At 60.3% G+C, this 57671-nt stretch carries 54 protein-coding genes and 1 pseudogene (1 of these 55 running past the window's edge); 32 read left to right on the top strand and 23 right to left on the bottom strand.

Features of this window, described 5'->3' with window-relative positions; all coding sequences use genetic code 11:
* Positions 1-621: the 5' portion of a Gfo/Idh/MocA family protein gene (locus tag ASG68_RS11355; RefSeq protein ID WP_062578157.1), read on the bottom strand. The gene continues 372 nt to the left of window position 1, outside the view; only the first 621 of its 993 coding nucleotides appear in the window; it begins with the start codon at positions 619-621; its stop codon lies off the left edge, out of view.
* Between the two features lie 270 nt (positions 622-891).
* Between ASG68_RS11355 and ASG68_RS11350 the strand changes: the two genes are divergently transcribed.
* Together ASG68_RS11350 and ASG68_RS11345 are read left to right on the top strand one after the other, a co-directional pair.
* Entirely contained in the window at positions 892-1800 is a 909-nt protein-coding gene (locus ASG68_RS11350; RefSeq protein WP_062578155.1) for a hypothetical protein, read from the top strand.
* 188 nt (positions 1801-1988) lie between these two features.
* Positions 1989-2240, top strand: a complete 252-nt coding sequence (locus ASG68_RS11345) for a hypothetical protein (RefSeq protein ID WP_062578153.1) — start codon at positions 1989-1991, stop codon at positions 2238-2240.
* Between the two features lie 204 nt (positions 2241-2444).
* On the opposite strand, the gene ASG68_RS11340 is transcribed toward ASG68_RS11345, so the two are convergent.
* The 6 genes from ASG68_RS11340 to dctP form a co-directional block, all read right to left on the bottom strand.
* A complete protein-coding gene (locus tag ASG68_RS11340) occupies positions 2445-4352 on the bottom strand; it encodes a bifunctional sugar phosphate isomerase/epimerase/4-hydroxyphenylpyruvate dioxygenase family protein (RefSeq protein WP_062578151.1) in 1908 nt (635 codons plus the stop codon).
* A gap of 21 nt (positions 4353-4373) precedes the next feature.
* The gene (locus tag ASG68_RS11335) at positions 4374-5240 is read right to left on the bottom strand and encodes a shikimate dehydrogenase (protein ID WP_062578149.1); all 867 of its coding nucleotides are present in this window, start codon (positions 5238-5240) and stop codon (positions 4374-4376) included.
* Between the two features lie 7 nt (positions 5241-5247).
* A complete protein-coding gene (locus ASG68_RS11330) occupies positions 5248-5682 on the bottom strand; it encodes a type II 3-dehydroquinate dehydratase (protein WP_062578147.1) in 435 nt (144 codons plus the stop codon).
* 18 nt (positions 5683-5700) lie between these two features.
* Positions 5701-7002 (bottom strand): TRAP transporter large permease, encoded by a 1302-nt coding sequence (locus ASG68_RS11325; RefSeq protein ID WP_062578145.1) that lies wholly within the window; start codon positions 7000-7002, stop codon positions 5701-5703.
* The gene (locus ASG68_RS11320; RefSeq protein ID WP_062578143.1) at positions 6999-7511 is read right to left on the bottom strand and encodes a TRAP transporter small permease; all 513 of its coding nucleotides are present in this window, start codon (positions 7509-7511) and stop codon (positions 6999-7001) included. Before ASG68_RS11320 ends, ASG68_RS11325 begins: the two co-directional genes overlap by 4 nt.
* Before the next feature lie 62 nt (positions 7512-7573).
* Positions 7574-8566: a TRAP transporter substrate-binding protein DctP gene (dctP, locus tag ASG68_RS11315; RefSeq protein ID WP_062603975.1), complete on the bottom strand. Its 993-nt coding sequence runs from the start codon at positions 8564-8566 to the stop codon at positions 7574-7576.
* Between the two features lie 199 nt (positions 8567-8765).
* Between dctP and ASG68_RS11310 the strand changes: the two genes are divergently transcribed.
* Positions 8766-9449 (top strand): GntR family transcriptional regulator, encoded by a 684-nt coding sequence (locus tag ASG68_RS11310; RefSeq protein ID WP_062578139.1) that lies wholly within the window; start codon positions 8766-8768, stop codon positions 9447-9449.
* On the top strand, positions 9446-10129 hold the full coding sequence (locus ASG68_RS11305; protein ID WP_062578137.1) for a GntR family transcriptional regulator: 684 nt from the start codon (positions 9446-9448) through the stop codon (positions 10127-10129). Before ASG68_RS11310 ends, ASG68_RS11305 begins: the two co-directional genes overlap by 4 nt.
* Before the next feature lie 14 nt (positions 10130-10143).
* Here ASG68_RS11305 and ASG68_RS11300 read toward each other — a convergent pair whose 3' ends face one another.
* From ASG68_RS11300 to pcaD, 10 genes are all read right to left on the bottom strand, one after another.
* Complete coding sequence (locus ASG68_RS11300) at positions 10144-10860, bottom strand: ABC transporter ATP-binding protein (RefSeq protein ID WP_062578317.1); 717 nt, start codon at positions 10858-10860, stop codon at positions 10144-10146.
* The gene (locus ASG68_RS11295; protein ID WP_062603974.1) at positions 10841-11605 is read right to left on the bottom strand and encodes an ABC transporter ATP-binding protein; all 765 of its coding nucleotides are present in this window, start codon (positions 11603-11605) and stop codon (positions 10841-10843) included. The genes ASG68_RS11300 and ASG68_RS11295 overlap by 20 nt, the downstream gene beginning before the upstream one ends.
* Positions 11602-12603: a branched-chain amino acid ABC transporter permease gene (locus ASG68_RS11290; RefSeq protein WP_062578319.1), complete on the bottom strand. Its 1002-nt coding sequence runs from the start codon at positions 12601-12603 to the stop codon at positions 11602-11604. Before ASG68_RS11290 ends, ASG68_RS11295 begins: the two co-directional genes overlap by 4 nt.
* Before the next feature lie 5 nt (positions 12604-12608).
* Complete coding sequence (locus ASG68_RS11285) at positions 12609-13472, bottom strand: branched-chain amino acid ABC transporter permease (protein ID WP_062578134.1); 864 nt, start codon at positions 13470-13472, stop codon at positions 12609-12611.
* A gap of 213 nt (positions 13473-13685) precedes the next feature.
* Positions 13686-14855, bottom strand: a complete 1170-nt coding sequence (locus ASG68_RS11280) for an ABC transporter substrate-binding protein (protein ID WP_062578131.1) — start codon at positions 14853-14855, stop codon at positions 13686-13688.
* Positions 14856-14984: 129 nt separating this feature from the next.
* Positions 14985-16055 carry a 3-carboxy-cis,cis-muconate cycloisomerase gene (locus ASG68_RS11275; RefSeq protein ID WP_062578129.1) on the bottom strand — a complete coding sequence of 357 codons (1071 nt, stop codon included), beginning with the start codon at positions 16053-16055 and terminating at the stop codon, positions 14985-14987.
* Between the two features lie 107 nt (positions 16056-16162).
* A complete protein-coding gene (pcaG, locus tag ASG68_RS11270) occupies positions 16163-16777 on the bottom strand; it encodes a protocatechuate 3,4-dioxygenase subunit alpha (protein WP_062609729.1) in 615 nt (204 codons plus the stop codon).
* Entirely contained in the window at positions 16777-17526 is a 750-nt protein-coding gene (pcaH, locus tag ASG68_RS11265) for a protocatechuate 3,4-dioxygenase subunit beta (protein WP_062578125.1), read from the bottom strand. The genes pcaG and pcaH overlap by 1 nt, the downstream gene beginning before the upstream one ends.
* 7 nt (positions 17527-17533) lie before the next feature.
* Positions 17534-17938: a 4-carboxymuconolactone decarboxylase gene (gene pcaC / locus ASG68_RS11260; protein ID WP_062578123.1), complete on the bottom strand. Its 405-nt coding sequence runs from the start codon at positions 17936-17938 to the stop codon at positions 17534-17536.
* A complete protein-coding gene (gene pcaD, locus ASG68_RS11255) occupies positions 17931-18743 on the bottom strand; it encodes a 3-oxoadipate enol-lactonase (protein ID WP_062578121.1) in 813 nt (270 codons plus the stop codon). Before pcaD ends, pcaC begins: the two co-directional genes overlap by 8 nt.
* 94 nt (positions 18744-18837) lie before the next feature.
* On the opposite strand from pcaD, the gene pcaQ reads away from it, so the two are divergent.
* Complete coding sequence (gene pcaQ, locus ASG68_RS11250) at positions 18838-19761, top strand: pca operon transcription factor PcaQ (protein ID WP_062578120.1); 924 nt, start codon at positions 18838-18840, stop codon at positions 19759-19761.
* A 17-nt stretch (positions 19762-19778) separates the two neighbouring features.
* On the opposite strand, the gene pobA is transcribed toward pcaQ, so the two are convergent.
* Positions 19779-20951, bottom strand: coding sequence for a 4-hydroxybenzoate 3-monooxygenase (gene pobA, locus ASG68_RS11245; RefSeq protein WP_062578315.1), 1173 nt, complete (start codon positions 20949-20951; stop codon positions 19779-19781).
* A gap of 128 nt (positions 20952-21079) precedes the next feature.
* On the opposite strand from pobA, the gene ASG68_RS11240 reads away from it, so the two are divergent.
* A complete protein-coding gene (locus ASG68_RS11240; RefSeq protein WP_062578118.1) occupies positions 21080-21964 on the top strand; it encodes a helix-turn-helix domain-containing protein in 885 nt (294 codons plus the stop codon).
* Between the two features lie 44 nt (positions 21965-22008).
* On the opposite strand, the gene ASG68_RS11235 is transcribed toward ASG68_RS11240, so the two are convergent.
* On the bottom strand, positions 22009-22764 hold the full coding sequence (locus ASG68_RS11235) for an IclR family transcriptional regulator (protein WP_062578116.1): 756 nt from the start codon (positions 22762-22764) through the stop codon (positions 22009-22011).
* 134 nt (positions 22765-22898) lie between these two features.
* Between ASG68_RS11235 and ASG68_RS11230 the strand changes: the two genes are divergently transcribed.
* The 5 genes from ASG68_RS11230 to ASG68_RS11210 all read left to right on the top strand — a co-directional run bounded on the left by ASG68_RS11230 (position 22899) and on the right by ASG68_RS11210 (position 30464).
* On the top strand, positions 22899-23606 hold the full coding sequence (locus ASG68_RS11230) for a 3-oxoacid CoA-transferase subunit A (RefSeq protein ID WP_062578115.1): 708 nt from the start codon (positions 22899-22901) through the stop codon (positions 23604-23606).
* Entirely contained in the window at positions 23603-24292 is a 690-nt protein-coding gene (locus ASG68_RS11225) for a CoA transferase subunit B (RefSeq protein WP_062578113.1), read from the top strand. The genes ASG68_RS11230 and ASG68_RS11225 overlap by 4 nt, the downstream gene beginning before the upstream one ends.
* Before the next feature lie 9 nt (positions 24293-24301).
* Positions 24302-25507: a 3-oxoadipyl-CoA thiolase gene (pcaF, locus tag ASG68_RS11220; RefSeq protein ID WP_062578111.1), complete on the top strand. Its 1206-nt coding sequence runs from the start codon at positions 24302-24304 to the stop codon at positions 25505-25507.
* Between the two features lie 393 nt (positions 25508-25900).
* Complete coding sequence (locus ASG68_RS11215; RefSeq protein ID WP_062609727.1) at positions 25901-28669, top strand: autotransporter outer membrane beta-barrel domain-containing protein; 2769 nt, start codon at positions 25901-25903, stop codon at positions 28667-28669.
* A 100-nt stretch (positions 28670-28769) separates the two neighbouring features.
* The gene (locus tag ASG68_RS11210; RefSeq protein WP_062578107.1) at positions 28770-30464 is read left to right on the top strand and encodes a hypothetical protein; all 1695 of its coding nucleotides are present in this window, start codon (positions 28770-28772) and stop codon (positions 30462-30464) included.
* Positions 30465-30611: 147 nt separating this feature from the next.
* Here the strand turns inward: ASG68_RS11210 and ASG68_RS11205 are convergent, their stop codons facing one another.
* Positions 30612-31292, bottom strand: a complete 681-nt coding sequence (locus tag ASG68_RS11205; protein ID WP_062578314.1) for a GntR family transcriptional regulator — start codon at positions 31290-31292, stop codon at positions 30612-30614.
* Between the two features lie 101 nt (positions 31293-31393).
* Between ASG68_RS11205 and ASG68_RS11200 the strand changes: the two genes are divergently transcribed.
* The 10 genes from ASG68_RS11200 to ASG68_RS11155 all read left to right on the top strand — a co-directional run bounded on the left by ASG68_RS11200 (position 31394) and on the right by ASG68_RS11155 (position 40397).
* Complete coding sequence (locus ASG68_RS11200) at positions 31394-31993, top strand: amino acid synthesis family protein (RefSeq protein ID WP_062609725.1); 600 nt, start codon at positions 31394-31396, stop codon at positions 31991-31993.
* Entirely contained in the window at positions 31968-32759 is a 792-nt protein-coding gene (locus tag ASG68_RS11195; RefSeq protein ID WP_062578103.1) for an alpha/beta fold hydrolase, read from the top strand. Before ASG68_RS11200 ends, ASG68_RS11195 begins: the two co-directional genes overlap by 26 nt.
* A gap of 36 nt (positions 32760-32795) precedes the next feature.
* Positions 32796-33713, top strand: coding sequence for a flavin reductase family protein (locus ASG68_RS11190; protein ID WP_062578101.1), 918 nt, complete (start codon positions 32796-32798; stop codon positions 33711-33713).
* Positions 33714-33716: 3 nt separating this feature from the next.
* A complete protein-coding gene (locus ASG68_RS11185) occupies positions 33717-34754 on the top strand; it encodes an LLM class flavin-dependent oxidoreductase (protein WP_062578099.1) in 1038 nt (345 codons plus the stop codon).
* Between the two features lie 7 nt (positions 34755-34761).
* Positions 34762-36225 (top strand): aldehyde dehydrogenase, encoded by a 1464-nt coding sequence (locus tag ASG68_RS11180; protein WP_062578097.1) that lies wholly within the window; start codon positions 34762-34764, stop codon positions 36223-36225.
* Positions 36226-36230: 5 nt separating this feature from the next.
* Positions 36231-36560 (top strand): NIPSNAP family protein, encoded by a 330-nt coding sequence (locus ASG68_RS11175; RefSeq protein ID WP_062578095.1) that lies wholly within the window; start codon positions 36231-36233, stop codon positions 36558-36560.
* Between the two features lie 29 nt (positions 36561-36589).
* A complete protein-coding gene (locus tag ASG68_RS11170) occupies positions 36590-37600 on the top strand; it encodes an ABC transporter substrate-binding protein (protein WP_062578093.1) in 1011 nt (336 codons plus the stop codon).
* Positions 37601-37669: 69 nt separating this feature from the next.
* Positions 37670-38521: an ABC transporter permease gene (locus ASG68_RS11165; protein WP_062578091.1), complete on the top strand. Its 852-nt coding sequence runs from the start codon at positions 37670-37672 to the stop codon at positions 38519-38521.
* A 2-nt stretch (positions 38522-38523) separates the two neighbouring features.
* Positions 38524-39324 (top strand): ABC transporter permease, encoded by an 801-nt coding sequence (locus tag ASG68_RS11160; RefSeq protein ID WP_062578089.1) that lies wholly within the window; start codon positions 38524-38526, stop codon positions 39322-39324.
* Positions 39321-40397: an ABC transporter ATP-binding protein gene (locus ASG68_RS11155; protein WP_062578088.1), complete on the top strand. Its 1077-nt coding sequence runs from the start codon at positions 39321-39323 to the stop codon at positions 40395-40397. The genes ASG68_RS11160 and ASG68_RS11155 overlap by 4 nt, the downstream gene beginning before the upstream one ends.
* Positions 40398-40524: 127 nt before the next feature.
* On the opposite strand, the pseudogene ASG68_RS30545 reads toward ASG68_RS11155, so the two are convergent.
* Positions 40525-40674 (bottom strand): annotated as a pseudogene (locus ASG68_RS30545) (IS3 family transposase); the annotation flags it as partial.
* A 41-nt stretch (positions 40675-40715) separates the two neighbouring features.
* A complete protein-coding gene (locus ASG68_RS11150) occupies positions 40716-41900 on the bottom strand; it encodes an ROK family protein (RefSeq protein ID WP_062578085.1) in 1185 nt (394 codons plus the stop codon).
* Between the two features lie 236 nt (positions 41901-42136).
* Here ASG68_RS11150 and ASG68_RS11145 point away from each other — a divergent pair, with 236 nt between their 5' ends.
* Genes ASG68_RS11145 through ASG68_RS11125 form a run of 5 tightly spaced genes read left to right on the top strand, consistent with a single transcriptional unit; the run spans position 42137 to position 47794 of the window.
* On the top strand, positions 42137-43384 hold the full coding sequence (locus ASG68_RS11145) for an ABC transporter substrate-binding protein (RefSeq protein ID WP_062578083.1): 1248 nt from the start codon (positions 42137-42139) through the stop codon (positions 43382-43384).
* 59 nt (positions 43385-43443) lie between these two features.
* Complete coding sequence (locus ASG68_RS11140) at positions 43444-44343, top strand: carbohydrate ABC transporter permease (protein WP_062609723.1); 900 nt, start codon at positions 43444-43446, stop codon at positions 44341-44343.
* On the top strand, positions 44340-45206 hold the full coding sequence (locus ASG68_RS11135; protein WP_062578079.1) for a carbohydrate ABC transporter permease: 867 nt from the start codon (positions 44340-44342) through the stop codon (positions 45204-45206). Before ASG68_RS11140 ends, ASG68_RS11135 begins: the two co-directional genes overlap by 4 nt.
* A gap of 2 nt (positions 45207-45208) precedes the next feature.
* Positions 45209-46717: a DUF4038 domain-containing protein gene (locus ASG68_RS11130; RefSeq protein ID WP_244484202.1), complete on the top strand. Its 1509-nt coding sequence runs from the start codon at positions 45209-45211 to the stop codon at positions 46715-46717.
* A 9-nt stretch (positions 46718-46726) separates the two neighbouring features.
* Positions 46727-47794 (top strand): ABC transporter ATP-binding protein, encoded by a 1068-nt coding sequence (locus tag ASG68_RS11125; RefSeq protein WP_062578076.1) that lies wholly within the window; start codon positions 46727-46729, stop codon positions 47792-47794.
* A gap of 107 nt (positions 47795-47901) precedes the next feature.
* On the opposite strand, the gene ASG68_RS11120 is transcribed toward ASG68_RS11125, so the two are convergent.
* Positions 47902-48585: a GntR family transcriptional regulator gene (locus tag ASG68_RS11120; protein ID WP_244484200.1), complete on the bottom strand. Its 684-nt coding sequence runs from the start codon at positions 48583-48585 to the stop codon at positions 47902-47904.
* A 194-nt stretch (positions 48586-48779) separates the two neighbouring features.
* Between ASG68_RS11120 and ASG68_RS11115 the strand changes: the two genes are divergently transcribed.
* From ASG68_RS11115 to ASG68_RS11090, 6 genes are all read left to right on the top strand, one after another.
* Entirely contained in the window at positions 48780-50717 is a 1938-nt protein-coding gene (locus ASG68_RS11115; RefSeq protein WP_062578072.1) for an ABC transporter substrate-binding protein, read from the top strand.
* A 79-nt stretch (positions 50718-50796) separates the two neighbouring features.
* Complete coding sequence (locus ASG68_RS11110) at positions 50797-51783, top strand: ABC transporter permease (protein WP_062578071.1); 987 nt, start codon at positions 50797-50799, stop codon at positions 51781-51783.
* Positions 51780-52931 (top strand): ABC transporter permease subunit, encoded by a 1152-nt coding sequence (locus ASG68_RS11105; protein ID WP_062578069.1) that lies wholly within the window; start codon positions 51780-51782, stop codon positions 52929-52931. The genes ASG68_RS11110 and ASG68_RS11105 overlap by 4 nt, the downstream gene beginning before the upstream one ends.
* Before the next feature lie 14 nt (positions 52932-52945).
* Positions 52946-54655, top strand: coding sequence for an ABC transporter ATP-binding protein (locus ASG68_RS11100; RefSeq protein WP_062578067.1), 1710 nt, complete (start codon positions 52946-52948; stop codon positions 54653-54655).
* Between the two features lie 4 nt (positions 54656-54659).
* On the top strand, positions 54660-55868 hold the full coding sequence (gene manD, locus ASG68_RS11095) for a D-mannonate dehydratase ManD (protein WP_062578065.1): 1209 nt from the start codon (positions 54660-54662) through the stop codon (positions 55866-55868).
* 13 nt (positions 55869-55881) lie between these two features.
* Positions 55882-57036 carry a mandelate racemase/muconate lactonizing enzyme family protein gene (locus ASG68_RS11090; protein ID WP_062578063.1) on the top strand — a complete coding sequence of 385 codons (1155 nt, stop codon included), beginning with the start codon at positions 55882-55884 and terminating at the stop codon, positions 57034-57036.
* Positions 57037-57671: the final 635 nt, after the last annotated feature.

Below are 57671 nucleotides of genomic sequence, written 5' to 3'. Positions count from 1 at the left end.
GACACCGGTCTCCTTGAAACGGGCGGCGGATGCCACCGAAGTTGGCGCTCCCAGAATGTCGAAGGCAAAGGAGATCGGATAGATACCGAGATCCAACAGCGCACCGCCGCCAAGTTCGAGCGCATTCAGCCGGTGCTTCGGGTCTGCCGGCAGGAATTGGCGGTGCTCCGCGGTGAGCGATCTTAGCTCACCGATCATCCCTGCATCGATGATCTCATGGATGCGCTTCATGTGCGGCAGGAAGCGCGTCCACATGGCTTCCAGCACGATGAGGTTCTTTTCACCCGCAAGTCTGGTGATCTCGCGCGCTTCGTCCGCATTGAGCGTGAAGGGTTTTTCCACAAGCACATGCTTTCCGGCGTCAAGGGCAAGCAAGGCCGCATTGACATGCTGAGGATGCGGCGTCGCGATATAGACGATATCGACATCGGGGTCTGCGACGAGGCTCTCATAGCTGGCATGCGCATTGGGAATGTTGAAACGTTTGGCGAACGTTTGTGCCTTCTCGGTCGATCGGGAGCCGACTGCGGCCACCTTCAGGTTCGAGGTGATCAGGTCCTGCGTGAAAAGCTCCGCGATCCATCCCGTAGCAAGAATGCCCCACCCGAGTGCCTTCTCCATTTGCGATCTCCTCCACGATTTCAAAGCTTCATAATCGACCATTCGGCCGAGAAAGTTCCGAATTCGTCGTATCGAACCTGGCTTGGAAATGCCACCGCGCTTTCGCGCTGCTCATGCCGAAGTCGAATATACTTCCGTTCATCCGCGTTACCGTCCGGCTTACCATGAAGACTGGCACCTGCATTAAGGGACGCTTGGGAAGGGATGAATGATGACGGTGTGCACTATCAAGGCAATTGTCGCGGGCCGCAGAATATCAGGAGGAAATGAATGAGCCGGGGCCATTTTGGGCTTTCATCATCGCGGCCGCGCAGCCAAGGACGGAAATACATCGCCATTGTTCTTGGAATATCGATATCCTCATGGGCGAAGCCTGTCTCTGCAGTGACCGCCGATACGACGACCTGGACACTGCAGGAGATCGGAGACGTGGTAGCAGGCCATTCCGGCACAACGTATCTCGAACTCTTGCAGCAAGTTATGCCAGATCTCGACGACAAAGGCGGCGGCCGTCTTTCCAAGCCATTGCGTCACATCGCGTCCGGTTACGGCGGCGAACCACCGATGTCTCTCGATATCGGTTCCCTGCGGGTCCTTGCCTTCATGGCGGAAGGCCGGCGACACATAGCCGTTCTGACAGGTATCGGAAGCGTAGAGGCGACGGTCGAGCAGCCAGTTCTTCTGGCGGTTTTCGACGATGAGCACAATCCCAAGCTCCTTGACGCCGTCGATATCGGCATGGACCGCGATACCTCCTATGGGACCCCTGCGCTGGTGGATATAGGACGGGAAAACGAGGCGCTGGTAACCCGCAGCAGCCACTTCAACTCCAGTGAAGGTTTCGCAACAACGGCCTTGATCATGCTGCAGAGGAGCAAGCTGACGCTGATCGACACATTTTCCACTTACGGGGTTCGTGTCTGCGGGGCGTCGACGCAACAGGTTTTGGGACTGGAAGGGCGCCCGACGCAAGCCAAGGAATTCGATATTCTTGTAGTGATCGAGGAGCGCGCAGAACCCACGGGGGAAACCTGCGATGGTGAAAGCCCTGACGCAGCGCCGGTTACTCGGGCCGAGACAGTATATCGATGGGATGGAAAGGCGATGAATTTCCGGGCAATGTCGGATGCCTTAGAAAAACTACAGTTGCGCACGGCCGAACAGATTGGTGGGCCTTGATCTTGGAGATCATTGGCGGTTGCGGTGAGCTTGCTGCTCCACTGCTGCGCCTTCTGCGGCGGGCCGGTCGGAGACGAGCACGTGTCGCGAGAGACTTGCCCTGAGGTGTAATTTGGGCCAGCCCCGGTTGGCAAAGGTTATGCCTCGATACGGTTCTAAGCTCTATATCCAAGGGCAACCGCCAGTTCATGCCGGCTGGTATCCGTGATCGCCTGCCGATCGCCGATATCGCCAATCTGACGATCGTTGTGCTCGACGATGCCGTCCGCACCTTCAAGGCTTTCGCTTCCATGTGGTCATGGGTGCTCGGCGATTGGCTGTGCGCATTCCCATTCCATCGTCTACTGTCGCCATCGCAGAACAGTTGCATACTCTTGCACGGCATGCTTGGAGCGCAGCCAAAGCGTATGAATGAGCATTCCGAAGGTCCGCGGCGTTAGGTTATTCAATATGGTGCGCGTGAATTCACGGCAAACCGCGACCCGGGGGCCCAGAGAAGCTAACCGCTACGCCGGATTTGCGCGTGGAGTTTTTTGGAAGGCTGCGTGTGTTTTGCAGCCAAGCCATAGGCATGCTCGATCATCGAGTAATCTAAGGCAAGGCCCGGCTTACACACTGTTGCCTCCAAATCATTTTCCATACGTTCATTCATGATCAATTTTCGCTACCGACGGCATGCCGTCCGGCCTGATTTGCCGCTTTTGAGCGGCGATGCGAAAGATTGCGTTGGCGGCGCCATAGCCGCGGTAACCGCGCCGCTCGACGATCTCGAAGAAAAAGCCCTCGCCATAAACAGAGCTGTAAAGCTGGAAATATTCGCCGTGCTCGTCACGATCATAGAGGATGTCGGACGCTTGAAGACTGTCGGTGAATTCGGCATTAAGGCCGAAGCGAGCCTCGATATCGTCATAGTAGTTGCGGCTGATTTTCAGTGTCCTGAAGCCGTTCCTTGCCAGGGTATCGGCCGTCGTGAAGATGTCCACTGTCCGGAAAGCGATATGCTGGATGGCGGGGCCGAAATTCTCGGCGATGAAATGGCCGGCCAAAGTGCGGCGGTTTTCGGCGCCGTTCAGGGTCATGCGCAAGCCGCCTGCAGCGTCGGCAACCACCTGGCTGCGAACCATGCCGGCCGGGTCGATCACATCGAAAACCGGGGTTTTTTCGATCGCGAGAAGAGACGTGTAAAACAGCACGGCCGTCGGCAGTTCGCCGTATTCGACGGTCTGGGCGATGTGATCGATGCTGAGGAGCCCGGCCGGGGCGACAGGACCGGCGGACTCGATAGGTTCGAATTCGGTCTCCCAGATCCGCGACAGCGGGGGGCTTGCGTCGAGAAAATAGATGACGCTGCCGCCGGGGCCATAGATTGCCGGCATCGCCGTTTCACCCAGACCGGGAGGTTGCGTGAAGGCGCCGGCACCAAGGCCGAGCGCACGCGCGAGCGCGCCTGCCGCATCCGATACCTGAAGCCCGACGGCATAGGCTGTCGTGCCGTGGAAATTATAGGATGCGCCGGCATAACCAGCTGTCTCGGTATTCACGACGATGCGGATCTCGCCCTGCTGGTAAACTATAACTGACTTGCTGTAATGGCAGGCGGTCGGAACAAACCCCATGGATTCGAGAAGCCCGACGATCTCGCTCTTCTCGTCGGCATCCGTCACAAATTCGATAAAAGCGACCCTGTCCACAGTCATGCGATCCGGCATGTCGGGGAGGGGGATACGGGCATCCGGTTCATGGCGACGAACCTGATCGCCGAGATGGATCAGGGACCGGTAGCCGTCCTGCGCGATCTGACGTGGCGAGCCCGCGCGGAACTGGTCGTTGAAGATCTCCAATGAGAAATATCCGTCATAGCCGGTCGCGGCCACCGCGCGCGTGAAGTCTGTGACTGGAAGATCACCTTCGCCCGGCATGTTGCGATAGTGGCGGCTCCAATAGAGCAGATCCATGTCGATCAGCGGCGCATCGGCAAGCTGGACGAAGAAGATCTTGTCACGCGGGATCGAACGGATCGACCCGACATCGATCTTGCGGGCCAAAGTGTGAAAACTGTCGAGGATCAGGCCGACATTGGCGTGGTCGGCGCGGCGAACCACTTCCCAGGCGTCTCGATGATCATTGACGTATCGACCCCATGCCAGCGCCTCATAGCCGATGCGCAGCCCACGTTTTGCGGCCCGCTCCCCCAGGTCATGGAAGTCCGCCGCCGCGCGATCAATGCCGCCCAGGGATGCCGGGGAGACATTCGAACAAACCAGAACCAGATCCGCGCCGAGTTCCTGCATGACATCGAACTTGCGTTCTGCTCGATCGAAGGCGCGGCTGCGCTGCGCCTCGGGCATTCCCTCGAAATCACGGAATGGCTGGAAGAGGGTGACTTCCAACCCTTGGTCGCGCACCATGCGGCCGACTTCGCGCGGACTGGCGTCATAGACCAGCAGGTCGTTTTCGAAAATCTCGACGCCATCGAAGCCCGCCGCGGCGATTGCCGTCAGCTTTTGGTCCAGTTCGCCGCTGATCGAAACGGTTGCAATCGACGTCTTCATCCGGCCCTCCTTTGAAGGTTGCTAGGGCACCTCTGCCGCGAGCGTTGCACGGAACGTGGCAAGCATGCGCTCGACGTCCGGCTCGCGGTCGGTGAATAGCCGGAAAGCCCCGGCCGCCTGAAACACCGCCATGCCGCCGCCGTCGAGCACGCGGCAGCCGCGCGATCGCGCCAGCGAGAGCAGGGCGGTTTCAATCGGGAAATAGACGATGTCCGCGACCCAGTGGCGTTCGGTGAGCAGCGTGGCGTCGAGTGGAAGGCCGGGATGCGCGTCCATGCCGATCGGCGTCGCGTTGATCAGACCATCCGCTTTGGCCGTTGCCTTCGCGAGATCCGTCGTTACCAGGGCGAAATCCCGGCCCGCACGGAGATTGAGGGATTGCACCAGCGCTTCGGCCTGGGGAATGTTCACATCACTCAGCACCAGTCGGTCGACACCCATGCGGAGTGCGGCATGCGCCACGGCCGCGCCCGCTCCACCAGCGCCGAGTTGTAACACTGTCTCGATCGCGGCCTCGGGCAGGCCCCGACGAAAGCTCTCCATGAAACCGGACCAGTCGGTGTTGTGGCCGGTCCGCCGCCCCTTCGAGAAGACGACCGTATTGACCGCGCCGAGTTGGCGGGCGTCCTCCGAGAGATCGTCAAGCAGGGGGATGATCTGCTGCTTGCAGGGATGAGTGATGTTGAGGCCATTGAAACCCGCGGCTTCTGCCTCCGCAAGCAGGTCAGGGAGTGAAGATGGCGCCAGCCCACGTGCATCGAGATCGATCAGGTCGTAGGAGAGTTCCAGTCCCTGCGACGCGGCTTCCGTTTCGTGCAGCATCGGCGATTTCGACTGCTGGATGCCGGTGCCGATCAACCCGACTCTTATCTCGCGCGGCTGCGACATGGGCCGGTCACCTCGATTTCACCATGTCGAGCATGGCTCGCACGGCGACGGGATAGCCAGGGGCGCCGAGGCCTGCGATGACCGCCGTGGCTGCACGCGACATCAGAGACTTCTGATAGATGTCCTCGCGGCGGTGAATATTGGAAATATGCAGCTCAATGACCGGACGCGGAAACATCTTCAGCGCGTCTAGGATCGGGATCGACGTGAAGCTGAGGCCCGCGGGGTTGATGATGATGCCGGCGGCGGAAACGTCGATCGCTTCGTGGATCCAGTCGACGAGCTGATACTCGGCGTTGGACTGACGGAATTCGACCGGGTGGCGGCCGGCGGCCTGTCGGCTCGATGCCTCGATCTCGGAGAGCGTCGTCGAACCATAGATTTCGGGCTCTCGCTTGCCGAGGCGGTTCAGGTTGGGGCCGTTGAGAATGTAGATGGTCATGATTGCATTTCCGTTCCGTCAGCCGCCATAGCCGGCCATGCGCGGCAGCCACAGCACGAGTTCGGGGAAGAAGGTGATGAGCGCGAGACACAACACCATCCATGCGAGGAAGGGCATGCAGTCCTTGATGATGCTGCGCATCGGCGAGCCGGAAATGTTGGTCATGATGAAGAGCAGCAGGCCATAGGGCGGGGTCACCAGCCCGAGCATGATGTTGACGACCACGACGACGCCGAAATGGACGAGATCGATGCCAAGCGCCTGCGCCGTCGGGATGAACACCGGCACGATGATCAGGAGCACCGCCGTGCCTTCGAGCACGCAGCCCAGCAGCAGCAGGATGGCGTTGACCAAGAGCAGGAACTGCCACCAGTTGAGGTCCCAGCTGGTGAGGATCGCGCGCAGCGATTCCGGAAGGTTCTCGATCGTGACGACGTAATTGAACACCAGCGCGCCGCCGATCATCATCCCGATCGAAGCCGAGGTCTTGGCGCTCACCAGCACCGCATTGTAGCCCTCGCGCAGTGTCAGGCTGCGGTAGATGACCGTCGAGACGATGACTGCGTAGGCTGCGGCGAGTGCGGCGGCTTCGGTGGGCGTCGTGACGCCGGAATAGATGCAGCCGAGAAGAATAACGGGCATGAGCAGCGTTGGAAAAGCCTGCCAGGTGATGCGCGGAACATCCTTCAGCGGCACAGGCTCCTCCACCGGGAAATTCTTCCGCCGCGCGTCCCAGCCCACCTGCAGCATCTGCATCGCCGTCATGATCAGACCTGGCACGACGCCGCCGAGGAAGAGGTAGCCGATCGACGCATCGGAGACGAGTGCATAGATCACCATCGGGATTGAGGGAGGCAGGATCGGGCCGATGACGGCCGTGACCGCGGTGAGCGCCGCCGCATAGCTCGGCGTGTAGCGGTTCTCGCGCGTCATCATGTTCTGCATCATCCGGCCGGAGCCTGCGGCATCGGCGATGGCCGATCCCGACATGCCGGCGAAGATCAGGCTCTGGATGACGTTGACCTGGGCGAGACCGCCCCGGAAACGGCCGACCAGAACATTGCAGAAGCGCAGAAGCCGTTCCGTCATCGAGCCGGAATTCATGATTTCCGCAGCGAAGATGAAGAGTGGCACGGCGAGGATGATATAGTTGGAATACATGCCGTTGAGAAACTGCTCTGCGACTGTTCCCATATCCATGCCGGCCATCCACAGATAAAGGATGGAGCCGCAGATCATCGAAAGGCCGATCGGCATTCCAAGCAGCGCAAGTGCAGTGATCACAACAATGGCGATAGAGAAAGGGCTGGTGAGATTCATACGCCGGAACTCGCCTTGGTGGGATCGTAGGCCTCGGGTGCTTTGCCGAAGATAGAGGTCCAGCCGATCCAGAGATGGCGGACGATCATGGCGACGGCGAAGACGATATAGATCGAATAGAGCCAGTCGAACCGGATGCCGAGATAGGCGGTCTTCTCCACCTTCATGAAGGTGACATAATCAAAGGCAGCGGGCAGGCCGAGCGCGAAGAGAGCGACGAGGACCACCGCGGTGATCAAGGCCATGATCCTTCGTGCCCGGTCTCCAACCGACGCATAGACCAGGTCGAAGCGCATTTCCTCGGAATCGCGCACGATGTAGGATGCGCCGAACAGCACAAGCCAGATCCACAGCACGACGCTGATTTCATGCGTCCAGCCAATCGGAAGGTTGAGGACGTAGCGTGACACGATCTGGATCATGAAGACGATGAACATGGCGAGCAGCAGCAGTACCGACACGTCTTCCGCGCGCCGCCTCAGCCAATCGAAAAGTCTGGAATTTGTCATGGGTTTTCCCGATGCCACCGGACAGGAATGCGGCCCGCGACAAACGCGAGCCGCAGGATGGATCAGAGAGCTGCAATGCGCTCGGCCATGCCGGCCGGCCAGTCCTTGGCGAGGGCGGATTCGGCATAGGCTTTCTGGACATGGGCGCGGAAGGCTTCGACGTCAGGTGCATAGACGTCGAGGCCCTTTTCCTTGAAGCTCGCGGCCAGCGCCTCTTCTTTCTTGACGTGCTCGGCGGTGCTCCATGCGATCGCCTCGTCGGCGGCGGCCTGCACCGTCTTCTGCTGTTCGGGAGAAAGTCCGTCCCAGACCTTTTTCGACAGCGTCAAGAGATCGAATGCGACGAGATGCGAGGTCAGCACGATCTGTTTCATCACCTCGAAGAATTTCATGTTCTGGACATTGGGCAGGGGGTTATCTTGCCCGTCGATCGCGCCGGTCTGCAGGCCGGTATAGACCTCCGCATAGGCCATCGGCGTCGGGTTGGCGCCGAGCGCGGTGCCGAGGAACTGCCAGGCCTCGCCGCCCGGCATGCGCAGCTTGACGCCGGCGAGATCGGCGGGAACGCTAACCTTCTTTGTCGTGTTGAGACCGACCTGCCGGGTGCCATAGAAGGTTGGTCCGAGAATCTTGATGCCGAGCTGGTCCTCGGCCATTTTCTTCATCTCGGCACCAGCATCGCTCGCGAAGAACTTGGTCATGTGCGCCGAGTCCCGGAACAGGTAGCCCGAGGTCAGGATCGACCAGGCCGGAACCTGATTGGAGACGTCCTGCGGTGCGATATTGCCCATTTCGAGATTGCCGCGCTGGAGCGCGACGAGTTCGGTGCCCTGCTTGAACAGGACGCCACCGTAAAAGCCTTCGTATCGGAAGCCCGAGCCGATGCCCTCAACAAATTTCTTCATCATCTCGGCGCGGATGTCCTGGTCCGAAAAGACGGCCGAGAACCGGATATGCAAAGGCTCCTGAGCTTGCGCTGCACGCAACAGGAACGGTGCAGCCAATGCGGCGGAACCGAGAGCGACGACACTGCGCCGGGTAAGTTTGGCAGCCATAATTTCTCCTCCCATTGATGATGACGGCATTCCTCCTTGCCGCCCCTCCGAAAGCGAGACTGACATCTGGCAAATTCGAAATCAACACCGGATTTCATATTCATATGATATTTTTTATTTTAACATATGATTTGAACTTGACCGGACATCTTGCGCAGACGCGGCGGTTCGGCTCAAATGCGTGCCGGGAGAGAGTTTTATGACAATCGCATTGTCACTGCCCGACACGGTCGGGGACCAGATTTATCACCGGCTCCGGAGCGACATCATCTTCGGCCGGCTGGAACCCGAGCGTAAACTGCGCCTGGAACAACTGCGCGGCCACTATGCCGTGAGCGTCGCCACCTTGCGCGAAGTGTTGTTGCGGCTCGTCTCTGAGGGCTTGATCCGTTTCGAAACGCAGAAGGGCTTCGAAGTCGCGCCGATCTCGGCCCGAGACCTTCGCGAGATTTCGGACATGCGCATTCTGCTCGAATGCCATGCGGTTGAAGCCTCCTTTGCAGCCGGAGACATCGAATGGGAGGCCAGCGTGGTGGCGGCGCATCACAAGCTGTCGCGGATGGAAGAAAAGATGCTGGCCGGCGACCGTTCGGTATCGGAAATCTGGAAGCGTTACGATCGTGAATTCCATGTCGCGCTGATCGCCGCCTGCGGATCGCAGGAACTGCTAGCCACGCATGACCGGATTTTCGATCGGTTCCTCAGATATCAGGTCCTGCTGGTGATGTTCCGCGGCTCGGTCGCAGCTGAGGAACATCACGAATTGCTGGATTGTGCACTCAAGCGAGACATCCCTCGCGCCCAGGTGCTGCTGACGCGCCATATCGGCGCCTGCATCGATTACACCGTCGAACATGGACTGCTCGCGGAGGGTAGTCGATGAACGACATGACGGATGCCGGACAGCCCTTTGGCGAGACAGTGTATCAAAGTCTCCGCGCAGATATCATCATGGGACGGCTGAAGCCGGGACAAAAGCTGAAGCTCGACGGCTTGCGCGATGGCTATAACGCCGGCACGAGCACCTTGCGCGAGGCCCTGAGCCGGCTTGCTGCCGATGGTTTCGTGCGTGCAGAAGGACAGCGTGGTTTCGAGGTTGCGCCGATTTCGGAAGCCGGCCTGCGCGAGATTGCTGCGTTGAGATTGCTGCTGGAGGAGCACGCTCTTGCGCGCTCGTTCGAGGCGGGTACGCTCGACTGGGAGGCGGGCGTCATCGCCGCGCATCACAAGCTCGACAGCCATGAGGAGCGGCTGGAGGCGGGCGATACCTCTGATATCAACGCTTGGCGCCGCAGCGACTGGTCTTTCCATCAGATGCTGATCTCGGCCTGCGGCTCGCGCGTGCTGATGCAGACCCATGCCGACGTTTTCGACAAGTACCTGCGTTATCAGATGATTGCACTGGCCTTCCGCCCTTCAGCCTCGCGCCCGGAGCACCGCGCCTTGAAGGAGGCCGCGTTGAGCCGTGATATCGAAACCGCAATACGGCTGCTACGCCATCACATCAATGCCGGGGTCGAGCATGCCCTGTCGGTCGGCACGTTGAACAACCGGGCGCGATAAACCGGGTTCTGCTGTCAATGCAGACCGCCTACGCCGAGCAGGGTTTCGACGGCGTGCTGGTCGGCTGACAGCGCGGCGGGCGTGCCGCTCCAGGCAATACGGCCACGCTCGAGAATGATGACCTCTTCGGCGAAATCGAGTGCGCTCTGGATCCGTTGCTCGACGAGCAGGATGGTCATCGCGCCGGACGCTGCAAGCATGCCGAAGGCGGCCATCAGTTCCTCGCAGATGACGGGGGCAAGCCCTTCCAGCGGTTCGTCGAGCAAAAGCACGGAGGGTTGGCCGAGGATGGTGCGCGCCGTCGTCAGCATCTGCTGCTCGCCGCCGGACAGTCGCGAGCCGAGGTTTCTGCGCCGCTCTTTCAGGCGCGGAAACATGGTGTAGGCCTCTTCGATGGAAGAGCGCGGCCGTGCCTTCAGGCCGACAAAGAGATTTTCCTCCACCGTCAGGGTCGGGAAGACATCGCGAGACTGCGGCACATAGCCCAAGCCCTTCAGCGCGCGGGATGCGCTGTCGATGCCTTCGATCGATGTGCCGCCGAGGCGTATCTCACCGCCGTAGCGTTTCGTCTGGCCTGCCAGCGTGGCAAAGAGCGTCGACTTGCCCATGCCGTTGCGGCCGAGTACGGCGAGGCGGCGACCCGCGGGCGCGGAGAAGGATATACCCTCCAGCACACGCGTCGGACCGTAGCCTGCGGACAGGCCGGAAATTTCAAGCGACGCTGCGGGCATCGGCATAGCTCCCGAGATAGGCCTGGCGCACGCGGACATCCTTCGTCACGGCGTCCGGTGATCCGTCAAAGATGATCTCGCCCGCCGCCAGAACGACGACACGCTTTGCGAAGCGGAAGACGAGATCCATGTCATGCTCGATCATCAGCACGGCGAGATCGGAAGGCAGGTCGGCGATCGCCTGCTCGATCCGCGCGGTATCGCTTTGCGGCACGCCGGCTGCGGGCTCGTCGAGCAGCAGCACCTTCGGCTTCAAGGCAAGGGCGAGCGACAATTCGAGAAGACGTTGCTGGCCATAAGCGATCTCACTGACCCGATGGCGGGCAAGATGGGCGATGCCGAGCCGGGACAACAACGTATGCCCTTCCTCCATCACATCCGGCATGGCACGATGGCTCGCAAACATCTTTCCCGAGCGCCCCTCGCGCTGCAGGATTGCAAGCGCCACATGCTCTTCCGGCGTCATCTCGGAAAACAACCGCGTGACCTGAAACGAGCGCACCAAGCCGCGGCGTACACGCTCGGTCGGGCCAAGGCGCGTCACATCCTGGCCGCCGAGCATGACGCTCCCTGCGTTCGGCAGTATATTGCCGGTGACGAGGTTGACGAAGGTGGTCTTGCCGGCGCCGTTCGGACCGATCAGCGCCACACGGTCGCCCGGTGCCATGGACAATGATACATCGTTGGTGACGACAAGGCCGCCGAACGTCTTCTTCAGGTTCCGGACATCGAAGATCGCGCTCATGGGTTCTTTCTCCCGCGGCGTTCGAAATATGCGGCGAGCGAGCCATAAAGTCCCTTGGGCGCAAAAAGCACGACGGCGATCAGCAGCGCGCCGACGATGGTGAGCCAGTGGAACGGGTTGGCGGCCGAAACCACATCCTCGAACCACAGGAAGGTGACGGTGCCGAGCAGCGCGCCGTAAAGCGAGCCGGTGCCGCCGAGCACGAGCATGACCAGCGCTTCGGCCGACAGCGTGAAGGACAGGCTGTCGAGGCCGACGACCTGGGTGGAGATGGCATTGAGCGCGCCGCCTGCCCCGGCGACCGCGCCGGAGATGATATACATCCTAATGAGCGTGCCATGCACAGAGCCGCCCATGGCCCGGATGCGCACCGGATCCTGCCGGATGCCGCGACACAGCATGCCGAAGGGCGAGCGGACGATCTGGCGGAGCAGGACGAAGGTCACGACGAGCAGCACGATGCCGAAGACATAGGCCGTACGGCCCCAGAGATCGAATTGCCAGACGCCGAAGACCGCGTCCGGCATGATGCCGGAGAGACCATCGCTGCCGCCTGTCCAGCCGGAGGCCTTGTTGGCCGCCTCGTGGGCGAGATGGATGATGGCGATGGACAGGACGAGTTGCGGCAGGCCGTGTGCTCGCAGTACCACGACCCCGGAAATGAGGCCGGCAATAGAGCCCGCGATGATGCCGACCGCGAGCATGGCGACCGGGTCGGTGATGCCGAAATGCGCCGCCGCGATGCCGGCACCATAGGCACCGGCACCGAACAGCGCGGCATGGCCAAGCGTGGCGACACCGCAGTAGCCGGTGACGAGATCGAGCGACAGCACAAGCAGCGCGATCGCCGTGATCCGCGTCAGGAGCGCAAGGTTATTCGGGAAGAGGACATAGCCCGCAACGCCCAGCGCAAGGATGACGAGGACACCGACTGCGTCGCGCGTCAACCGCGCGCGGCGATCGCTGGTCACGGACAAGGTGTCGGAATTGCTCAACATCGCCATCACTTCGCCCTTCCGGCAAGGCCGCGAGGAAAGAGCCAGACGATGGCGATAACGGCAAGATAGAAGAAGAATTCACCGAATTCCGGCATGAGGTAGCGCCCTGTCGTGTCAATGGCGCCGAGCAGCAGGCAGGCTGCGAGCGCGCCGGGGATGGAGCCCGCCCCGCCGACCGAGACGACGACAAGGAAGGTCACCATGTAGCGCAGCGCATAATAGGGCTCGATCGGCAAAAGTTCGGCCCCGACCACGCCGCCGAAGGCAGCAAGACCGACGGCGACGGCGAAACTGACGGCGTAGACGACCTGGGTCCGCACGCCGAGCGCGGCGGCCATGGCGGCATTATCCACTGCGGCGCGCAGCTTCACCCCGAAGGCGGTGCGCTCGATGAAGTACCAGAGGCCGAGTGCGACGGCCGCGCCGCAGGCGATGACGAAAAGCCGGTGTGACGAGACGGTGCGGAAGCCGAGGCTGACGGGTTCGCGCAGCGTTTCCGGCGTCGGAATGGTCTTCAGCGTCGGGCCGAAGACATAGTTGGCGATGCCGATGATGCAGAAGGTGATGCCGATGGTCATCAGCACCTGCGTCAGCTCCGGCTGGCCGTAGATGCGGCGATAGAGCAGGCGCTCGATGGGAATGGCGATGAGGATCGTGCCGGCGACCGCGAGCATCACCGCGACGGCATAGGCAAGCCCGAGATCACGCGCCGCATAGGAGGCGATATAACCGCCGATCATGGCGAAGGCGCCGTGGGCAAGGTTGACAACCCGCATCAGTCCCATCGTAACCGAAAGGCCAATGGAAATGACGAAGAGCACCATGCCGTAAGCAAGCGCATCGACACCGATGCTGAAGACCGTTTGCATGTTGTTGTCCTGATGTTACCCGTCGTCTGTGTTGTGCCATGGGTGTGGCTCCTCGGGTCAAGCCCGAGGACGACGAAAGAAGCGAGAGCGGCGTATCACAGCGACGCCGCCGCATGCTGCGCTGCTGATGGAGGGGAAGCGCTTTACTCCCCTCCGTCATCCTCGGGCTTGACCCGAGGATCCATCGCCGGGACGTCGCCCGAGGCAATTCGCCTACTTCGCAGCCTTCAGACCCGGATCGCCCTGCTTCTCGAAGGTCTGAATTTCCTTGTTGAAGTAGGTCCCGTCGTCCGCTTTCGCGACTTCGCGCAGGTAGATGTTCTGCGTGATGTGGCGGCTCTCAGCGTCGATCGTGACCGGACCGCGCGGGCTTTCCCAGGAAAGGCCCTTCACGGCCTCGACAGCCTTGGCGGCATCCTGATCGCCGCCCGTTGCCTCGATCATCTTGTAGATGACATGCATGCCGTCATACGCGCCGACGGCCGGGAAGGAAAGTTCGGCCGGATTGCCGATGGCCTTGGCGGCAGCCTCGACGAACGTCTTGTTCTCGGCGCTGTCATGCGAGACGGCGTAGTGGAAGGTCGTGGTCAGGCCGAGCGCCGCATCGCCCAGCGCCGGCAGGTCGGATTCCTGCGTCAGGTCGCCGGGAGCGAAGAACTTGATGCCCTCCTTGAGGCCGTTCTCGTTAAAGGCCTTCACGAAACCCAGCGTCGTCGGACCGGACGGCAGGAAGGCGAAGACGCCTTCGGCACCCGAATCCTTGATGCGCTGCATGATCGGCGAGAAGTCGTTGGTCTGCAGCGGGATGCGGATTGCTTCGACAACTTGGCCGCCGGCGGCCTCGAAGCCGGTCTTGAAGGCGGCTTCGGCATCGACGCCCGGACCATAGTCGCTTACGACGGAAATCACCTTCTTGGTGCCACCATCGAAGGCGACCTTGGCGATCGGCGTCGAGGTCTGCCAGGTGGTGAAGGATGTGCGCACCACATAGGGGCTCTTGGTAACAATGGCTGACGTCGCGGCGTTCATTACCACCATCGGTACGTTCGCCTGCTCGAGCAGCGGTGTTGCGGCCATCGCATCGGGAGTGAAGTAGAAGCCTGCAAGATACTGCACGCCTTCCTTGACGACCAGTTCCTGCGACAGGGCCTTCGATTGCGCCGGATCAGCGGTGGGAATGTCGCGATAAATGATCTCGATCGTGTCATCACCGACTGTATTGCCGTTCAACGCCATATAGGCGTCGATACCAGCCTTGAAATTCTTGCCCTGCAACCCAAAGGGGCCGGAGAATGGCCCGACGACACCGACCTTGATCGTATCGGCATGGGCAACGCCGCCCATAAGCGCAGCCGCGAGCGCGGCGATCGCAAGTTTCTTCATGATTTCCTCCCTGAAGACCGGTCGCGCGACCAGCCAGACATTTTACGAATGGCAAATAGGCCTTTATTAGCTTGGCAGATAGAAAAGTGATGTAAAATGAAAAAGTGACCTCATATCATAACCCTGAGGTTATTGGATTTCGTCAGAGAGCGAGCCAAGTTGACGGATTGACGCAAGAAGTTCGCCGGCAAGGCGCAGCGAGGTTCCCGCCGCGACCACCATCTGCGGCAGGATCAGCCATTCGAGCGTCCAGGCAGCGCCAGAGCGTTCCTGCTCGTGCACGGCGGCTTGTGCCATGCCGCCAAGCTGTACGGCATTGAAGCGGGCAAGTGTGACCAGTATTTCCGCGGCGACCGGGTTCTGCTTGTGCGGCATGGTGGACGAACCGCCGCCGCCGGAAAGCACGATCTCCTCACTGCGATCGGCCATCAGCGCGATATCCTGCCCGATCTTGCCGAGGCTGCCGGTGATGGCGGCCAGTAGGCCTGCAAGCTCTCCGATACGGTCGCGCTGGCTGTGCCATTGCGGCGTGTCGGCAAGGCCGAGTTCGTCGGCCAGTGCGGCGCGCACGGTGGCCGCCTTGTCGCCAAGCTTTTCCAGTGTACCGGCCGCTCCACCGAACTGCACGGAGAGCCCTTCCAATGCAAAGATTTCCAGCCGCTCGGCGACGCGCTCCAGCGGCTGGCGCCAGGCGTCGAGGCGGTCGGCCACAGTAATCGGAATGGCCGGCTGCATGCGCGTGCGCGCCATCAGACTTTGTCCACCAAACGTCACCGAGAAAGCTGCCAGCGCGCCGATCAGCCCGTCCAGCCGGTCTTCCAGAAGGGCCAGGACGCGAGACAGCCGCAGCATCAGCCCACTGTCGATGACATCCTGACTGGTCGCACCGAAATGCAGGCAATGTCCATGCGGTTCGCCCACGACTACCCGCAATTGCCGCACGAGATCCGGCACGACGACGCCGTCCCGCGCCGTCGCGGCGCGAAGGCTGGCCACATCGGGCGAGAACAGATGCGCCGCGCGCTCGATGGCGTGGGCCGCATCGGCAGGGATAACGCCCGCAATCGCCTCCGCCTTGGCCAGCGCTACCTCAAAGGCCAGCATGGCTTCCAGCTCCGCTGCTGCCGAGAAGAACGACGCCACCTCCTCGTCGCCGACGAAGCCGGACAGATAGGGGTGGTCGAAGGCGGAAACGGTCATGGAGCCCTCAGATCAACAAGACAGACGGTGGTGGATCCTCAGGCCAAGCCCGAGGATCCATGCTGCGGGTTGCGCGCCTACTATAGGCCAATCGCCACGCGTCGTGTCTAAATATCGAAGAACACCGTTTCTTTCTCCCCTTGGAGATGGATGTCGAAACGGTAAGTGTCGCCGTTGGCGGCCGCGATCAGCGTCGGCACGCGGATGCGGTGTTCGATGCGGGCAAGCACGGGGTCTTCGGCATTGGCCGTTTCCTCATCGCCGAAATACATGCGCGTGTTGAGGCCGAGATTGATGCCGCGGGCGACGATCCAGAACGAGATATGCGGCGCCATCAGGCGACCATCCCTGAACGGTGCGCGGCCGGGTTTGATGGTCTCGAAGCGGTATTCGCCGGTTTCGCCGTGGGTAGGACAGCGGCCCCAGCCGGCAAAATTCGGGTCAGCGCTGCCGCGCAGTTCCGATGGGCTGTTGTAGAGGCCGCTCGCATCGGCCTGCCAGATCTCGATGAGTGCATCGCGCAGCGGCGTGCCGGTGCCATCGAGCACGCGGCCGCTGATGGTGATGCGCCGGCCAAGTGTCTTGTCGTTGACCATGGTTGCGCCGAGATCGGTCTCGTAGACGCCGCCGATGCTGGCAAAATTTGGCGTCAGGCCGATATGGACATAAGGCCCCGCCGTCTGGGAGGCGCTTTCCTTGAGGAAGCCGAGCGACTGCACCATCAGTTGCCCTCCATCCGGTTTTCGAACAGCGTCGAACGGCGGCCGCGCAGGACGATGTCGAACTTGTACGCGCGCGCATCCATTGGGATCGTGTTGCCCCAGTCGAGCGCTGCGACCAGTTGTTCGATCGCAGCCTTGTCGGGGATCGTCTGCACGATGGGACACTTCCAGATCATAGGGTCGCCCTCGAAATACATCTGCGTGATCAGGCGCTGGGCAAAGCCGTGGCCGAAGACGGAGAAGTGGATATGCGCCGGGCGCCAGTCGTTGACGCCGTTGGGCCAAGGGTAGGGGCCGGGCTTGACGGTGCGGAATGCGTAGTGACCGTTCGCATCGGTAATGGTGCGCCCGCAGCCGCCGAAATTCGGATCGAGCGGCGCGAGATAGGTCTCCTTCTTGTGGCGGTACCGCCCGCCTGCATTGGCCTGCCAGAATTCCAGGAGTGCGCCGGGTACGGGCCGCCCCCGTTCGTCCAGTACCCGTCCATGCACGACAAGTCGTTCGCCGATGGCGCTTTCGCCGGACTTTGCGAAATTGTGGATGAGGTCGTTGTCGAGTTCGCCGAGGATTGAATGGCCAAAGACCGGCCCGGTGATTTCCGACACCGTGCCATCGAGCGAGAGCAGGGCCTTCTGCGGCGAGCGCAGCACGGAGGTCTTGTAGCCGGGTGTCAGACCGGGCGGATGCCACAGACGATCGCGGGGAAAGAAGGCACCGGTTTCGGGCTTGCTGTTTGAAAGGTCTGTCATGTCTGCCTCAGGCCGCCTTTCCGGCATCCATGTCCTCGAACACGTGCTTGGCGATCTTGAACGCACGATTGGCGGCGGGCACGCCGGCATAGATCGCCACATGCAGCAGCGCCTCTGCGATATCCTCACGACTCGCGCCGGTGTTGAGGGTCGCACGCACATGCATCGCCACTTCCTCGTCATGGCCAAGGGCGGCCAGCAGCGCGATCGTCACCATGGAGCGCTCGCGCTTCGTCCAGCCCGGCCGCGACCATACCGTGCCCCAGGCGCCTTCAGTGATCAGTTCCTGAAAGGGTTGATCGAAGGTGGTCGCCGACGACGAGGCGCGGTCGACATGGTTGTCGCCCAGGACTGCGCGTCGGGTCGTCATGCCCTGACGGTAGCGATCGGAAAAGGTTTGGGAATCAGCCATGTGGCTTGTCTCCGGAAGGTAGGGTGGCAAGGAAGGCGCGGATCATCTCGGTCAGAATATCCGGCTGCTCGACGCACGGAATATGCCCGGCGTCCTTGATGACCTCGTAGCGGGCATCGGGAATGAGTTTCGCCATGGAAAGCACTAAATCGGGCGGAGTCGAGCCGTCCTGATCGCCAACGACGCAGAGCGTCGGCACGGAAATGCGCTTCGTCGTCTCGGTCAGGTCGGCATCGCGCACCGCGGCGCAGGTGGCGGCATAGGCAATGGCAGACTGGCGCGTCAGCATGTTGCGATAGCCATGATAGGCGGCATTTTCCGGACGTCGGAAGGCGGGCGTAAACCAGCGTTCGAGGATAGAATCGGCGAGGCTTTCAATGCCCTTCGTTTCGATGGTCTCGATGCGAGCGTTCCACATTTCGTCGGTGCCGATCTTGTGTGCCGTGTCGCACAGGATAAGCGCCTTGACGAGGTCTGGACGCTTGGCAACCAGTCCTTGCGCAATCATGCCTCCGATGGAGAGGCCGCAGATGACGGCGTCCTTCACATCAAGCCGGTCGAGCAAGGCGGCCAGATCTAGGACATGATCGTCGATCGAGTAGGGCATCTGGCCGAGATCGGAGAGACCATGCCCGCGCTTGTCGTAGGTGATGATCGGGAAGTCGCCGGCAAGGCGCACGACGACATCGCGCCAGATGCGGAAATCCGTTCCAAGCGAATTGGCGAACACGATGACCGGCGCTCCGGCAGGGCCGCCGATCAGTTGGTGATGCAGGATAACGTCGTTGACGGTTGCGAATTGCACGTCGATCTCCTCCCGTGTCTCCAGATTGATCGCTTGATCTGGTTAGGTAAAATGATATTTCATGCCGTTCCATTAACTTGGAGGTTATGAAACAGTGGTCGACAGCCGCATCAAGTTCCGCCATCTGCAAACCTTTGTCGAGGTGGCGCGCCAGAAGAGCGTGATGAAGGCGGCCGATCTGCTGCATGTCAGCCAACCTGCCGTCACGAAGACGATCCGCGAACTGGAGGAGGTTCTGGGCGTCGCCGTCTTCGAGCGCGATGGACGAGGAATCAAGATCACCCGCTATGGTGAAGTCTTCCTCAAACATGCCGGCGCTGCGCTAACGGCGCTGCGGCAGGGCTTCGATTCGGTATCGCAGGCACGCTCCGGTGATGCGCCGCCGATCCGGATCGGCGCGTTGCCGACGGTCTCGTCCCGGATCATGCCGAAGGCGATGAAACTCTTTCTTGCCGAGGGCACGGGAGCGACGATCAAGATCGTCACCGGCGAGAACGCTGTGTTGCTGGAACAGTTGCGCGTCGGCGATCTCGACCTTGTCGTGGGGCGACTGGCGGCACCGGAGAAGATGACGGGTTTTTCCTTCGAGCACCTCTATTCGGAAAAGGTGGTGTTCTGCGTGCGCACTGGTCATCCGTTGTTGTCTCGAGGGGCGATCTTTTCCAGGCTCGATGCCTATACGGTGTTGATGCCAACCCGCGGCTCCATCATCCGTCCTTTCGTGGAAAGCTTTTTGATCACCAACGGTATTGCCGGGGTGGCCAACCAGATCGAGACTGTCTCGGATGCCTTCGGCCGCGCCTTTGTGCGCGAAACCGATGCGATCTGGATCATCTCCGAAGGAGTCGTGGCGGCAGATATTGTTGAGGGAAAACTGGTGGCGCTGCCGATCGATACCAGTGGTACCAAGGGTCCGGTAGGCCTCACCATGCGTGCCGACGCCGTGCCCTCAATGCCGCAGGCCATCCTCATGCAGACAATCCGTGAAGTTGCCGGCGAGGTGTCGCCCGCGGCTTGAACAGCGTGGGCTAAGCCTCAATAGGGCAAGCCCACGTAATTCTCCGCCAGCACGGTTTCCGCAGCGCGGGAATGGGTAAGGTAGTCGAGTTCGGCCTCCTGGATTTTTTGCTCGAAATCACCGGCCTCGGGGAAGCGATGCAGCATGGTTGTCATCCACCAGGAAAATCGCACGGCCTTCCAGACACGCGCGAGCACCCTGACGGAATAGGCGTCGATCCCGGCGTTCGAGCGGTCGTGATAGTGTTCCAGCAGGGCGTTGAAGAGGTAGTGCACGTCACTCGCCGCAAGGTTAAGCCCCTTGGCGCCAGTCGGCGGCACGATATGGGCCGCGTCGCCGACGAGGAAAAGGCGCCCGAAGCGCATGGGTTCGGCGACGAAGGATCGCAGTGGCGCGATCGATTTCTCGAAGCTCGGGCCGGTGACCATTGCCTCGGCGTGGTGGGCGGGAAGGCGCCGGCGCAACTCGTCCCAAAAGCGAGCATCGGACCAATTCTCGATCTTCTCGTCGAGCGCGCACTGGATGTAGTAACGGCTACGGGTCCGAGAGCGCATGGAGCAAAGTGCAAAACCGCGTGCATGATTGGCATAGATGAGTTCGTCGCTCACCGGCGGCACTTCGGAGAGAATGCCGAGCCAGCCGAACGGATAGACCTTTTCAACGGTGCGGATCGCCTTCTCAGGCACCGCTTTTCGGCTCACCCCATGAAAGCCGTCGCAGCCGGCGATGAAATCGCAGTCGATCCGATGCGTCTTACCGTCCTTATCGTAGGTGAGGTAGGGCGTAGTGCCGTCGAAGTCATGCGGCGTGACGTTGGACGCCTCATAGATGGTCGGGTGACCATCGGCCTCGCGCTGCCCGATGAGGTCGCGTGTTAGTTCCGTCTGGCCGTAGACCATCACGCGCTTGCCGCTTGTCAGGCCGAAGAGGTCGATGCGATGGTCGCGCCCGTCGAAGGCGAGCGAAAAGCCATCGTGCGGCAGGCCTTCTGCCTGCATGCGGGCTGCGACGCCGGCCCGGTTCATCAAGGCCACCGTGCCTTCCTCCAGCACGCCGGCCCGCACGCGGCCGAGAATGTGTTCCCGGCTCGACCGGTCGACAATGACCGTCTCGATGCCGGCCTTGCCGAGCAGTTGGCCGAGCAGCAGCCCCGACGGACCCGAGCCGATAATGGCGACCTGAACGCGCATGATGTCCTCCCGAACCTCGATCCCGAACTTGCATTTCACAAATTGTCGGGCAGGGAGGCTGGGCGAGGCAATGGACGTATCGGTCCAATAATTGTACAAATCGAACATCCTGTTTGTGCGGTGACGAGATGACGAAATCTGTACCGACCTATAATCTCTACGGCGAAAAGGCTGCCAAAGAGCCAGATTTCTGGTTGCATTGCGAAACCGTTCCCTCCCGCAGCAGCCTGCATCGCTACGAAATAGGCTTGCATCGGCACGACAGCTTCTTCCAGATCCTGTACATTTCCGCCGGATCAGGCGATGCCCTGTTCGGTGGCGGGCGCTGGCCATTGACGCCCCCCGCCATCGTCACGATGCCGCCGGCGGTGGACCATGGTTTCCGATTCTCCCGGGATATCGACGGCCATGTCTTCACGCTGCTCGCATCCCACATGCGGCTTGCAGGCGAGGTGATGGGCTTTGCATCGGAGCCGCGGCTAACACTGCTCGATCCAAGGGAACCCGACGGCGCCTTCATCATCGCGACACTGGAGCGGCTGGCCGGAGAATGGACAAACCGGCGCAGCGGCCGCACGGACATGATGGAGGCTTACCTGGTTTCTGCGCTGACGCTGGCGGCACGACAGTGGGCTCGCGGCAATCCGGAACAGGAAGCCGGCGAGACGGCTCGGCGCGTCGAATACCTCGACGCCCTCATCCAGCAGCATTTTCGCAGTCAGAAGCCGGCGCAGTTTTATGCGCGGGAACTGGGCGTTTCGCCCACCCATCTCAATCGCATCGTCAAGGGCGCGACAGGGTTCACGGCTCATGCCTATATCGGTCGCAAACTGATCGACGAGGCGCGGCGCGACCTCGTCTTCACGCAGATGCCGGCACAGGAAATCGGTCTGCGTTTGGGTTTTGCAGATCCGGCCTATTTCTCCCGCTATTTCCTGCGCGAGACCGGTCAGACGCCGCGGGCCTTCCGGATGGCTGAGCGTGCGCGGCTGGCCGCTCAATCCGCGAAGTAGCGTTCTTTCATCTCTTGTCTTCCGATCTGTGACCGCGGTTCAACTCAGGCGAGGACAGGCCGTAACGCTGCCTGCACTTCGCGCATGGCAGGCAGGTAGTGCTCGACCATGTCGTCCGCTGCGGCGTGGGCGGCCGGGGCGCCGATATTGAGCGCGGCCACGACCCGGCCGCGGGCATTTTCCAGCGGCACGGCGATGGAGCGCAGGCCAAGTTCCAGTTCCTGGTCGATCACCGCATAACCCTGCCGGCGAACGCGCGCGAGTTCATCCATCAGCGCGTCCGGCTCTGTTTTGGTGAAGGACGTATTCGGCCGGCGTTCGCTTGCCTCGATAATGCTGCGCGCCTCCGCTTCGGGCAAGGCCGCGAGCAGCACCCGGCCCATCGAGGCGCAATAGGCAGGCAGGCGCGAGCCGGGCATCAGGTTGATCGACATGACGCGTTTCTGTGCCGCGCGTGCCACGTAGACGATCTCCGTGCCGTCGAGAACCGAAGCGGAGGCGCTTTGACCAACCTTTTCCGACAGTTGATCGAGATAGGGCTGGACGAGCACGGGCAGGGGGGTGGCTGAGAGATAGGCATGGCCAAGGCGCAGGATTTTCGGCGTCAACTCGAAGAACTTGCCGTCATAGGCTGCGTAGCCCAGTTCTGCGAGTGTCAGGAGGCAGCGCCGTGCCGTCGCCCGGTCAAGGCCGGTATCCTTGGAGACGTCCGTGATGGTGAGGCGAGGCTTGGCTTCGCCGAAGGCCTCGATGACGCGCAGCCCCTTGGCGAAGCCGCCGATGAAATCCGTTTCGCGCATTGCGACTTCCATGTGGAGAAAAGTTCGATATGTCATTTTGTGCGATATTTGAACAAAAGTCAAATATCGCACAAAATGGATTGCCGGCTCGTTTCTTCGGATTTACTTCTGTGGCCGACATCGGGAGATTTTGCATGGACAAGACGATCGGAAGTCTGGCGGAGGCTGTCGCCGGCATCGGCGACGGCGCGACAGTGATGATCGGGGGCTTCGGGGGCTCCGGGGCACCGATCGAACTGATCCATGCCCTCATCGACAGGAGGCCGAAGGAACTCACCGTCATCAACAACAATGCCGGCAACGGGCGCATCGGCATTGCCGCTATGATCGATGCGGGCATGGTGCGGAAAATGGTCTGCTCCTTCCCGCGCTCGACCGACCCGCGTGCCTTCACCGATCGCTATCTCGCCGGCGAGATCGAACTGGAACTGGTGCCGCAGGGCACTCTCGCGGAGCGTATCCGCGCCGGCGGGGCAGGTATTCCGGCCTTCTACACGCCGACAAGCTTCGGCACGGAACTCGCCAAGGGTAAGCCCGTGGCAGAATTCGAAGGGCGAATGTACGTGCAGGAGCGTTGGCTGAAGGCGGATTTTGCGCTGATCAAGGCGCATGTCGGCGATACGCATGGCAACCTGACCTACAACAAGGCCGCCCGCAACTTTAACCCGTTGATGTGCATGGCGGCGGCAAGGACCATCGTGCAAGCTTCAAAAATCGTTCCGGTTGGCAGCATCGATCCCGAACACGTCGTCACCCCGGGCATCTACGTCGATGGGATTGTCGAGATCAGCCATCCGAAGCAGGAAGAAGATCTGATCCGCTCAGGAGTGGCCTACGCATGACCGTCGATACTCGTGAAGACATCAAACTGAGCAACTCCCAGATCGCCTGGCGCGCCGCGCAGGACATCGCGGATGGCGCCTATGTCAATCTCGGCATCGGCTTTCCGGAAATGGTCGCGCGCTACCAGCCACAAGGCCGTGAAGCGGTCTTTCACACGGAGAACGGCATCCTCGATTTCGGCGAGGCGCCGCCCGCCGGTGAGGAGGACTGGGATCTGATCAACGCCGGCAAGAAAGCGGTGACCTTGAAGCCGGGCTCCTCCTTTTTTCACCACGCCGACAGCTTCGCCATGGTGCGCGGCGGCCATCTCGACGTCGCGATTCTCGGCGCCTATCAGGTCGCGGAAAACGGTGACCTCGCCAACTGGCGTGTTGGTTCCAAGGGCGTGCCGGCCGTCGGCGGAGCGATGGACCTCGTGCATGGCGCAAGGCAAGTCGTCGTCATCACCGAGCACGTCACCAAGAACGGCGAGCCCAAACTCGTCGAAAAATGCACCTTCCCGCTCACGGGCGTCGGCTGCATCACCCGGATCTACACCAGTCATGCCGTAATCGACGTTTCCGGCGGCCGCTTCGTTCTGCGCGAGAAACTTGCTGGCATGACGACGGAGGAACTGCAGGCGATGACCGGCGCAAAGCTGCATATCGAGGGTGCGGTCGCCGATCTCGTCGTACCGGAACTCTGAGGAAACATCATGTCCGACGCCTACATCTGCGACTATATCCGCACCCCCATCGGCCGTTTCGGCGGTTCGCTGTCGGCTGTGCGCGCCGACGATCTCGGCGCGATCCCGCTGAAGGCGCTGATGGCGAGGAATGCCGGCATCGACTGGGAAGCCGTGGACGACGTCATCTTCGGCTGCGCCAACCAGGCCGGTGAGGACAACCGAAACGTAGCGCGCATGTCCAGTCTGCTTGCGGGCCTGCCGGCGTCCGTTTCCGGTACGACGATCAACCGGCTCTGCGGATCCGGCATGGATGCGGCCATCGCGGCCGCGCGCGCCATCAAGGCGGGCGAGGCGGAACTGATCGTTGCCGGCGGTGTCGAAAGCATGAGCCGTGCGCCCTTCGTTCTGCCAAAGGCGGAAACAGCCTTCTCACGAAATGCCGAAATCTACGACACGACCATCGGCTGGCGCTTCATCAATCCCTTGATGAAGCGCCAGTACGGTGTCGATTCCATGCCCGAAACCGGTGAGAATGTCGCCGCGGATTTCAAGGTGACGCGCGAGGACCAGGACGCGTTCGCCGTGCGCTCGCAGGCGAAGGCCGCGGCAGCGCAGGCGAACGGACGTCTCGCCAGGGAAATCACGCCCGTCACCATCCCACAGAGGAAGGGTGACCCGGTTGTTGTCGACAAGGACGAACATCCGCGTGCAACGACCATCGAGGCCCTCGCAAAGCTCGGCACGCCCTTTCGGGAGGAGGGGGGCACGGTGACCGCGGGCAATGCCTCCGGCGTCAACGATGGCGCCGCTGCGCTGATCATTGCTTCCGAGGCCGCGATAAGGAAATACGGCCTCACGCCGATCGCCCGGATTCTCGGCGGCGCCATGGCCGGCGTTCAGCCGCGCATCATGGGCATCGGCCCGGTCTATGCCACGCAGCGCCTGTGCGCACGCCTCGGGCTGACACCCTCTGACTTCGACGTCATCGAGCTCAACGAAGCCTTTGCCTCGCAAGGTCTGGCGACACTGCGCGAACTCGGCATTGCCGACAACGCTGAGCACGTCAATCCGAACGGCGGCGCCATCGCGCTCGGCCATCCCCTTGGCATGTCTGGTGCCCGCCTCACCGGCACGGCCGCGCTGGAGTTGCAGATAACCGGCAAGAAGCGTTCACTCTCGACGATGTGCATCGGCGTCGGACAGGGAATTGCGGTGGTCCTGGAGCGGGTCTAGCGCCGATAGGGTCTGTTGGAAGATGTCCACTGTGGATGCTCCGCGTGGGCATCCCTTTCCGCTGACGCCTTTTCGTGCGGTCATGCGAAAAATGGCGCTGTCAGCATCATACCCTGTCGCCTTGCGCTAGCGCGCTGGCCTCGTGATTGGGCAAACGACCATGATCAGCTAGTTCCGTACCATGCTCAGGCGGAAGCCGGCGGGGCAGTGGGCAAGTGCCAAAATAATACAAAAAGTCAATCATGTAATATTTTCAAAGGAATTGCTAATTTATCCGCCGCAAAAAATATTACGTATCCGCGTTATATCCCCTAGATTTCTAGGGCTGTATTTGCCTGCCGCATCGGTTTTTTTATGGATTCGACCAGATTGCCATCGACAGGGGACATGTAGATGCCGAAAAGCGGATCGGGAAAGAAGAATACCTTCCAGCGGCGTCACCACCAGGCTCCCTTGATTGCGCGGCGGAAAGCACCGGCGCCTTTGCGCAAAATCGCGTTGGCAAGCGTCTTCTTTCTTCCCCAAGCTGGCCTGGCTCTGGCTGATTGCAGTCCGGCAACACCTTCTTCCGGCGATACGGTGGTTTGTGATGGCAACCCATCCGGCTTTTCAACAAGTGGTCTCGACGAACTCACGGTCGATATCCTGTCTGGAACCAATCTCAACGGTGCCTTTACCGCCTTTGACACAGGCCTTCTTAACGTCACCAGTGCCGGTAACCTGCAAAGCGTCACGCTTCAAAACAATGATGTCGTGAATTTCGAGAATTCCGGCAACATGAACAACGGGCTGGTATTCATCGGTGACGGCACCTACTCCGTTGTCAACAACGCCAATTCCTTCATTAATTCATCCTTCAGTTTCACCGGCGATAGCCACAACAACATCACCAACAGCGGTACGCTCAACAATGGCGTGACGATCATGGGCGATGGCGGCACGACAATCCTCAACAATCAGGGTGCATTCATCAACAACGGTGTCTTCGTGGATGGCGCCAGCGAGACCCGGATTACCAATTACGGTACGGTGCAGAGCACGATATCGCTGGGCAGCGGCAACGACACGATCATCAACTATGACCCCGGCTCCATCAATGGCAGCGTGGATCAGGGAGGTGGCAACGACCTTTTCCGCATGGAGGGTGGGCGTGTCAACGCGAACGTCCAGCAATCGGCGGGCAACGATGTTTTTCGGCTGAACGGCGGCGAGGTTGCCGGCAACCTTCTGGCCGGTGATGGTCTCGATCGTATGATCTGGCGCGGCGGCCTGATCCGCGGCATCGATATGGGCAACGACGACGATCATGCCCGGTTCATCGGTCTCACCGATGCTGAGCTCAAGACAATTCAGATTGACGGCGGCTCAGCAGACGACACCCTGACCTGGCATAATACTCAGGGAACCGGCCCGCAGCGCCTCGTCAATTGGGAACTGATTGCCCTGACGAATGAATCGACACTGGAGATGACCGGCAACCTCACACTTGGCGACAGCGGTACCTCAACGGGGACACTTTCGATCGATGAAACCAGCACACTCTTTGGCGGTGGCAGACAGTCTTCGATCCAGTCCTTCGGAGATGACCTTGTTACCGTACAAAACAGCGGCATCATCGACCTGACGAACGGATCAAGTTCGACGACCGACAGCCTCACGATCGGCGGTAACTATGCTGGTGATTTTGGGCAATTGCTTCTTCAGACTGTTCTCAACAGTGACAATTCCCCCTCCGACAAGCTCGTCATAGATGGTGGCAATGCGTCGGGTACAACCGGCATTAGAGTCATAAACGTCGGTGGCGTGGGAGCCCAGACCATGGACGACGGCATTTTAGTCGTGGAAACGACGAATGGCGGCATTACCAACCCCCTTAGCTTCCACCTGTCGCAACGTGTGGCAGCTGGCGCCTACGAATATCTTTTGTTCCGCGGCGGAGAGACCGAAGGCACTGACGAGAACTGGTATCTCAGGAATCACATTGAAGGCGACGGCGACGGCGACGGCGATGGGGATGGCGATGGGGACGGCGACGGCGATGGGGACGGCGACGGGGACGGCGATGGTGATGGTGACGGGGATGGCGACGGCGATGGGGACGGCGACGGCGATGGAGATGGCGACGGCGATGGAGATGGCGACGGCGATGGCGACGGCGATGGTGATGGTGATGGAGATGGTGACGGAGATGGTGACGGTGGAAATATTCCGTCCTACCGACCGGAAGTCCCGATCTTCAACGTACTTCCAAACGTATCACGCGGGCTCTTGCGTACGACGCTCGGCACATTCCATGAACGCCACGGCGAGCAGGAATGGTTCACAGGCGAGGAGCCGAAACACCTTTTTTGGACGCGAGTTTTCGGTGAGAAGTATGAATCCGGCCTCTCAAACGTTCTGCTCGGTAACTATGACGGCACGACCTGGGGTATCCAGGTCGGTGCGCCGATCCACAAAACCGAGCACAACAACGGCCAAGTCGACACACTCGGTCTCTTTGTCGGTTACAGCCGGGCTGAAGGCGATATCAGCGGCTTCAACCTCGGGCGTTTCGATCTTTTCGCAGGCTCGCTCGATATCAATGCCTATAGCGTTGGTGGATATTGGACACATACATGGGAGGAGGGAGCCTATGTCGATACGGTTTTGATGTATTCCTGGCTTGATTTGCACACTGAAGCCGGCAGAAGTTACTCCAGCGATTTCAACGGCAATGCCGTCACTGCCTCGTTGGAGGCGGGCGTTCCGCTCGACATAACTGAGAACTGGGCGATCGAGCCACAGGCGCAAATCATCTGGCAGCATCAGAATTTCGATACGGTGTACGACATTGGCGGGCGTATCAACGTTGAGGACGAAAACGCTTGGACTGGGCGCATCGGTGCGCGCTTGGTCGGCAGCTACGATATCGACGGCAAGAAGGTAGATCCTTTCCTGCTCGTCAATCTCTGGCATGAGTTCGACGTCGACAGCGTTGCTACCTTTAATACAACCAGTTTCACGAATACCCGAAGCGCGACCACGCTGGAACTGGGTGCCGGCTTGACTGCGGATTTCAACGAAAATACCCGTGTCTATGGAAATATTTCCTATCACACGGACATATCCGACACGGATTTCGATGGCATATCCGGCAAGATCGGCCTGCGCATCAAGTGGTGATATGAAAACTGCAGCGGCGTTCCGATGCGTGACTTTATCGGATCTGAACGCCGCTGCCGGAAACGAACGCGGCCTCCCCGGCCAATTCGGAAATGTATGAATGACCGAGACCAACGTTCCGATCGACGCCGTGCTTGCCCGGCTCAAAATCGCGCTTGCTGCCTACGAAGAGGCAGCCCACAGGAAGACCGCCGCTCATTTCGGTCGTTCGCCAAAAACTGTCGTGATCCTGTCGGTTTCAGATATCCAAACCCGCGCCCGTTGCGCAACGGGCGTTGGCAACAGTTTCGAGACGGCTTGGCGGGCGGCTTTGATGCGCCTTAGAAAACAATTGCCCGATGAAAAAGAATGGCAGTGGATCAAGGCCGATCTGGTCCACTCGATCCGCAGCGCAACGCCGACCGAAATACTCGCAGAACTCAACGCCACGCGGCGCAATTATTTTCGCCACGGCATTGCCTTCGATGCGAACTTCAACACTGCCCTTCTGGAGCAGGAACTGAACGGAATTGCCGCTTGGGTGGAACATGATGGCAAGACGTTGGGCCTGAGCTTCGAGCGCATCAATCGCTACCTCAAGACTGGGCGCAAGGAGGCACTCTTGCTGGGCGGGGTGGAAACGGCCCCCGAATGGTACCTCTTCGCAACACAAGCCATTTTCAGCGATCGGTCGGGTGTTCTACATTCCCTTGCAAGCGACGGTTACGGCCAAGGGCTGCGCGAAGTGCCCTCGCTGGCGACTGAAATCGAGACGTTGATCGAAAATGCCGGCCTTTACCTCGCAAGGCAGATGCGGGACGACGGCACTTTTGTTTATGGCTACTTTCCCGCGTACGACACTGTTATTCCAACCTATAACATCCTGCGCCACGCGGGAACGCTCTATTCCATGCTCGATGCATGGGAAGCGACCGGCAACATCGAGATCGCCCGGCGGGTGCCTCAAGGCATAGAATATATTCTGCGCACTGCGATGCTGCGCCACGGCGATCAACTCTTTGTCGTCGATCACGCCAACCATGGTGAAGTGAAACTCGGCGCTCAGGCCGTCTTTATCCTCACGCTGCTCAAATACATCACGCTAACCCGCGACAAACGTTATCTTCCCGTTGCCCAGGCGCTGGCGCGTGGCATTATCGGCCGCTTTCAGGACCCCTTCAGCGGCGCATTCCTGCATGTTCTCGATGGATCAACGCTAGAGGTGAAAGACCCCTTCCGGATCGTTTTTTACGATGGAGAGGCCACGCTGGCGCTGATCCGCCTCTTTGAGGTGGACGGAGAACAGTCTTGGATGAATGCTGCCCGCAGGGCTTTCGAGCATTTCATCAGGACCGACCATTGGAAGCACCATGATCACTGGCTGGCGTATTGCACCAATGAGATTACACGCCATCTGCCTGATGACGGGTACTTCGAATTCGGCCTGAAAAATGTTTTTGGCAATCTGAAATTCATCCGTCGGCGTGAGACGGCCTATCCGACATTTCTGGAACTGTTGATGGCATCTCTGCTGCTCGTCGATACCATGGTCACGGCAAAGCACCCACTTCTTGAAAAATACGATATCCGCGCGCTCGTCGAAACCATCGATCATCGCGCCAGCCATCAACGTTTCGCATGCCTCTATCCCGAGATGGCGATGTACTTCAAAAGCCCGGGGAAGATCAAAGACAGCTTCTTCAGCCGCCATCATTCCTTTCGGATCCGTATTGACGACGTAGAGCATTTCATTTCCGGGTATTGCTTGTACCTCCATAATGTTCTGCGCGTGCGGGCATCGGCAGGCCCTGCATGAATGGCCTCGGCTTTGTGTATTGTGCAGCTAACGATGGTTCCGGATGCCTTTGGAGAAGGCGTCATTGTCTTGGCGAGATAATTCGTGGCGCCGGAGGCTCAAAACCGACGGGGTCGCCGGTGCCAACATCGAAAAGTATCCGCGCGATTAGCTCAAGATCGTCTTCGCAATCGCCGCCGCCGCCGTGACGTGGGAACGGCAGGCTGCTGCGGCCGCTTCCGGGTTGTTGGCGTCGATCGCTGCGAAAATTTCCCTGATTTGCGACGGACCCGATGCCATGCGATTTGATGTCGACAGCGTCATGACGCGCAGGCGCGAGATGCGGCTGTTCAGCCGGCTGACAATTTCCCAGGCGATATTGTTGCCGCCAGCCTCGAATACGATCTTGTAGAATTCCGTGGTGGCATCAAGCACGCCGATGGGTGAATTCTGCTTCGATGTTCGCTCCAACTCGCCCATGGCCTTGCGCAACTGAGCCTTCACATTGGCTCCGGCGACCCGCGCACAATCGGCCACCGCGGTTGATTCGAGCGCAGCACGGATTTCATAGATCTGGCGCGCATCGTCCCAACCCAGCTTTGCAACGATCGGTCCCTGTTTTGCCAGCATCTCGACAAGGCCCTCGGCCTCGAGGTGGCGGATGACCTCGCGGATAACGGACCGTGACACGCCGAGTTGGTCGCACAGCGTTCTTTCCACCAGGCGCCCACCGGGCTCGAAGAGGCCGCCGATGATGGCGCGACGCATGCGGTCGAGCGCGATTTCCCGAAGTGTCACGGGTGGGGTTTCAATGCGGAGTGCCGCCAGGTTTTCCGGATTCTTTGTCATGGACGCATTCATATCTGCAAAAAAAGTCTTAGACAATGGCTTGACACTTTGTAGGATGGTATACCAAGATACGGTCAGATGGAAGACAGAAGGATACCGCGGTGACACTGATCCGGAAAACGCTGCTGCATGTGGAGACGACTTTCGTGGAAGGCGGCAAGGAGGCGGCGACGCCGCTCAAGCTGATCGCCGCAATCGCAGTTGTGAAAAACCCTTGGGCTGGGCGTGGTTTCGTCGAGGACCTGAAGCCGGAGATCCATGCCGTGGCTCCAGTCCTGGGGGAGCTGCTGACGAAGATGATAATTGATGAAGCCGGTTCGGGGGAGGCTGTCGAAGCGTATGGCAAGTCGGCAGTCGTCGGCCTTGACGGAGAGGTGGAGCACGCTTCGGCGCTTATCCATACGCTGCGCTTCGGCAATTATTACCGCAGTGCTGTCGGTGCGAAATCCTACCTTGCCTTCTGCAATACGCGCGGTCCGGCAAATGCTTCCATCATGATTCCGTTGATGGACAAGAACGACGAAGGGCGTCGCTCACATTACCTGACCATCCAGTGCGCGATCCCGGATGCGCCAGCCGCCGACGAGATCGTCGTCGCGCTCGGGGCTTCCATCGGCGGCCGTCCGCATCACCGCATTGGTGACCGATATCAGGACCTCAAGGAGTTGGGTCACGATGTTGCAAATCCTGCCGCGGTCTAAGACGCTCTCGGGGGGGGCATACCTGGAGCGGGGAGACGGTGATGAAATCGTCGTCCTCATCCACGGTGTGGGCATGCGTGCCGAAGCCTGGCAGCCGCAGATCGATCGCTTGGCACGTGATTTCCGCGTGATCGCGGTCGATCTTCCCGGTCACGGCCTTTCGAATCCGCTGGAGGGCGCTCCGGAATTGCCCCGTTATGTCGAATGGTTTCGGCGGTTTCTGGGGGATTTATCTGCGGGCCCGGTCAATGTTGCCGGCCACTCCATGGGGGCGCTGATTGCGGGCGGCATTGTCGCGACGGCGCCGCAGATGGTTCGGCGAGTGGCCTTGCTTAACGGCGTACATCGCCGTCGGGCCGATGCCCGCAAGGCGGTGGAAGAGCGGGCGCGTGAAATCGGTTCCGGCGTGTTCGACCGGGTGGCGCCGCTTTCGCGTTGGTTCTCCGAAGCTGAAGAGACAACGGAGGCCTATGCGATCGTGCGCGGCCTGCTGCAGGCTGTCGATCCGGCCGGCTATGCTGCGGCCTACGCAGCCTTCGCCGGTGGGGACGCTATCTATGCGGATTGCTGGTCCGGCGTTGAATGCCCGGCGCTGTTCCTGACAGGGGCCGGAGACATGAATTCGACCGCTGACATGACACGCGACATGGCGGCCGCCGCGCGTCGAGGGCGGGCCGTGGTGATCGAGGGGCACCGCCACATGGTGAACCTGACCGCGCCTGAAGACGTGAACCGAGCGTTCGCCGATTGGCTAGCCGCAAGCTGAAACATTCGGTCCCGGAGACCATGGAAGGAGACTTCGATGTCAGACGCCAGAGCCCTGCGAGATGCCTTCGGCGCGTTCCTGACGGGTGTCACCGTCGTCACAACGGTTGACAGGACGGGCGCTCCAATCGGCTTCACCGCGAACAGCTTCACGAGCGTTTCGCTGGATCCCCCGCTGCTGCTTGTCTGTCTGGCGAAGACCTCGCGCAACTATGCGACGCTCACCAGCGCGAAGGGGTTTGGCGTGAATATCCTGTCTGAAAGCCAGAAGGATGTTTCCAATACGTTTGCACGACCGGTCGAGGACCGTTTCGCGGCGGTTGACTGGCGGCCCGGGCCGTATGGCTCGCCCGTTTTCGCCAATGTTGCTGCCTGGTTCGACTGCGCCACCCACGAAGTCATCGATGCGGGCGATCATGTCATCCTGATTGGGCGGGTCGAAAGCTTCGACAATAGCGGCAAGACGGGACTTGGTTATGCCCGCGGCGGCTACTTTACGCCTGCCTTGGCCGAAAGGAGTTTGCTCGCGTCCGCCGAAAGCCTGCTTCTTGGGGCGGTCGCGGTGCGCAACGGCGAAATCCTGCTGGTCGAGGATGGCAAGGGCGGCTGGACGCTGCCCTTTGTCGAAAAGGCCGAGGGCGATGGGATGGAAGTCCTCGTCGGCCATATCGCGGAGACAGTGGGGCTGACGCTCACGACGGGGCTCCTCTATTCCGTATACGAGGATACCAAGACGTCCCGGCAGCATGTCGTTTATCGCGGCGAACTGGGGGAGGGTATCCCGAAGCAAGGGCGCTTCTTCCCCATCCAGGCGCCGCCCTTGGCAGAGATTTCGGACAGTGCGGTGCGCGACATCGTCACGCGCTACGGCGCGGAAAGCACTCTGGGCAATTTCGGTGTTTATTTCGGAAATCAGGAAAAGGGCCGCGTGCACGCCGTGGCCGCAAAGGGGTAAGTCATGAAGTTCTCCCTGTTCGTCCATATGGAACGGCTGGATGCCAGCCAGAACCACCAGGAACTCTATGAGGAATTCATCGCATTGTGCGAAATCGCCGACAAGGGCGGCATGCATGCGATCTGGACAGGCGAGCACCACGGCATGGATTTCACCATCGCGCCGAACCCGTTCGTCAACATTGCTGACCTTGCGCGCCGCACGACAAATGTCCGGCTCGGCACGGGCACGGTGATCGCGCCATTCTGGCATCCAATCAAACTTGCCGGCGAGGCCGCGATGACCGACATCATCGCCGGCGGGCGTCTCGATATCGGTATCGCACGCGGCGCATACAGCTTCGAGTATGAGCGCCTGTTGCCGGGTCTCGATCCTTGGGGTGCTGGCTTGCGGATGCGCGAGTTGATCCCAGCCGTGAAGGGTCTGTGGGCGGGCGACTACACCCATGACGGCGAATTCTGGAAATTCCCGAAGACGACGTCGGCGCCCAAGCCGGTGCAGCAACCGCATCCGCCGATCTGGGTGGCGGCGCGCGATCCGAACAGTCACGAATTCGCCGTTGCCAATGGCTGCAACGTTCAGTGCACACCGCTTGCCAATGGCGAGGCCGAGATTGCAAGCCTCATGGAACGGTTCAATGCGGCCTGCGAGAAGGCGACCGGAGTTTCACGGCCGAAAATCATGCTGCTTCTCCATACCTATGTCGGGTCCGACGAGGCCGATATCGCGCGGGCAGCGAAGGAAGTCAGCGCCTACTACAACTACTTCTTCGCCTGGTTCAAGAATGAGCGGCCGATCGACCAGGGCCTCATCGAACGTCTGAGCGAGGAAGATCTCGCTGCCAATCCCAATCTGACACCCCAGAAGATGAGCGAGAACATGCCGATCGGCACGGCGGACGAGGTGATCAGGCGGCTGAAGGTCTACGAGGACCTCGGCTATGACGAATATTCATTCTGGATCGACACCGGCATGAGCTTCGAGCGAAAGAAGGCATCGCTCGAACGCTTCATTGCCGATGTCATGCCGGCATTCCGGTGAGGCGACCATGCAGAACTTCCAGCAATATATCGACGGCACATTTGAAGACGGGGCGGCACGGTTCGACTCGATCGACCCAGCAACCGGCGCTGTCTGGGCGGTTATGCCTGAAGCGCGCGAAGGCGATGTCGATCGCGCGGTGAAGGCTGCGCAGCACGCTCTCTGGAGCGGTGAATGGCCGGCCATGACCGCAACGGCACGGGGCAAGTTGCTCTACCGCCTCGCCGATCTCGTGCAGTCCAATGCCCGCAAACTCGCCGAACTCGAGACCCGCGATACCGGAAAGATCATCCGAGAGACCTCCGCGCAGATCGCTTATGTCGCGGATTACTATCGTTATTATGCCGGACTGGCGGACAAGATCGAAGGCGCGACGCTCCCCATCGACAAGGCCGACATGGATGTTTGGACACGCCGCGAACCGATCGGCGTCGTGGCCGCTATCGTGCCGTGGAACAGTCAGCTTTTCCTGTCGGCGGTGAAGATCGGTCCGGCCCTGGCTGCCGGCTGTACGTTGGTCGTCAAGGCGTCGGAAGATGGCCCGGCGCCGCTGCTCGAATTCGCGCGGTTGGTGCATGAGGCAGGCTTTCCTGCCGGCGTCGTCAACATTCTCACGGGCTTCGGCCCGACCTGCGGCAGCGCGCTGACCCGTCACCCGGGTGTCGATCATATCGCGTTCACCGGCGGCCCGGCGACAGCGGCGGCCGTGGTGCGCAATTCGGCGGAAAACCTTGCGACGACCTCGCTTGAACTCGGCGGCAAGTCGCCCTTCATCGTCTTTGCCGATTGCGATCTGGAGAGCGCGGCGAATGCGCAGGTCGCCGGGATTTTCGCCGCGACAGGACAAAGCTGTGTCGCAGGTTCGCGCCTGCTGGTGGAGGCATCGGTGAAAGACCGGTTCCTTACCATTCTGAAAGCAAAGGCGGAAGCAATCCGCATCGGCTCGCCGCTCGACATGGCAACGGAAGTCGGGCCGCTCTGCACGAAGCGGCAACGGGATCATATCGAGGCTGTTGTTGCGGCGTCGCTTGCGGCAGGTGCGAAGCTCGTGACCGGCGGCCGGGCAGGCGAGGGCGATGGCTTCTACTACACGCCCACAATTCTCGACTGCGACGGGGTTTCCGCCGCGGCTGCCGAAACCGAACTGTTCGGGCCGGTGCTCTCCGTTCTTTCATTTTCGACAGAAGAAGAAGCGGTACAGCTTGCAAACGCAACGCCCTATGGGCTGGCCTCCGGTGTCTTCACGAACAACCTTGCGCGTGCCCACCGCATGATCAAGCGCATTCGTGCCGGCATCGTCTGGGTGAACACATACCGCGCCGTTTCTCCGATCGCGCCGTTCGGTGGATACCGGCATTCCGGGCAAGGCCGTGAAGGCGGACTTGCGGCGGCACTCGACTACACCAAAACGAAAACCGTTTGGCTCAGGACATCGGACGATCCGATCCCTGATCCCTTCGTGATGCGGTGACCGCAATGTTTGTCGAGATCCGCACCTACAGACTGAAGAACGGTGGCATTCCGGAATATCTCAAGGTGGTCGGCGAGACCGGTATCGAGATTCAGAAAAAGCATCTTGGCAACCTCATCGGCTACTTCTCCTCGGAAATCGGACCGATCAACGAGATCGTTCACATCTGGAGTTTCGCGAGCCTGGACGACCGGCAGGCCCGTCGCGCGCGCCTTGCCGCCGACCCTGACTGGCAGGCGTTCCTGCCGAAGATCCGCGACCTGATCGTCACTGCAGACAACAAGATCATGACGCCGGCGGCCTTTTCGCCGATCGGCGGAACGAAGCAAGCGTGAACAGTCATAAACAAAAAGGAAAAGGGAACATGAAATACAAAATTACTTTGCTGCTCCTCTCGGTTTCTCTCGGCGCATCGAACAGTGCCGCCGCACAGGACATGGTCTTCACCAGTTGGGGTGGGACGACACAGGACGCACAGAAAACCTACTGGGCGGACGCCTTTACCGGTGAAACGAAAATCGCGGTCACGCAGGATGGGCCGACCGATTACGGCAAGATCAAGGCCATGGTGGAAGCCGGCAATGTGACCTGGGATGTCGTCGACGTCGAAGGTGACTATGCGGTTCAGGCCGGCAATGCGGGCCTTCTGGAAAAGCTCGACTTTTCGGTTATCGACAAGAGCAAGCTCGATCCGCGTTTCGTCACCGATTACTCGGTCGGCAGCTTCTATTATTCCTTCTTGATCGGTTGCAACAAGGATGCGGTTGAGGCCTGCCCCAAGACCTGGGGCGATCTGTTCGATACCCAGAAGTTCCCCGGCAAGCGTGCCTTCTACAAATGGTCGGCGCCGGGCGTCGTCGAAGCTGCGTTGCTGGCCGACGGCGTTCCCGCCGACAAGCTCTATCCCCTCGATCTGGACCGGGCATTCAAGAAGCTCGACACAATCAAGGCCGATATTGTCTGGTGGGACAGCGGCGCCCAATCTCAACAGCTTCTGGCGTCAGCCGAAGCGCCGTTTGGTTCGTTCTGGAACGGCCGCTTGACGGCACTCGAGGAAACGGGTGTGAGCGTCGAGACATCGTGGACCAACAACATCACCGCTGCGGACTCGCTTGTCGTGCCGAAGGGCTCGAAGAACAAGGAAGCAGCGATGAAATTCATCGCGGCCGCGACGAGCGGTTCGGCTCAGGCACAGTTTGCCACCGCCACCGGCTATGCGCCGATCAACCTGGACGCCAATTCGCTGATGGAGCCGGATTTGCGCAACACGCTTCCGGACATGCAGGCGGATACGCAGGTGAACGCCGACATGAACTATTGGGCCGCGCATCGCGATGAGATCGGAACGCGCTGGTACGCATGGCAGGCAAAGTGAAACCGTCTCCCAAGACGTTCGCGGGTCGGCCTCTGCCGGCCCGCTTCCCGACCTTCTGGATGAACGATCATGCCTGTTACGCTAGCGACGGACACCGTCAAAATCACGCGTGAGCGCAAGTTCGGCTATGTTGTGCCGGCATTGTTGCTGATCGTGTTCTTTTTCATCGTGCCGGTGACGATGCTGCTCTTGCGCAGTGTGCTTGAACCGGTGCCGGGCATGCAGAACTACGCAGCCTTGCTTGGTTCCACGACCTATCTGCGCGTGTTCCTGAACACTTTCCTGGTTGCGGGCGTCGTCACCATCGTTTCGATCTTCGTCGGCTATCCTGTCGCCTGGCTGCTGGCCATCATGCCCGAGAAGTGGTCACGCATCGTGCTGGCAATCATCATTCTATCGATGTGGACAAATCTGCTGGCACGCACATATGCCTGGATGGTGCTGCTTCAGCGGACCGGCGTGATCAACAAGACGCTGATGGCACTGGGATTGATCGACAAGCCGCTGGCGCTTGTTAACAACCTTGTCGGCGTGACCATCGGCATGACCTACATCATGCTGCCCTTTGTGATCCTGCCGCTCATGGGCGTCATCCGATCGATCGATCCGGCAATTCTCAGAGCCGCCGCCCTCTGTGGAGCCGGCAAGTTGCAATGCTTTCTGCGCGTCCTGTTGCCACTTTCGCTTCCGGGCATCGTTGCGGGCGCCCTGATGGTGTTTGTCATGTCGCTTGGATATTTCGTAACGCCCGCGCTGCTCGGCGGCACGTCCAACATGATGCTCGCAGAACTCGTCGCGCAGTTTGTCCAATCGCTGGTCAATTGGGGGATGGGGGGCGCGGCAGCATTGGTGCTGCTTGTCGTGACGCTGACGCTTTACGCCATCCAACTCCGCTATTTTAATCCGGCGAGGGGGAAGTAGTCATGCTCCTCGATTTCGACAAGCTCGGCGGGCTCAAGCCGCTTCTCACGGTGCTCGTTGTGGTGGTCTGCATCTTTCTCATCCTGCCGATCGTCTTTATCGCGGCCCTGTCGTTCGGTTCATCGCAATGGCTGATCTTCCCTCCGCCATCCTGGACGTTCAAATGGTATCAGGACCTGTTTGCCGATCCGCGTTGGCTCTTTTCAGCGTTGACGAGCCTGAAGATCGCCGGGATCGTCACCGTGCTCTCGGTGGTGATCGGCTTTCTTGCCGCACTTGGTCTCAACCGCGGCAGCTTCGTTGGCCGTGATTTCCTGCGTGCGCTGTTCCTGACACCGATGATTTTGCCGGTCGTCGTGCTTGCTGTTGCGCTCTACGCGCTCTTCCTCAAGCTTGGCCTTGCCGGTACGACGATTGCCTTTGTCATCGCCCATCTGCTGATCGCGCTGCCCTTCTCGATCATCTCGATTGGAAACGCTCTGGACGGATTTGACCGCTCTATCGAAGAGGCTGCCATCCTCTGTGGGGCAAGTCCGTGGGAGGCTCGCCTGCGGGTCACGGTTCCCGCCGTCAGTCACGGTATTTTCGCGGCGGCAGTCTTCTCTTTCCTGGCATCCTGGGATGAGGTCGTATTGGCGATCTTCATGGCAAGCCCGACGCTGCAGACCCTTCCCGTCAAGATATGGACGACACTCAGGCAGGATCTGACGCCCGTCATCGCTGCCGCGTCCACATTGCTCATCGCCTTCACCATCCTTCTGATGATCGTTGCAGCCCTCTTTCGCAAGGGACGAAAAGCATGACCGAACCTTTCCTCAGCATTCGCGGGATCCGTAAGTCCTATGGTCCGGTCACTGCCGTCAAGAATGTCAGCATGGATATCGCAGAGGGCGAGTTCATGACGTTTCTGGGACCTTCCGGCTCCGGCAAATCCACGACCCTCTACGTTCTCGCCGGTTTCCAGGATCCGTCGGGCGGTGACATTCTGCTTAAGGGCCGGAGCCTGCTGTCGACCCCGTCGCACAAGCGCAATATCGGCATGGTGTTTCAGCGGTATACGCTCTTCCCCCATCTGACGGTCGGCGAGAACGTTGCCTTCCCGCTGCGCATCCGCCGTCGGCCGCAGGCCGAGATTGCCGAGCGTGTCAAGGCGGCCCTGAAGCTCGTGCGGCTGGAAGGTTTCGAGGACCGTATGCCCGCGCTGATGTCCGGCGGTCAGCAACAGCGTGTGGCACTGGCCCGCGCACTCGTCTACAATCCGCCGGTTCTCCTGATGGATGAACCGCTTTCGGCGCTCGACAAGAAGCTGCGCGAGGAAATCCAGTTCGAAATCCGCCGGATTCATCGCGAAACAGGCGTCACAATCCTCTATGTCACGCACGACCAGGAGGAAGCGCTTCGTCTTTCCGATCGTATTGCCGTTTTCAGCCAGGGCGAAGTCGACCAGATCGGTACCGGTCCGGAGCTTTATGCCAATCCCGCGACCCGTTTCGTTGCCGGGTTCATCGGTGACAGCAACTTTCTGGATGCGACCGTTGTCGCAAGCGATGCCGGAAAGGCAAAACTCTCGCTCGGAGATGGATCTGTTGTCGAAGGTGTGCCGCTGCACGGGACTTCGACGGCGAGCGGCAAGGCATCGCTGATGTTGCGCCCGGAACGGCTGTCGCTATCACGCGCCGCGGTCCCGTCAGGTATTGCCGTGACGGTGCGGGATATCACTTTTCTCGGCAACAATGTCGAGGTCAGCACCGCGACACCTGCAGGTGTCGATCTCGCGGTGCGCCTACCGTTCGGTCACGAGGCAATTTCGAATCTTGCACGCGGCGAGGATGCCTGGCTGACGTTCGATACCGCCTCCGCGCACGCCTTCGCCTGATTGCCCATCATCAGCCCCGGAGCCAAGGCTCAATCGTACGGACGTTGCTTGCACGACAGCCAGAGACCATTACTGACCACACGGTTGTGCAACGTGAATGGCCCCGGGTTTCGTAGACACCCTCGGGTTAGATTTTCTGCTGCTTCTCGAACTCGACGGGCGACAGCCTCCCGTTCCTGACGTGTTTGCGTTTCGGGCTGTAGAGCATTTCGATGTAGTCGAACACGTCTTGGCGGGATTCATCGCGTGAACGGTAGATCCTGCGGCGTATCCTTTCAACAGCGAGGCAATCAATTTAGCGACCTCGCATTTTTTACCTCACTGATGGTTCACGCGCCCATGCTGATGTAGCACCAGCGCCACCGCGCCGAGAACCGTATCATCGTTGCCAAGAAACTTTCCGACGACGAAGCGTGGTCTCGGCATGTCGGCGACTTGATCCGGTGGGGGAAGGGTGTGGCGTGCGAAGCTCTTTTCCAATGGCTCGGTGAAAGCCTTGCCGATCGTCGCCAGCTTGCCGACGATGATGAACAGCGGCGGATTTAGAATTGTCGCTGTGATTCCCATGCCCCAGCCAGCTTTTTCCGCTGCATCTTCTACAAGCCGATGATATCCGAGGCGTCCTTCCTTCGCCCGCTCAACAAACTGGTCGATCGTCACCGGCTGGCCGCCGAAGCTTTCAGCATGCCGCATCAGGTGATAACCGCCGACAAATGTCTGCAGGCAACCTCGATTACCGCATCGGCAGAGACTGCCATGGGGATCCAGGACGATATGGCCGAATTCGGCCGCACTGCCATTAAAGCCGCGCTGGACGACACCGTCGCGGACGATCGCGCCACCGACGCCAAGGTCGAACTTGTAGAGCACGAAATCCTTTTCGCCGATCGCCGCACCCCAGGTCATTTCGGCTAAGGCGCCGCAATGGCTTTCGTTTTCGGCGTGGAGCGGACAGTCGAGATGTTTGGAGAAGATCGCGGCCAGATCGACGCCGCCCCAGGTTGGCAACACGTCTCCGTTCAGCACACGCCCGTCGTAGCTTAATGGCGCAGAGATTGCGAGGCCGACACCCAGGAGATCGCGGATGGCAAGGCCAAGCGACGCGCATTCGCGTGTCAGGTTGGACTTGATCTGCTCTGCAGCTTCTTCCGGCGTATAGTCGCGGCGCATCTCGAACCAGACATCCGATAGGACGGTATGGGCGAGATCGCAGATGACGATGCGGATTTCGCCAAGGCCCAGCAGCACGCCGGCACAGCGCCCGGTCGCGGGATTGAGGGAGAGAAGCTGTGAGGGGCGGCCAAAGCCGTTGCTCTTGGTATCAAGGTCGAGAACGGTACCGCTATCTTTCAGTTCTGAAAGAAGTGTCGAGACGGTCGAACGGGCAAGTCCCGTCGATTTTACCAGCTGAGTCGCCGTCGCCGCGCCGATGGCGGCGATCGCCCTGACGATCCGGCCCGCAGGCGCTTCCTGGTCCCTGAAAAGCTCTTTTATGTCCTGCATTTACGCCTCCCTGTCGTGCGATTCTAGTTCAGACTCGCGGCTGCAGCGCAACATAATTCACATTCGAAAAATGTTGCGCTGCAAAATGACCAATTAAGCCCGCTTTGGCCTTAAGTGTACGTAAAAATGGCTTATGACGAAATCATTTATTTCTATTTCGAAAAAAGTAATTGACAAAGTGTGATGTCTCCGCGATTTTCTGACCGGCGGAGAGGACCGCTCTAAGGGAGGCTTTTATGAGAATGAGAAATGCTCTTGCCGCTACGCTATCCGTGCTGGCGATTACTGCGGGGCTTGGCATGACTTCGGCTGCTGCCGAGGAGTTGAAGGTCTGGACCCTGTCGTTCGACAACGATTCCGCCAACGTCGCATGGAAGAAAATCATTGAGGAATTCCAGGCCGCAAACCCGGACATCACCATTTCCCTCGAAAACCGCTCCGTCGACGAGCACAAGGCGGCGCTACGCGTTGCCGCGCAGTCGAGCCAGGGGCCGGACATCTATTTCATGTGGGCAGGTCTTGGGCTCGGCGGCGAATTCGTCAATGCCGGCCTGTCGCAGCCGCTCGACAAGTATTACGACCAGTATGGTTGGGACAAGCGCCTCGTCGGAACAGCCGGCGGCTTCTCGAAAATCTATGAAGGCGGCCGTCACGGCGTGCCTTATACCTTCCATGGTGAAGGCATCTATTACAACAAGGCCCTGTTCGAGAAGGCGGGCATCACCCAGCCGCCGGCAAGCTATGACGAGTTGAAGGCGGACGCCGCCAAGCTGAAGGAGGCGGGTATTCCGGCCATGACCTTCGGCGGCACCGTCAACTGGCACCTGATGCGCCTGATGGACGTCATCCTCGAAGCCAAATGCGGCGCCGACAAGCACGATGCGCTGATGGCAATGAAGGTCGACTGGTCGACGGAAGCCTGCGCTTCGGCGAGCTTCCAGGAACTGAATGACTGGTCGCAGAACTACATCCTTTCACCCTTCATGGGCATCGACAATTCGCAGAGCTTCAACCTGTTCCTGGCCGGTCGCGCCGCCATGATGCTCGAGGGCGATTGGCTGGTCAGCCAGTTGCGCAACGAGAACCGTCTTGCCGATTTCGACCTCTTCCCGGTCCCGACCGGAACCGATCGCCTCTACGGTTTCGCCGAATACCTCTACGTCTCATCGAAGAGCGACAAGGCGGATGCGGCGGCGAAATTCCTTGATTACATGCTCTCCGACAAGGTGCAGCAGGACAATCTCGGCGCCTTTGGCTCGATCTCGATCAACTCGAACGTCAAATACGACAAGATCGATCCGCTCGACCAGAAGTGGATGGATATCTTCGCCCAGTACGACAAGATCTACATGAATGGCGACCAGGCCTTCCCGCTTGACGTCACCACGGAATACTTCCGGGTTATCAATGAAGTGGCGTCCGGCAATATCAAGCCGGAAGATGCCGGCAAGGCCATGCAGAGCTTCATCGCCAACAGAACCTGATCTCCCAAGGCGAGGCCCCGTGAGCCAGTTCCGGGGCCTCGCACTGACCCGGTGAATCCATGTCGAAAACACGCCCGTCGTTACGGCCGAGCCTGCAGGGTTATGTCCTGCTCGGGCCTGCCCTGATCGTGTACCTGCTGTTTGCGGTCTATCCGATGATCGATGTCATCCGGATGTCCTTCTCATCCTGGAACGGGCTCAGCCCGCAGGCGAAATTCGTCGGCATCGCCAATTATCGCGCGATCCTGACCCAGGATCCGGTCTTCTGGGGCGCGCTCTGGAATACGTTGATCTGGACATCGGCGGCCGTCATCATTCCGAACCTGATTGCCTTCGGTGTGGCGCTGGCGCTGAACCAGAATATACCCGGTCGCTCGGGGCTGCGGATCGTTTTCTATCTGCCCGTCATCATCGCCTCGATCGCCGTCGCGACCATCTGGAAGTGGATGTACGACCCGTTCTTCGGCCTGTTCAACGGGCTGCTGACCAGCTGGGGCCTGACCGGCTTGATCATGGACTGGCTGGGCGACAAGACTGTCGCACTGTGGTCGGTCTTTGTCGCCCATGTCTGGCAGTCGGTCGGCTTTTCCATGGTGCTGTTTCTCGCCGGCCTCCAGAGCGTCTCAACGACGCTGATTGAAGCGGCGCGCATCGACGGGGCAGGGCGCTGGGGCGTGTTTCGCTATGTGACACTGCCCGCGCTCGTGCCGACAATCACCGTCGTCTTCGTTCTGTCGCTCATCAATTCCCTGAAGGCCTTCGACATCGTCTACGGCATGACCGGTGGCGGGCCGGCGCAATCGACCCAGATGCTCGCTATGTGGGCCTATACGCAATCCATGCAGCTCGGAGTTTTCGGACGCGGCGCTGCCGTCTCCGTCGTGTTGCTGCTGATCACCCTGATCGTGGTGATCCCCTACATGCGCTGGATGTTCAAGCGGGAGGACATGGGGCGATGACATTCTTTTCCCAGGCATTCCGTCCGGTTGGCTCCAACAAGGTCGATCCCATGCTGGTGGCCCTCTGGATTGCCTTCATTCTGCTGGCGATCATCTGGATCACACCCTTCGTGTTCATCGTCTTCACGTCACTGAAGTCGAACTCGACAGTGATGGGATCGAGTGCTTTCAGCCCGCCGAGTGAGCTTGCCTTCGGCAATTTCGTGGCCGCTTGGAACCGCGGCAATTTCTCGACGACGGCCTTCAATGGGATTGTCATCACCGTCATCAAGGTGCCGCTCGGCCTGTTCATCTCGGCCATGGCCGCCTATGCGCTCGCCAAGGTCCCAATGCGGATCAACAAGCCGCTGTTCGCGCTCTTCGTTTTCGGCACCATGCTGCCTTTCCAGGTCATGCTCGCGCCGATCTTCCGGCAGGTGAATGCTTTCGGCCTGATCAACACCTATCCGGGCATCATCCTGCCCTATCTCGCCTTCGGCATTCCCTATCAGGTCTTCATTCTCTACGGCTTCTTCTCCGCCGTGCCGAAGGAACTGTCGGAGGCCGCGCGCATTGATGGCGCCTCGCATTTCACGATCTTCCGGCGGATTTTCCTGCCCGTTTCGCTGCCGGTTCTCTCCGCGCTGCTGATACTGGATTTCGTGGCGACCTGGAATGAATTCGCCATGGCGCTGGTGATCCTGCAGGATCCGCGCATGTGGACGCTTCCGCTGGGGCTCATGAATTTCCAGAGCCAGTTCCAGAGCGATTACGGCCAGCTCAACGCGGCCATCATCATGACGGTGCTGCCCGCAGCCCTCGTCTATCTCATGTTCCAACGTTATTTCGTCTCCGGTCTGACGTCCGGGGCGGTCAAGGAATGATCATGACCCATCTGTACGATATTTTCGAAGCCCGCTTCAAAGGCCCGGCCGGCGGCAATCCCTATCTCGACGTGACGCTTCATGCGCATTTCAGCCAAGGCAACCGCAAGGTCCGCGTCACGGGTTTTCATGATGGCGGCGAGGATTACGTCATCCGCTTCATGCCCGACACGGTTGGCGAATGGAGCTTCACGACAACGTCTTCGGTTGCCGAGCTTGGTGGCAAGTCCGGTTCGCTGACGGTCACGGCCGCACGCGAAGGCGTGCATGGCGCGGTGCGCGTGCGCAACAAGTTCCATTTCGCCTATGACGACGGCACGCCTTACTATCCGTTCGGCACCACCTGCTACGCCTGGACCCACCAGCCGCTGGAGATGCAGGAGCGCACGCTGGCAAGCCTCGAAATGAGCGGTTTCAACAAGATCCGCATGGGCGTCTTCCCGAAGGATTATCCCTTCAACACCAATGAACCGCTGCAACCGATCTTCCTGGAAAAGGAGAATGGCGGCATCGATTTCGATCGCCCGAACCCGGACGCTTTCGCGCATCTCGAAAAACAGATCACCCGTCTCGGCGAACTCGGCATCGAAGCCGACCTGATCCTCTTCCACCCCTATGATCGCTGGGGTTATGCCACCATGACGGAAGAGCAGAACCTTCGTTACGTGGAATATGCGGCAGCCCGCCTTTCCGCCTTCCGCAACATCTGGTGGGCGCTCGCCAACGAATACGATTTCCTGCTCGACACCATCCCGGTCCAGACCTGGGATCGCTTCTGCCATATCCTGGAAGAAAACGACCCGGCCCAGCATCTGCGCTCGATCCACAATGGCGAGCAGACGATGAATTTCGATCACCGCAAGCCATGGATCACCCATGTCTGCATCCAGAACTGGGATGTGAAGCGCACGCCGGAATGGCGCATCGCCTATGGCAAGCCTGTCGTCAACGACGAGCCGGAATATGAGGGCAACATCTGGCCGAGCTGGGGCAACATCACGGCACAGGAACTCGTCCATCGTTTCTGGACGACCGTTCTGCGCGGCGGCTATGCCGGCCACGGAGAAACCTATGCCGATCCGAATGATCTGATCTGGTGGGCCAAGGGCGGTACGCTGCATGGCGAAAGCTGGAAGCGCATCAAGTTCCTGCTCAAGCTCCTTCAGGAAGACCAGCTCGAAGGGCTGGAACCGATGGGCATGAGCGACCAATGGCCTTGGAGCCGCATTTCCGGTGCGCGCGACCTCGGCGGCAAGGTGGATTTCATCTATTTCGGCGAACACCAGCCGAACCAGTGGACGACCGGCCTTCCGACCGAAGACGGCAACTACGAGATCGACCTGATCGACACCTGGAACATGACGGTGACGCCGGCAAAGCGGATCACCGCCCATATTCCCCACCCGCAGCGTCATGGCAGCATCGTTCGCGGCGGCAGGGCGGAGGCGGCGTTCGGCATCGAACTGCCGAGCCGTCCGAACCTTGCGCTCCGCATCCGCAAACTCGACTGAGGTAATCCCATGGCAACCGTCGAAATCTCCAATCTGAAGAAGTCCTATGGCGCCGTGGCGGTCATGCATGGTGTGGATGTTCCGATCAAGGATGGCGAATTCGTCATCCTGGTTGGGCCGTCCGGCTGTGGAAAATCCACCCTTCTTCGGATGATCGCGGGTCTGGAGAGCGTTACGTCCGGAGAAATTTCCATCGACGGCCGGAGAGTCAACGAACTGGAGCCCAAGGACCGCGACATTGCCATGGTCTTCCAGAACTATGCGCTCTATCCGCAAATGACGGTGGCCCAGAACATGGGCTTTGCGCTGGAATTGGCGGGTCGGCCCAAGGCCGAGATCAAGGCGGAAGTAGACAAGGCCGCCGAAATTCTGTCGCTGACGCAATTGCTTGACCGCAAGCCGGCGCAACTCTCCGGCGGTCAGCGCCAGCGTGTTGCCATGGGCCGCGCCATCGTGCGCCACCCCAAGGTATTCCTTTTCGACGAACCCTTGTCGAACCTGGATGCCAAGCTGCGGGTGAAGATGCGGGCCGAGATCAAGGCACTGCATCAAAGACTGAAATCAACGATCGTTTATGTCACGCATGACCAGATCGAAGCCATGACCATGGCTGACAAGATTGTCGTCATGAACGGCGGCCGGGTCGAGCAGATCGGTTCGCCGCTGGAACTTTACGACCACCCCAACAATCTCTTCGTGGCGACCTTCATGGGAAGCCCGGCGATGAACATCCTGCCGGCAAAGGTAACGGAAACTGGCATTTCCGTTGCGGGTCTCACGCTGCTGCCGGGTAATCCGGATGCGCCGGTAGGGACCGAAATCTCCTACGGCATCCGCCCCGACGATATCGTCATCGGCGGTGAAGGCGCCGTCCCGGTCGAGGTTCAGGTCGTCGAACCGACTGGTGCCGAAACCCATATCACCGGGCTTCTGGCCGGCATCGAGATCACGATCGTCTCGAAGGAGCGGCTGAGCGTTCGGCCCGGGGAGATCCTGATGGTCGGCCTTGCCTCGACACGCTCGCATGTCTTTGAAAAAGCGAGCGGCAGAAGAATCCCGACAGAGCCAAACTTTTAATTCCCAACCGCGCTCGAAAGAGACCGGTGGTACTACAAGCTGACGAGCGGCCAACCAGTTCTTGCTGGCAAAGAATTCAGATTGAGGCGCGCCATTGAATTGCTGCGTCAACCCCGCCGTTTTCTTAGCCGCAAGCGCTCGATGATGCTCCGGCCGGAACCTTCGACATGCTGGGCGATTACGCGCGATGCACCTTCAGCGTCCTGCGCCTTGACGCAGGCAATCAATTGCCGGTGTTCCTCGATCACACTGGTCTGACGGCTCAGTGATGTGGGGAAGCCACGACCGATCGCGCCTAGAATCTGGCGATGACGTATCCAGAGATCGACCGCATGTCGATTGTAATGACGGTCATACATCAGCCGGTGGAACTGCAGGTCGAGATCGGAGTGTTTTTCCTCGTCCGCGTAGTTCAGCGCCTCGATTTCCGCCTGCACACGCTCCAGGTCGTCAATGTCACCGGTGGTCGCGATGCCGACGAACCAGCGTGTCAAGGCGGGCTCGATCAAGACCTCGATCTCGCAGATGTCGCGGACAAAGTCCTCATCGATGGGGCGCACGCGGGCGCCGCGATTTTGCGTCATGAGCACGAAGCCTTCGCCTCGCAACTGTTGCAGCGCCTCGCGAATAGGGTTCGTGGATGTCCCCATTCGGCTAGCAAGTTCGGATACCTTCAGGCGCTCGTTCGCCTTGACCCGCCCGCTGATGATCTCATCGCGCAGACGTTCATAGATCGATGATCCGGTGTCTCCACCCTGTTCGTCGCCATCGGCAAGGGGGGTATGACGCATGTTGGTTATCGTGCTCATAATACAGCTTTTAATGCATTTTTCCACCCTTTGCCAAGTGTGAAAATTGAATTTTCATACATCGATGTTGACAAATAATGTACGATCTGAAAGTTTTCGTGCAGCACGAAGCCGGGAGGATGCCGGGCTGATGTGATGGAGGAGACCGGTCGAGGCCGGTGATCAGGAGGAAAGACATGGGTTACCAGCAGAAGCTGCGTGGTCTCGTCGTATCGACGGGGCTATTGGGCGTCACCCTCATGGGGCTCGCCAGTCCGGGCTGGGCGCAGGATTACAAACAGGCGCCGATGCTCGAGGAAAAGGTCAAGAGCGGCGCGCTGCCGGCCGTCAACGAGCGCCTTCCGGAGCATCCTTTCGTCGAGACGATGGTGGATGGCGTCGGCAAGTACGGCGGCACGTTGCGCACGACCATTCTCGCCAATGGCGACCAGTACAATCTGACCCGCACCATCGCCAACGAACTGCTCGTGCGCTGGGACCCGCAGTGGAAGAACATCGTTCCGTCGCTGGCTGAAAATTTCAAGGTGTCCGACGACGCCACGACCTACACATTCACGCTGCGCAAGGGTCTGAAGTGGAGCGACGGCCAGCCTTTCACCGTCGATGACATCATGTTCTGGTACGAAGACGTGTTCATGAACGACGCGCTGTCTCCGGCCAAGAACCCGACCTTCGTCGTCGCCGGCAAGCCGGTGAAGGTGACGAAGATCGACGACGTCACGGTCGAGTTCAAGTTCGAATCGCCCTACGGCCTCTTCCTGCAGCAGCTCGCCTATGGGCAGGGACATCTGCCGGTCATCTATCCCAAGCATTATCTCCAGCAGTTCCACGAGAAGTACAACAAGGCCGGTATTCCCGATCTGCTGAAGGCCAATCCGGCAGCCGGCGACTGGGTGGCGCTGTTCAACTCCAAGATCTCGCTGACGTTCCAGCCGCAATTCTGGCAGAACCTGGAGCTGCCGACGCTCAATCCGTGGATCCTGACGGTTCCCTATGCCGACAGCGAACGGGTCGTCGCAACGCGCAACCCCTATTACTGGAAGGTCGATACGGCCGGCAACCAGCTGCCCTATATCGACGGGGTGACCTGGGCCAAGCTCGACGATCCGCAGTTGATGGCGCTGAAGATGACCTCCGGCGAATTCGATTTCGCCTTCCGCCACATCAACAATTCCACCTTCAAGTCTGTGCTGTTCGACGGTCAGGAAACCGGCAACTACCGCTTCGTCGATGTGAAGGACCTGCCGGCCAACGACGCCGTCATTCTCCTCAACCTGAACTCCACGGACGAGACCAAGCGGAAGATCTTCCAGAACAAGGATTTCCGCATCGCGCTCAGCCACGCCATCAACCGGCAGGAGATCATCGATCTCGTCTATGTCGGCCAGGGCGCCCCGGCGCAGGTTGCCACCCAGCCGGAACATGAACTGTTCAACGAGCGGGAAGCGACGCAGTACACCGAGTTCGACCCGAAAATCTCGAACGAGATGCTCGACAAGATCATGCCGAACAAGGATGGCGAGGGTTTCCGTCTCGACGACAGCGGCAAGCGCTTTACCATCAACTTCATGGTTGCCGATGTCTTCGGCCTGTCCTATCCGGACGTCATGCAGATGGTGCAGACCTATGCCAAGGATGTCGGCATCGATATCCAGATCCGCACCACAGACCGTGCGCGCCTGAACACGATGTGGGCTGCCAACGAGCAGGACGCCTATATCTGGAACTGCGTCGGCGGCCTGTCGGAAGTCTATACCGACCCGCGCTGCTACATGCCCTTCCAGAAGGCCGACATCTTCTTCGCCATGAAGTGGAGCGAATGGTATTCGAACCCCGCGACGGGCGAAGAGCCACCGGCCGAGATCAAGGCGCTGATGGCGTCCTACGACAAGGTCAATGCGGCCGTCACGGATGACGATCGTCGCGAGAAGATGAAGGCCTTCCTTAATCTCTCCGCCGACAACTTCCTCAATATCGGCATTTCGCGCCCCATGCCGAAATACCTGATGGTGTCGAAGGATCTGAAGAACGTGGTGGACGGCATCCCGATCACCGGCAACCTCTGGCATCCGGCTCCGACGCTGACTCAGTGGTATTTCGACAAGGCCAACTAAGGCTCCTCCCGGTGCCGGTGGGGGTGCGTTTCATCCCCCGCCGGCCGCCCCTTTCGATCCCGTCGAACGGTCAGGTCTCATGCTTCGTTTTCTTGCCAAGCGGCTGGTGTTCGCCATACCGACACTGTTTGCCGTCTCCATCATCGCCTTCATCATCATCCAGCTGCCGCCGGGCGATTACCTCACGACGCTGCTGGCCGACTGGGCCAGCCAGGGCGGCGCCGTCGAGGAAGGCACGGTCGCGGCCATGCGCGAACGCTACGGCCTCGATCAGCCCGTCTACATCCAGTATTACAAGTGGATCGCGGGCATTCTGATGCATGGCGATTTCGGCATCTCCTTCGAACTCGGCAAGCCGGTAACGGAGCTGATCTGGGGCCGGCTCGGCTTCTCGCTGCTCCTGTCGCTGCTGACGCTCTGCTTCGTCTGGGCCGTCGCCATCCCGATCGGCATCCTGTCGGCGGTGCGCCAGTATTCGATCTCGGATTATTCGGCGACCTTCCTTGCCTTCTTCTTTCTCGCCGTGCCTGATTTCCTGATGGCGCTTTCGGCCATGTACTTGATGTCGGCCTGGTTCGGCCAGAGCGTCGGCGGCCTGTTCTCGGCGGAATATGTCGATGCATCCTGGAGCTTCGGGCGCCTCGTCGATTTCGCCGGCCATGTCTGGCTGCCGGTGATCGTTATCGGGCTTGGCTCGCTTGCGGCGCTGGTGCGCATCATGCGCGCCAATCTGCTGGACGAACTGTCCAAGCCCTACGTCACCACGGCCCGCGCCAAGGGGATGTCCGAGTTCGAGCTTCTGATCCGCTATCCCGTGCGCCTTGCGCTCAATCCGCTGATCTCGACGCTCGGCTGGATCCTGCCCGCCGTCATTTCCGGCGAGATCATCGTCTCCGTCGTCATGAGCCTGCCGACCACCGGCCCGCTGCTGCTGCGCGCGCTTCTGGCACAGGACATGTATCTCGCTGGCTCGCTCATCCTTTTGATCTCCGTGCTGACCATCATCGGCACGCTGATCTCGGACATCCTGCTTGCTCTCACAGACCCGCGGATCAGGCTCCAATGACAGATATCACCCATCTCCCGCCCGAAACCGGGCCGTCGCTCGACCTGCGTGCCAGGGACATCGCCGTCGCCGGCCAGTGGAAGCTTTTCTGGCTGAAATTCAAGAAGCACAGGATCGCGCTCGTCAGCCTGGTCGTCATCAGCTGCATGTACCTGATTGCGATCTTCGCCGATTTCATCGCGCCGTTCGATCCCAACGCCACCAATGCCCGCTTCACCTATGCGCCGCCGCAGGGCATTTCCCTGATGCTGGACGGATCGTTCCGCCCGCATGTGAGCCAGCTGAAGATGACGCTGAACACCGAGTCCATGCGCCGCGAATTCGCGCCGGATCCGCAAAAGCCGGTTTCTGTCGGCTTCTTCGTGCCCTCGAACCCCTACAACCTGCTCGGCTTCATCCCGATGCAGACCAAGCTTTTCGGCCTGACCGATCCGAAGGTCGGCGACAGTCTCTACCTGTTCGGCGCCGACAGGCTCGGTCGCGACATCTTCTCCCGCGTCGTGCACGGCGCGCAGATTTCGCTGTCGATCGGCCTTGTCGGTGTATTCCTCAGCCTCATCCTCGGCGTGACCATCGGCGGCATATCCGGCTTCTTCGGCGGCTGGACGGATGTCGTCATCCAGCGGTTCATCGAGCTTCTGCGCTCCATCCCGACCATTCCGCTCTGGATGGGGCTGGCGGCCGCCATTCCCGTCGGCTGGCCGCCGTTGCGCACCTATTTCGTTATCACTCTCATCGTTTCGCTGATCGGCTGGACCAGCCTTGCCCGCGAAGTGCGCGGCAAGTTCCTGTCGATGCGCAACGAGGATTTCGTGACCGCCGCCCGGCTCGACGGCATGAGCGAGATCGGCATCATCTTCAACCATCTCGTCCCGTCCTTCATGAGCCATATCATCGCGACGCTGACGCTGGCGATCCCGTCGATGATCCTTGCCGAGACCGCTCTGTCCTTTCTCGGCATCGGGCTGCAGCCGCCGATCATTTCCTGGGGCGTGCTGTTGCAGGAGGCGCAGAACATCCGCGCTGTCAGCCAGGCACCGTGGCTCCTGTTCACGCCGGCGGCAGCCATCGTCATCTCGGTACTGTCCCTCAACTTCCTCGGCGACGGCCTTCGCGATGCCGCAGACCCTTACGAGGCGTTGACATGACCCCGGAAAAATCCATGACGATCGAAAACGAAACCATCCTCAAGGTCGACGATCTGCGGACCTACTTTCCGACGCGCACCGGGCTTTTCAAGGCGGTGGACGGCGTGTCCTTCGACCTGAAGCGTGGCAAGACGCTCTGCGTCGTCGGGGAATCCGGCTCCGGCAAGTCCGTGACGGCCCGCTCGATCCTGCAGATCGTGGACAAGCCCGGCCGGATCGAAGGCGGTTCGATCCTGCTCACCCGCGCCGACGGCTCGACGACGGATCTCGCGAAGCTCGATGCGCGCGGCAAGGAGATCCGTGGCGTCCGGGGCAAGGAGATCGCCATGATCTTCCAGGAACCCATGAGTTCGCTGTCGCCGGTCCACCGGATCGGCGCGCAGATAGGCGAAGGCCTGCGCATCCATTTCGGCATTTCGAAAAAGGATCAGCGCGAGCGCGTGCTCGAGCTGCTGCGGCAGGTGGAAATTCCCCGGCCCGAAACCGCGATCGACCGCTACACGTTCGAGTTTTCCGGCGGCATGCGCCAGCGCGTGATGATCGCCATGGCGCTGGCCTGCAATCCGCAGGTGCTGATCGCCGACGAGCCGACGACGGCGCTCGACGTGACCACGCAGGCCGAAATCCTCGATCTCATCCGGCGGCTGCAGAAGAGCCATGGCATGGCGGTGCTGTTCATCACCCACGACATGGGCGTCGTTGCCGAAATCGCCGATGAAGTGCTGGTCATGTATCGCGGCAAGGTAATGGAACGCGGCCCCGTGGAGCAGATCTTCCATGCGCCGCAGGACGATTATACGCGGGGGCTGATCGGTTCCGTCGTCAAGCTGGAACGCAAGGCGGAAGTCCGCCTGACGCGGCCGGACATTCCGGCGGACACGCCGCCGCTCCTCGATGTGAAGAACCTGTCGATGACGTTTCCTTCCGGCCTGAAAGCGGTCGATGACGTCTCGCTCATCGTTCGCCCCGGCGAAACGCTCGGGATCGTCGGCGAATCCGGCTCCGGCAAGACGACGATGGGCCGCTGCCTGCTGCGCATCTACGAGCCGGAGAGCGGCACGATCGATTTTCGCCGCGCCGACGGCAGCACCGTCGATGTCCGCACCGCCGGGAGCAGCGCGCTCAAGGACATCCGCCGCGAGATGCGGATGATCTTCCAGGACCCCGTCGGCTCTCTCAGCCCGCGCAAGACCGTGGCGCAGATCATCGCAGAACCGCTGAAGCTTGCCGGCATGAAGGGCAGGACGCTGGACGACCGCGTGGCGGAACTGATGCAGCAGGTCGGTCTCGAACCGGCCTGGCGGGAACGGTATCCGCATGCCTTTTCCGGCGGCCAGCGCCAGCGCATCGGCATCGCCCGCGCCATCGCCGTCAATCCGCGGCTGATCATTGCCGACGAGGCGACATCGGCGCTCGACGTGTCGCTGCGCTCGCAGATGCTCGACCTGATGATGAAGCTGCAGGACGAGATGGGCCTTTCCTATGTCTTCATCTCGCACGACATGTCGGTCATCCGCTACATGTGCGACCGTGTCGCGGTCATGTATCGCGGCAAGATCGTCGAGGCGGGCGACACCGATCAGGTCGTCAACCACCCGGCGCACGACTATACCCGCGCCCTTCTCTCCGCCATTCCCAATCCCGACCCGCGCGACCGCCGCATCCACAACCGCTTCCGCTACGACGCGGCGGCCGCCGCGCGCCCTGTTCCAGCCAACGGATAGACCGATGAAAATTACCGATGTCAAAATCATAGTATGCTCGCCCGGACGCAATTTCGTCACCGTGAAGATCGTCACCGACGAGAGGCTTACGGGTGTCGGCGACGCGACGCTGAACGGACGTGAAAAGGCAGTCGTCGCCTATCTCGAGGACCATCTGGCGCCGTTGCTCATCGGCCGCGACCCTTCGCGGATCGAGGACATCTGGCAATATTTCTACAAGGGCGCCTACTGGCGCCGCGGCCCGGTGACCATGGCGGCGATCGCCGGCATCGATACGGCGCTCTGGGATATCAAGGCGAAGACCGCCAACATGCCGCTCTATCAGCTGCTCGGCGGCGCCAGCCGCGAGAAGGTGCTGTGCTATACCCATGCGCAGGGCCGCGATATCGCCGAGGCGGTCGATGCCGTCGGAAAACGCATGGAGCAGGGTTACAAGGCCATCCGGACGCAGGTCGGCATTCCCGGCCTGCCGGATGTCTACGGCACCGGCAAGAAGTCGGTGACCAACAACGCAGCCGACGATGCCTTCCCGCATGAGGAAGTCTGGTCGACCTCGAAATATCTCCGCCATGTGCCGAAACTGTTTGAAGCGGTGCGCGAGGCGCACGGCTGGGATATCGAGCTTCTGCACGACACCCATCATCGCCTGACGCCCATCGAGGCCGCGCGTCTCGGCAAGGATCTGGAATTCGCCCGCCTGTTCTGGCTGGAGGATACGGTCGCGGCCGAGCACCAGGAAGGGTTTCGCCTCATCCGCAAGCATACCACGACGCCGCTTGCCGTCGGCGAGGTGTTCAACACGATCTGGGACGCGCGCCTTCTCATCGAGGAACAGCTGATCGACTATATCCGCACGACGACGGTGCATGCGGGCGGAATCACGGCACTGCGCCGCATCATGGATTTTGCCAGCGTCTACAATGTCCGCACCGCCTGCCACGGAGCGATGGACATGTCGCCGATCTGCCTGGGTGCCAATCTACATCTCGATCTCTGGGTACCGAACTTCGGGATCCAGGAATATTCCGGCTATCTGCCGGAAATCCTCGACGTGTTTCCCGGTGCCTGGAGCCTGAACGACGGTTACCTGCATCCGGGCGAGGCGATCGGCCATGGCGTCGATATCGATGAAAAGCTTGCGGAAAAATATCCATACCAGCGCGCCTACCTGCCGGTGAACCGTCTTGAAGACGGCACCCTGTGGCACTGGTGACAGGGGAACGACCATGAAGATTACAGCCATCAAGAGCTATGCCGTCAAGGTCGGCATCCGCAACCAGCTTCTCGTCAAGATCGAAACGGACGACGGCATCTTCGGCTGGGGCGAGAGCGGTCTGTCGGGCCGCGAAAAGGCGGTGGTCGGGGCGCTCGAACACTATGCGGAATTCCTGCGCGGCCGCGATCCTTTCCGGATCGGCGCGCTGTGGCAGGAAATGTATCGCAGCCAGTATTTCGAGGGTGGGCGCGTCCTGCAGGCGGCGATCTCCGCAATCGATATCGCGCTGCACGACATCAAGGGCAAGGCGCTCGGCGTTCCCGTCTACGACCTCCTGGGCGGCAAGCAGCGCGACCGCATCCCCACCTTCGCGACGACCTTCGCGGCCCCCGGGCCGGAAATGATCGAGCAGGCAAAGATGCTGGTCGAGCATGGCTGGACGGCAATGCGGCTCTCGCCATCGGGCCATGAGGACCGGCCGGTCTACGAGCCGCGCGAACATATCGGCACGACGGCGAAATGGTGCGTCAAGGCGCGCGAGGAACTGGGCGAGGACATCGTTCTCGGCATCGATTATCACCATCGCCTCTCGGTCGCGGAAGCCGCCAGCTTCTGCCAGAAGATGCCGTCCGGCACGCTGGATTTTCTGGAGGAGCCGATCCGCGACGAATCGCCTTCATCCTACGAGGCGTTGCGCCGTCTGACCGACGTGCCCTTCGCGATCGGTGAGGAATTCGCCTCCAAATGGCAGTTCCAGCCTTACATCGAGCGCGATATCCATCAGTTCAACCGGCTCGATGTCTGCAATGTCGGCGGCCTGACAGAATCGATGAAGGTCGCCGGCTGGAGCGAGACGCACTATGTCGACATGATGCCGCACAATCCGCTTGGCCCCATCTGCACTGCCGCCACCATCCATTTCTCCGCGGCCGTGCCGAATTTCTCCTGGCTCGAAACCCGCAACAGTCCCGCCGAAACCCATCTCGGCTTCGACAATTCCGATTTCTTCCCTGTCCAGCCAACTCTGGAACGCGCGTGTTACTGCGTGTCGGATGCACCCGGGCTGGGGATCGAGGTCAACGAGGAACTGATCGCTCGCCAGAGTTTCGAATTCTGGGAGGCGCCACATTTAAGACGACGGGATGGCTCCGTCACCAACTGGTAGAATGCGGACGTTGTGATGATCCGAACGGTGTCGTTCAAATCAATGACGCGGCTCGGTTCAATCAGGTCGCGTCATGCAATGGGCCGTCCGGATCAGGCGCCAATTGTCGCTTTTTTCGAGTAGGACGCAGACGATACCTTATTCACTGTCCTGACGACCGATCAAATTGCCGGGAGCTCGGTGTCGATGGCATCATCGATCCATTCACCCAGCGCGTCGGGCTCCTGCTGCGCAAGATGCCGTTGAAGCGCACGGCCAAGCCACGCATTATGGCGAACGCTCGGGAGCCCTGCTTCAATGCATTGACCCTTCTGGCCTGGCGATGTCCTGCGCTAGTTTTCCATCCGTTTGGAGTCGCAACGCTTCTTCTCGGCCCCTTCGCTCCATAATGTCTTCAATGCTTCGTCGAAGTGCTTGCGGAACAGTCAGGATTCGCTGGGCAACCCCGAAAATCTCGTCAAATAGGCTGAACTCCGAGAGATCATTCAGACCCGGGGAGTGTGACATTCCAACTTTGCAGAAACAGGACATTCTAACTTTGCGGTGTGAGTTCATGCTGAAGCGCGACTTGCGGGCTTGATCAAGCTAACCGGCATACCGCATCTGGGCGAGCAGTTTCTTGCGAAAGACCTCTG

This window comes from Rhizobium sp. Leaf453, assembly GCF_001425605.1.
Classification (GTDB): Bacteria; Pseudomonadota; Alphaproteobacteria; order Rhizobiales; family Rhizobiaceae; genus Pararhizobium.
This window is presented reverse-complemented; position numbering and strand designations above follow the sequence as displayed.

Coding starts and splice junctions, on each gene's coding strand:
- ASG68_RS11350 (WP_062578155.1), top strand. CDS start 892: ATGAGCCGGGGCCATTTTGGGCTTTCATCATCGCGGCCGCGCAGCCAA.
- ASG68_RS11345 (WP_062578153.1), top strand. CDS start 1,989: ATGCCGGCTGGTATCCGTGATCGCCTGCCGATCGCCGATATCGCCAAT.
- ASG68_RS11340 (WP_062578151.1), bottom strand. CDS start 4,352: ATGAAGACGTCGATTGCAACCGTTTCGATCAGCGGCGAACTGGACCAA.
- ASG68_RS11335 (WP_062578149.1), bottom strand. CDS start 5,240: ATGTCGCAGCCGCGCGAGATAAGAGTCGGGTTGATCGGCACCGGCATC.
- ASG68_RS11330 (WP_062578147.1), bottom strand. CDS start 5,682: ATGACCATCTACATTCTCAACGGCCCCAACCTGAACCGCCTCGGCAAG.
- ASG68_RS11325 (WP_062578145.1), bottom strand. CDS start 7,002: ATGAATCTCACCAGCCCTTTCTCTATCGCCATTGTTGTGATCACTGCA.
- ASG68_RS11320 (WP_062578143.1), bottom strand. CDS start 7,511: ATGACAAATTCCAGACTTTTCGATTGGCTGAGGCGGCGCGCGGAAGAC.
- dctP (WP_062603975.1), bottom strand. CDS start 8,566: ATGGCTGCCAAACTTACCCGGCGCAGTGTCGTCGCTCTCGGTTCCGCC.
- ASG68_RS11310 (WP_062578139.1), top strand. CDS start 8,766: ATGACAATCGCATTGTCACTGCCCGACACGGTCGGGGACCAGATTTAT.
- ASG68_RS11305 (WP_062578137.1), top strand. CDS start 9,446: ATGAACGACATGACGGATGCCGGACAGCCCTTTGGCGAGACAGTGTAT.
- ASG68_RS11300 (WP_062578317.1), bottom strand. CDS start 10,860: ATGCCCGCAGCGTCGCTTGAAATTTCCGGCCTGTCCGCAGGCTACGGT.
- ASG68_RS11295 (WP_062603974.1), bottom strand. CDS start 11,605: ATGAGCGCGATCTTCGATGTCCGGAACCTGAAGAAGACGTTCGGCGGC.
- ASG68_RS11290 (WP_062578319.1), bottom strand. CDS start 12,603: ATGTTGAGCAATTCCGACACCTTGTCCGTGACCAGCGATCGCCGCGCG.
- ASG68_RS11285 (WP_062578134.1), bottom strand. CDS start 13,472: ATGCAAACGGTCTTCAGCATCGGTGTCGATGCGCTTGCTTACGGCATG.
- ASG68_RS11280 (WP_062578131.1), bottom strand. CDS start 14,855: ATGAAGAAACTTGCGATCGCCGCGCTCGCGGCTGCGCTTATGGGCGGC.
- ASG68_RS11275 (WP_062578129.1), bottom strand. CDS start 16,055: ATGACCGTTTCCGCCTTCGACCACCCCTATCTGTCCGGCTTCGTCGGC.
- pcaG (WP_062609729.1), bottom strand. CDS start 16,777: ATGGTGCAGTCGCTCGGCTTCCTCAAGGAAAGCGCCTCCCAGACGGCG.
- pcaH (WP_062578125.1), bottom strand. CDS start 17,526: ATGACAGACCTTTCAAACAGCAAGCCCGAAACCGGTGCCTTCTTTCCC.
- pcaC (WP_062578123.1), bottom strand. CDS start 17,938: ATGGCTGATTCCCAAACCTTTTCCGATCGCTACCGTCAGGGCATGACG.
- pobA (WP_062578315.1), bottom strand. CDS start 20,951: ATGCGCGTTCAGGTCGCCATTATCGGCTCGGGTCCGTCGGGGCTGCTG.
- ASG68_RS11240 (WP_062578118.1), top strand. CDS start 21,080: ATGACGAAATCTGTACCGACCTATAATCTCTACGGCGAAAAGGCTGCC.
- ASG68_RS11235 (WP_062578116.1), bottom strand. CDS start 22,764: ATGCGCGAAACGGATTTCATCGGCGGCTTCGCCAAGGGGCTGCGCGTC.
- ASG68_RS11230 (WP_062578115.1), top strand. CDS start 22,899: ATGGACAAGACGATCGGAAGTCTGGCGGAGGCTGTCGCCGGCATCGGC.
- ASG68_RS11225 (WP_062578113.1), top strand. CDS start 23,603: ATGACCGTCGATACTCGTGAAGACATCAAACTGAGCAACTCCCAGATC.
- pcaF (WP_062578111.1), top strand. CDS start 24,302: ATGTCCGACGCCTACATCTGCGACTATATCCGCACCCCCATCGGCCGT.
- ASG68_RS11215 (WP_062609727.1), top strand. CDS start 25,901: ATGCCGAAAAGCGGATCGGGAAAGAAGAATACCTTCCAGCGGCGTCAC.
- ASG68_RS11210 (WP_062578107.1), top strand. CDS start 28,770: ATGACCGAGACCAACGTTCCGATCGACGCCGTGCTTGCCCGGCTCAAA.
- ASG68_RS11205 (WP_062578314.1), bottom strand. CDS start 31,292: ATGACAAAGAATCCGGAAAACCTGGCGGCACTCCGCATTGAAACCCCA.
- ASG68_RS11195 (WP_062578103.1), top strand. CDS start 31,968: ATGTTGCAAATCCTGCCGCGGTCTAAGACGCTCTCGGGGGGGGCATAC.
- ASG68_RS11190 (WP_062578101.1), top strand. CDS start 32,796: ATGTCAGACGCCAGAGCCCTGCGAGATGCCTTCGGCGCGTTCCTGACG.
- ASG68_RS11185 (WP_062578099.1), top strand. CDS start 33,717: ATGAAGTTCTCCCTGTTCGTCCATATGGAACGGCTGGATGCCAGCCAG.
- ASG68_RS11180 (WP_062578097.1), top strand. CDS start 34,762: ATGCAGAACTTCCAGCAATATATCGACGGCACATTTGAAGACGGGGCG.
- ASG68_RS11175 (WP_062578095.1), top strand. CDS start 36,231: ATGTTTGTCGAGATCCGCACCTACAGACTGAAGAACGGTGGCATTCCG.
- ASG68_RS11170 (WP_062578093.1), top strand. CDS start 36,590: ATGAAATACAAAATTACTTTGCTGCTCCTCTCGGTTTCTCTCGGCGCA.
- ASG68_RS11165 (WP_062578091.1), top strand. CDS start 37,670: ATGCCTGTTACGCTAGCGACGGACACCGTCAAAATCACGCGTGAGCGC.
- ASG68_RS11160 (WP_062578089.1), top strand. CDS start 38,524: ATGCTCCTCGATTTCGACAAGCTCGGCGGGCTCAAGCCGCTTCTCACG.
- ASG68_RS11155 (WP_062578088.1), top strand. CDS start 39,321: ATGACCGAACCTTTCCTCAGCATTCGCGGGATCCGTAAGTCCTATGGT.
- ASG68_RS11150 (WP_062578085.1), bottom strand. CDS start 41,900: ATGCAGGACATAAAAGAGCTTTTCAGGGACCAGGAAGCGCCTGCGGGC.
- ASG68_RS11145 (WP_062578083.1), top strand. CDS start 42,137: ATGAGAATGAGAAATGCTCTTGCCGCTACGCTATCCGTGCTGGCGATT.
- ASG68_RS11140 (WP_062609723.1), top strand. CDS start 43,444: ATGTCGAAAACACGCCCGTCGTTACGGCCGAGCCTGCAGGGTTATGTC.
- ASG68_RS11135 (WP_062578079.1), top strand. CDS start 44,340: ATGACATTCTTTTCCCAGGCATTCCGTCCGGTTGGCTCCAACAAGGTC.
- ASG68_RS11130 (WP_244484202.1), top strand. CDS start 45,209: ATGACCCATCTGTACGATATTTTCGAAGCCCGCTTCAAAGGCCCGGCC.
- ASG68_RS11125 (WP_062578076.1), top strand. CDS start 46,727: ATGGCAACCGTCGAAATCTCCAATCTGAAGAAGTCCTATGGCGCCGTG.
- ASG68_RS11120 (WP_244484200.1), bottom strand. CDS start 48,585: ATGCGTCATACCCCCCTTGCCGATGGCGACGAACAGGGTGGAGACACC.
- ASG68_RS11115 (WP_062578072.1), top strand. CDS start 48,780: ATGGGTTACCAGCAGAAGCTGCGTGGTCTCGTCGTATCGACGGGGCTA.
- ASG68_RS11110 (WP_062578071.1), top strand. CDS start 50,797: ATGCTTCGTTTTCTTGCCAAGCGGCTGGTGTTCGCCATACCGACACTG.
- ASG68_RS11105 (WP_062578069.1), top strand. CDS start 51,780: ATGACAGATATCACCCATCTCCCGCCCGAAACCGGGCCGTCGCTCGAC.
- ASG68_RS11100 (WP_062578067.1), top strand. CDS start 52,946: ATGACGATCGAAAACGAAACCATCCTCAAGGTCGACGATCTGCGGACC.
- manD (WP_062578065.1), top strand. CDS start 54,660: ATGAAAATTACCGATGTCAAAATCATAGTATGCTCGCCCGGACGCAAT.
- ASG68_RS11090 (WP_062578063.1), top strand. CDS start 55,882: ATGAAGATTACAGCCATCAAGAGCTATGCCGTCAAGGTCGGCATCCGC.